General features: G+C 62.1%; 41 protein-coding genes and 1 other RNA gene. 14 read left to right on the top strand and 28 right to left on the bottom strand.

Annotated features, from left to right (window positions below):
- Window positions 1-168 precede the first annotated feature (168 nt).
- The 4 genes from WG899_RS21310 to WG899_RS21325 all read right to left on the bottom strand — a co-directional run bounded on the left by WG899_RS21310 (window position 169) and on the right by WG899_RS21325 (window position 3,602).
- Window positions 169-1,692 carry a M48 family metalloprotease gene (locus WG899_RS21310; RefSeq protein WP_339597677.1) on the bottom strand — a complete coding sequence of 508 codons (1,524 nt, stop codon included), beginning with the start codon at window positions 1,690-1,692 and terminating at the stop codon, window positions 169-171.
- 9 nt (window positions 1,693-1,701) lie between these two features.
- Window positions 1,702-2,352 carry a UPF0149 family protein gene (locus tag WG899_RS21315; protein WP_339597678.1) on the bottom strand — a complete coding sequence of 217 codons (651 nt, stop codon included), beginning with the start codon at window positions 2,350-2,352 and terminating at the stop codon, window positions 1,702-1,704.
- A 24-nt stretch (window positions 2,353-2,376) separates the two neighbouring features.
- Window positions 2,377-2,604, bottom strand: a complete 228-nt coding sequence (locus tag WG899_RS21320; protein WP_339597679.1) for a hypothetical protein — start codon at window positions 2,602-2,604, stop codon at window positions 2,377-2,379.
- An 80-nt stretch (window positions 2,605-2,684) separates the two neighbouring features.
- On the bottom strand, window positions 2,685-3,602 hold the full coding sequence (locus WG899_RS21325) for a DUF808 domain-containing protein (protein ID WP_339597680.1): 918 nt from the start codon (window positions 3,600-3,602) through the stop codon (window positions 2,685-2,687).
- Between the two features lie 94 nt (window positions 3,603-3,696).
- Here WG899_RS21325 and WG899_RS21330 point away from each other — a divergent pair, with 94 nt between their 5' ends.
- The 3 genes from WG899_RS21330 (at window position 3,697) to WG899_RS21340 (ending at window position 6,117) form a co-directional block, all read left to right on the top strand.
- On the top strand, window positions 3,697-4,194 hold the full coding sequence (locus WG899_RS21330) for a thioredoxin family protein (protein ID WP_339597681.1): 498 nt from the start codon (window positions 3,697-3,699) through the stop codon (window positions 4,192-4,194).
- A 100-nt stretch (window positions 4,195-4,294) separates the two neighbouring features.
- Window positions 4,295-5,182 carry a transposase gene (locus tag WG899_RS21335; RefSeq protein ID WP_339597682.1) on the top strand — a complete coding sequence of 296 codons (888 nt, stop codon included), beginning with the start codon at window positions 4,295-4,297 and terminating at the stop codon, window positions 5,180-5,182.
- A gap of 89 nt (window positions 5,183-5,271) precedes the next feature.
- Complete coding sequence (locus tag WG899_RS21340) at window positions 5,272-6,117, top strand: amidohydrolase family protein (RefSeq protein WP_339597683.1); 846 nt, start codon at window positions 5,272-5,274, stop codon at window positions 6,115-6,117.
- A gap of 21 nt (window positions 6,118-6,138) precedes the next feature.
- Here the strand turns inward: WG899_RS21340 and WG899_RS21345 are convergent, their stop codons facing one another.
- Window positions 6,139-7,056 (bottom strand): LysR substrate-binding domain-containing protein, encoded by a 918-nt coding sequence (locus tag WG899_RS21345; protein WP_339597684.1) that lies wholly within the window; start codon window positions 7,054-7,056, stop codon window positions 6,139-6,141.
- 109 nt (window positions 7,057-7,165) lie between these two features.
- On the opposite strand from WG899_RS21345, the gene WG899_RS21350 reads away from it, so the two are divergent.
- Both WG899_RS21350 and WG899_RS21355 read left to right on the top strand, forming a co-directional pair.
- The gene (locus tag WG899_RS21350; RefSeq protein WP_339597685.1) at window positions 7,166-8,149 is read left to right on the top strand and encodes a tripartite tricarboxylate transporter substrate binding protein BugE; all 984 of its coding nucleotides are present in this window, start codon (window positions 7,166-7,168) and stop codon (window positions 8,147-8,149) included.
- A gap of 2 nt (window positions 8,150-8,151) precedes the next feature.
- Complete coding sequence (locus tag WG899_RS21355; RefSeq protein WP_339597686.1) at window positions 8,152-9,036, top strand: N-formylglutamate amidohydrolase; 885 nt, start codon at window positions 8,152-8,154, stop codon at window positions 9,034-9,036.
- Window positions 9,037-9,155: 119 nt separating this feature from the next.
- Here the strand turns inward: WG899_RS21355 and WG899_RS21360 are convergent, their stop codons facing one another.
- The 13 genes from WG899_RS21360 to WG899_RS21420 all read right to left on the bottom strand — a co-directional run bounded on the left by WG899_RS21360 (window position 9,156) and on the right by WG899_RS21420 (window position 21,681).
- The gene (locus tag WG899_RS21360) at window positions 9,156-9,689 is read right to left on the bottom strand and encodes an SRPBCC family protein (RefSeq protein WP_339597687.1); all 534 of its coding nucleotides are present in this window, start codon (window positions 9,687-9,689) and stop codon (window positions 9,156-9,158) included.
- A gap of 99 nt (window positions 9,690-9,788) precedes the next feature.
- Window positions 9,789-10,238, bottom strand: coding sequence for a hypothetical protein (locus WG899_RS21365; RefSeq protein WP_339597688.1), 450 nt, complete (start codon window positions 10,236-10,238; stop codon window positions 9,789-9,791).
- Between the two features lie 130 nt (window positions 10,239-10,368).
- Window positions 10,369-11,754, bottom strand: coding sequence for a bifunctional UDP-N-acetylglucosamine diphosphorylase/glucosamine-1-phosphate N-acetyltransferase GlmU (glmU, locus tag WG899_RS21370; protein WP_339597689.1), 1,386 nt, complete (start codon window positions 11,752-11,754; stop codon window positions 10,369-10,371).
- A gap of 83 nt (window positions 11,755-11,837) precedes the next feature.
- Window positions 11,838-12,461 (bottom strand): DUF4136 domain-containing protein, encoded by a 624-nt coding sequence (locus tag WG899_RS21375; RefSeq protein WP_339597690.1) that lies wholly within the window; start codon window positions 12,459-12,461, stop codon window positions 11,838-11,840.
- A gap of 65 nt (window positions 12,462-12,526) precedes the next feature.
- Window positions 12,527-13,459: a tRNA 2-thiocytidine(32) synthetase TtcA gene (gene ttcA, locus WG899_RS21380; RefSeq protein ID WP_339597691.1), complete on the bottom strand. Its 933-nt coding sequence runs from the start codon at window positions 13,457-13,459 to the stop codon at window positions 12,527-12,529.
- Window positions 13,459-13,869, bottom strand: a complete 411-nt coding sequence (locus WG899_RS21385; RefSeq protein ID WP_339597692.1) for a dihydroneopterin aldolase — start codon at window positions 13,867-13,869, stop codon at window positions 13,459-13,461. Before WG899_RS21385 ends, ttcA begins: the two co-directional genes overlap by 1 nt.
- A gap of 20 nt (window positions 13,870-13,889) precedes the next feature.
- Complete coding sequence (locus WG899_RS21390) at window positions 13,890-14,672, bottom strand: SDR family oxidoreductase (protein ID WP_339597693.1); 783 nt, start codon at window positions 14,670-14,672, stop codon at window positions 13,890-13,892.
- Window positions 14,673-14,742: 70 nt separating this feature from the next.
- Entirely contained in the window at window positions 14,743-15,372 is a 630-nt protein-coding gene (msrQ, locus tag WG899_RS21395) for a protein-methionine-sulfoxide reductase heme-binding subunit MsrQ (protein WP_339597694.1), read from the bottom strand.
- Window positions 15,373-15,380: 8 nt separating this feature from the next.
- A complete protein-coding gene (gene msrP, locus WG899_RS21400; protein ID WP_339597695.1) occupies window positions 15,381-16,379 on the bottom strand; it encodes a protein-methionine-sulfoxide reductase catalytic subunit MsrP in 999 nt (332 codons plus the stop codon).
- Window positions 16,380-16,527: 148 nt separating this feature from the next.
- Window positions 16,528-17,361, bottom strand: a complete 834-nt coding sequence (locus WG899_RS21405; protein ID WP_339597696.1) for a substrate-binding periplasmic protein — start codon at window positions 17,359-17,361, stop codon at window positions 16,528-16,530.
- A gap of 31 nt (window positions 17,362-17,392) precedes the next feature.
- Window positions 17,393-18,787: a c-type cytochrome biogenesis protein CcsB gene (gene ccsB / locus WG899_RS21410; RefSeq protein ID WP_339597697.1), complete on the bottom strand. Its 1,395-nt coding sequence runs from the start codon at window positions 18,785-18,787 to the stop codon at window positions 17,393-17,395.
- Window positions 18,784-20,844, bottom strand: a complete 2,061-nt coding sequence (locus WG899_RS21415; protein WP_339597715.1) for a cytochrome c biogenesis protein ResB — start codon at window positions 20,842-20,844, stop codon at window positions 18,784-18,786. The genes ccsB and WG899_RS21415 overlap by 4 nt, the downstream gene beginning before the upstream one ends.
- Before the next feature lie 213 nt (window positions 20,845-21,057).
- Window positions 21,058-21,681: a c-type cytochrome gene (locus tag WG899_RS21420; protein WP_339597698.1), complete on the bottom strand. Its 624-nt coding sequence runs from the start codon at window positions 21,679-21,681 to the stop codon at window positions 21,058-21,060.
- A gap of 68 nt (window positions 21,682-21,749) precedes the next feature.
- Here WG899_RS21420 and yihA point away from each other — a divergent pair, with 68 nt between their 5' ends.
- Both yihA and WG899_RS21430 read left to right on the top strand, forming a co-directional pair.
- On the top strand, window positions 21,750-22,565 hold the full coding sequence (yihA, locus tag WG899_RS21425) for a ribosome biogenesis GTP-binding protein YihA/YsxC (protein WP_339597699.1): 816 nt from the start codon (window positions 21,750-21,752) through the stop codon (window positions 22,563-22,565).
- Between the two features lie 56 nt (window positions 22,566-22,621).
- Window positions 22,622-23,509, top strand: coding sequence for an alpha/beta fold hydrolase (locus WG899_RS21430; RefSeq protein WP_339597700.1), 888 nt, complete (start codon window positions 22,622-22,624; stop codon window positions 23,507-23,509).
- On the opposite strand, the gene WG899_RS21435 is transcribed toward WG899_RS21430, so the two are convergent.
- The 7 genes from WG899_RS21435 to WG899_RS21465 all read right to left on the bottom strand — a co-directional run bounded on the left by WG899_RS21435 (window position 23,510) and on the right by WG899_RS21465 (window position 32,006).
- Complete coding sequence (locus WG899_RS21435; RefSeq protein WP_339597701.1) at window positions 23,510-25,519, bottom strand: DUF1631 family protein; 2,010 nt, start codon at window positions 25,517-25,519, stop codon at window positions 23,510-23,512.
- Window positions 25,520-25,730: 211 nt separating this feature from the next.
- Entirely contained in the window at window positions 25,731-27,380 is a 1,650-nt protein-coding gene (groL, locus tag WG899_RS21440; RefSeq protein WP_339597702.1) for a chaperonin GroEL, read from the bottom strand.
- Window positions 27,381-27,438: 58 nt separating this feature from the next.
- Window positions 27,439-27,512: non-coding RNA, sX9 sRNA (locus WG899_RS21445), on the bottom strand.
- Between the two features lie 48 nt (window positions 27,513-27,560).
- Window positions 27,561-27,851: a co-chaperone GroES gene (gene groES / locus WG899_RS21450; protein ID WP_263540526.1), complete on the bottom strand. Its 291-nt coding sequence runs from the start codon at window positions 27,849-27,851 to the stop codon at window positions 27,561-27,563.
- Between the two features lie 213 nt (window positions 27,852-28,064).
- On the bottom strand, window positions 28,065-30,155 hold the full coding sequence (locus WG899_RS21455; protein ID WP_339597703.1) for an ATPase, T2SS/T4P/T4SS family: 2,091 nt from the start codon (window positions 30,153-30,155) through the stop codon (window positions 28,065-28,067).
- Window positions 30,156-30,228: 73 nt separating this feature from the next.
- Window positions 30,229-31,581, bottom strand: coding sequence for a hypothetical protein (locus WG899_RS21460; protein WP_339597704.1), 1,353 nt, complete (start codon window positions 31,579-31,581; stop codon window positions 30,229-30,231).
- The gene (locus tag WG899_RS21465) at window positions 31,578-32,006 is read right to left on the bottom strand and encodes a hypothetical protein (RefSeq protein ID WP_339597705.1); all 429 of its coding nucleotides are present in this window, start codon (window positions 32,004-32,006) and stop codon (window positions 31,578-31,580) included. The genes WG899_RS21460 and WG899_RS21465 overlap by 4 nt, the downstream gene beginning before the upstream one ends.
- A gap of 807 nt (window positions 32,007-32,813) precedes the next feature.
- Between WG899_RS21465 and WG899_RS21470 the strand changes: the two genes are divergently transcribed.
- Entirely contained in the window at window positions 32,814-33,452 is a 639-nt protein-coding gene (locus WG899_RS21470; protein ID WP_339597706.1) for a LysE family translocator, read from the top strand.
- Between the two features lie 374 nt (window positions 33,453-33,826).
- On the opposite strand, the gene asd is transcribed toward WG899_RS21470, so the two are convergent.
- A complete protein-coding gene (asd, locus tag WG899_RS21475; RefSeq protein ID WP_339597707.1) occupies window positions 33,827-34,702 on the bottom strand; it encodes an archaetidylserine decarboxylase in 876 nt (291 codons plus the stop codon).
- Window positions 34,703-34,755: 53 nt separating this feature from the next.
- Between asd and WG899_RS21480 the strand changes: the two genes are divergently transcribed.
- Window positions 34,756-36,423 (top strand): aminotransferase class III-fold pyridoxal phosphate-dependent enzyme, encoded by a 1,668-nt coding sequence (locus WG899_RS21480; RefSeq protein WP_339597708.1) that lies wholly within the window; start codon window positions 34,756-34,758, stop codon window positions 36,421-36,423.
- A gap of 99 nt (window positions 36,424-36,522) precedes the next feature.
- On the opposite strand, the gene WG899_RS21485 is transcribed toward WG899_RS21480, so the two are convergent.
- A complete protein-coding gene (locus WG899_RS21485; RefSeq protein ID WP_339597709.1) occupies window positions 36,523-37,164 on the bottom strand; it encodes a hypothetical protein in 642 nt (213 codons plus the stop codon).
- 263 nt (window positions 37,165-37,427) lie between these two features.
- Between WG899_RS21485 and WG899_RS21490 the strand changes: the two genes are divergently transcribed.
- Both WG899_RS21490 and WG899_RS21495 read left to right on the top strand, forming a co-directional pair.
- The gene (locus WG899_RS21490) at window positions 37,428-38,669 is read left to right on the top strand and encodes a glycosyltransferase family 4 protein (protein ID WP_339597710.1); all 1,242 of its coding nucleotides are present in this window, start codon (window positions 37,428-37,430) and stop codon (window positions 38,667-38,669) included.
- 512 nt (window positions 38,670-39,181) lie between these two features.
- Entirely contained in the window at window positions 39,182-41,143 is a 1,962-nt protein-coding gene (locus tag WG899_RS21495) for an ATP-dependent nuclease (protein ID WP_339597711.1), read from the top strand.
- 240 nt (window positions 41,144-41,383) lie between these two features.
- Here the strand turns inward: WG899_RS21495 and lplT are convergent, their stop codons facing one another.
- The gene (gene lplT, locus WG899_RS21500; protein WP_339597712.1) at window positions 41,384-42,694 is read right to left on the bottom strand and encodes a lysophospholipid transporter LplT; all 1,311 of its coding nucleotides are present in this window, start codon (window positions 42,692-42,694) and stop codon (window positions 41,384-41,386) included.
- A gap of 112 nt (window positions 42,695-42,806) precedes the next feature.
- Here lplT and WG899_RS21505 point away from each other — a divergent pair, with 112 nt between their 5' ends.
- Genes WG899_RS21505 through WG899_RS21515 form a run of 3 tightly spaced genes read left to right on the top strand, consistent with a single transcriptional unit; the run spans window position 42,807 to window position 44,808 of the window.
- Window positions 42,807-43,268 (top strand): YeeE/YedE family protein, encoded by a 462-nt coding sequence (locus WG899_RS21505; protein WP_339597713.1) that lies wholly within the window; start codon window positions 42,807-42,809, stop codon window positions 43,266-43,268.
- A 1-nt stretch (window position 43,269) separates the two neighbouring features.
- On the top strand, window positions 43,270-43,686 hold the full coding sequence (locus WG899_RS21510) for a DUF6691 family protein (RefSeq protein WP_339597714.1): 417 nt from the start codon (window positions 43,270-43,272) through the stop codon (window positions 43,684-43,686).
- Between the two features lie 33 nt (window positions 43,687-43,719).
- The gene (locus WG899_RS21515) at window positions 43,720-44,808 is read left to right on the top strand and encodes a rhodanese-like domain-containing protein (protein WP_339597716.1); all 1,089 of its coding nucleotides are present in this window, start codon (window positions 43,720-43,722) and stop codon (window positions 44,806-44,808) included.
- Window positions 44,809-45,304: the final 496 nt, after the last annotated feature.

The raw sequence follows: 45,304 nt of genomic DNA on the forward strand, positions 1-45,304 counted from the left end.
AGCCGGCGCCTGAAGGGCGACGGCGGGGGACAGGAGCGGAGTTGCGCCCCCGGCGGCGCGCGGCACCCGCCCAGCCGCAAAGGACTGCTAAGTGCCAATTCCTTCCGCAACAAGCCAAGCGCCGAGGTTCAGTCAATCGCTAGGGCCAGGGCTTTGGCGTACCGGCGTTCAGTTGCCGAGGACCACGGCTTTGATCACTTGCCCGGTCTTTGGCGCGGTGTCCAGCGCGCCGTTGAGCAAACGCAGTTGCGCTTCGGCTCGTTCACCCAAGGGTGAGGTCTTGGCCAGCTGGGCAAAGCCGCCGGCCGGCATGGTGGTCTTGCGCAGCAACCAGGGGCGGGCGGCGGCGCGATCAGCTGGCGTCATGGCACGGAAGCTGGCTTCTGCTTCTTGCATGCGACGTGAGGCTCTGGCCATGGCGTTGGCATCGCGGGCGCGGTAGAGCAGCAGATAATTGTTCTTGTTCGGGCCGCTGATCAAGCTGAACTCGAGGCCCTGCCGCTGGCCTTGCGCGTTCCGCACCACGGCGTTCACATGGCTGGCGGGCAGCCCGTTGAGGTTCAGCCGGTCCACTTGCATTTGCTCGGCTTGGGGTAGCAGCTGCCGCAACATCTGGTCTTGGCTGCCGCTCAGCTTGGGCGGCGCAGGGCGCAGGATCAGGCCTGCGTCTTGCTCTGGGTTGACCAAGAGCAGCGCCTCGGCACTGTTCTGGATCTTCCAGCCTGCTGGCGCAGTGATGGCGAAGCCGAGCTCGGGATGATAGAAGTTTTGGCCACGGCTCAGGCCTTGGTCGGCACTCTCGCCAAAGGCGATGCCTTCGATGGCGGCCAGATAGCGAGCGCGGCCCTCGTCTTGGTAAGTCTCTCCGTCGCTGGCGTAGTTGCGCGCGGCTTGGCTGATCTGAGCGAGCCGCTGATCATTGCTGGGGTGGGACGCCAGCCAATTGCTGCCTGAAGGCGCGGCGCGGCCCTCCAAACGGGCTTGTTCAGCGGCAAATCGTTCCTGGTTTTTCAGCACCCGGATCACATCGACCATGTTCTTCGGGTCGTAGTGCGTGCGGGCCAGGTACTCGGCGCCAAGGCCATCGGCTTGCAGTTCTTGGTCGCGACCATAGGAGGCGATATAGCCGGCCGCCACGCTTTGCGAGGCCTGGCCCAACATCTGGCCGGCACCGCCCAGGCCTTGCGATTCCAGCACCGCGCCGAGCACGCTGGCGGCCAAGACGCCGAAGCCTGCGGTCTGTTGGCGGGTGGCGCGCTGGGCGCCATGGCGAGCGGTCACATGGCCAATCTCATGCCCGATCACGCCGGCCAAATCGGCCTCGCTTTCCAGGTAGGCCATGATGCCGCGGGTGATGTAGACATAGCCGCCGGGCAGGGCGAAGGCATTCACCTCGGGGCTGTCCAAGACGGTGAAGTGCCATTGCAAATGACTGCGGTGCGAGGCGGCCGCGAGCTTTTGGCCGACCTCGTTCACATAGGCTTGCAACTTGGGATTGGCCAGCGGGGTGTATTCCTTCAAGACCTGCTCATGGGCCTTGCGGCCCTCGGCAATCTCGCTGGCCTCGTCCATCACCGAGCGTTCGGCCTGGCCGGTGACCGGGTTGACGACGCTGGTGCCGCAGGCGGTCAACAGGCCAGCGGCCAGGCCCAGTGCCGCCAGGCGCGGGCCGAAAGACTTGAAAACTGCCATAAGTCGGGGTCAGGTCTTGCTGCGGGCGGCCCAGAGTTGCAGCACGTTGTCGAGCACGGCGCGGCTGAGCGCGTCGCGCTCAATCGGATCGTTCAGGCGCGCGCGGTCGGGCTCGCTCAGCTGCGCGTCATCACCACCCAACAGGGCGATGGGCGCCAGCAGCGGGCCCGTGACCGCGTCGTCAAACAGCGGCGCCCAAGCATCGGGGGCCAAGTCAACAGCAGTCAGGAAACCAATGGCCCATTCTTCGGCATCGGTCAAATCGTCCTGGCCTTCTTCGTCGCTTTCGGCCACGCTGAAGATGGGTTCCCAGAGCTCAGGCTTGGCGGCCCATTGCCAAGCAATTGAGCGCAGATGACGCAGCACCAGCAGCATCACGCGCTTGCGCTGCTTGCCGCTGACGAAGGGGTAATTCTCGGATTTGCCAGCGGCTTCAAGGTCTTCGCCATCGCCGCCCCAGACGGTGGGCAGCCAAGCGGCGCCGGGCAGATCGGCCAGGGTTTGCGGGCTCAGCAGCAGACCGGCCAGATAGCCGTCCAGCGCTTCGATATTCATGCTGGCCTCGGTGGGGAGTCGGGTCAGCATGTCATCCAATGTCGACAACTCCTCATCGGAGAGGGGCAGGTTGTCAGACTTGGGATCGTATTGGGGATATTCCATACCTGATTGTCGCAGCCTGCTAGCTCAGAAGCGGCTGCGCGCCTTCTTGCTGTCGAATTCAAGCAATTGCTTTTTCAACAAAGCCATCAGCACACGGGCATTGGCTTCGGTCATGGTGATGATGGTGCTCGGTTCGATGCCCTCAACCGGCGCCTTCGGCGTGACCAAGGCATCGACCTTGAACATCATCTGACCGTGGGTGTTGTTCGAGGCAACCTTGAACTTTTGGATTTCAATCGTGTGAGTCTTCATATCGTCATCCTAACCGTGAGCGGTTTTGAGAGCTGATGCTTTTGACCTGACGCGCTGCCTTGCTGGGACTGTTACTCGGTTCAATGCCCCCGCGCCGTACGCCACAGCTTTTGCCCCAGCGAGACGACCAACAGGCACAGCGCGCCGGCGGCGACCCCCACCAAGCCGTCCACCAGCAAGGGCGCCAATGCCGCCGCCGGGCCCATCAGACCGGCCAAGCGTTGCGGCAGTTCGTGCAGGGCGTGAATGCCATGGCTCAAGATGCCGCCGCCAACCAGGAACATGGCAATCGTACCGGCGACGGCCAGGATGCGCATCAGCCAAGGGGCCAGTGCCAGTAGACCGCGCCCCAGCGACTGGGCCGCACTGCCTTGACGCTGGCTGAGGTAAAGGCCGGCGTCGTCCAGTTTCACAATGGCGGCCACCAGCCCATAGACGCCGACGGTCATCACCACCGCGATGCCGCTGAGCACCAGCACCTGTTTGTCGAAGCTGGCATCCGCCACCGTGCCCAGGGTGATGGCAATGATTTCGGCCGAGAGTACAAAGTCGGTGCGCACGGCGCCCTGGATCTTGTCGCGCTCGAAGGCCAATAAATCGTCGGCCGAACTCACCAAAGCCTCATCCAGCGCGTGGCGTTCGGCGGCAACTTCGGAGGGACTGTGCAAGTATTTGTGGGCCAGCTTCTCAAAGCCTTCGAAACAAAGGTAGGCGCCACCCACCATCAACAAGGGCACCACGGCCCAGGGTGCCCAGGCGCTGATGGCCAAGGCCGCGGGCACCAGAATGGCCTTGTTGCGCATTGAACCCTTGGCCACGGCCCAGACCACCGGGAGTTCTCGCTCGGCCGTTACACCGCTGACCTGCTGGGCATTGAGAGCCAGGTCATCACCCAGCACGCCAGTGGTTTTTTTTGCCGCCACCTTGCTGAGCAGGGCCACGTCGTCGAGCACCGAGGTGATGTCGTCTATCAATGCCAAAAGACTTGCGCCGGCCATCGTGAGGGCTTTCGAAAAATGGAGAAAAAGCAAGCTCGCTTTGTACCCTATCCGGCATGGCAAACTGGCGCCTTGTTTTGCCCGCTCAGCCCTCATGAAATCTATCTTTGCGCTTGCCTTGTTGTCTGTTTCGCTGCAACTGCCCGGGTCTGCTCAGGCTCAGGCACAGCCTCAGGTGCCGAGTGGCGCGCCGGCGAAGACGGTCTATAACGAAGCGGCGGACGCTCGTGCCGAGTTGAATCTGGCACTGGCTAGCGCTCAGGCTCGGCACAAGAATGTGCTGCTGGTGTTTGGTGCTAACTGGTGCGGCGACTGCCTGGCCTTGGATCGCAAGATGAGCACGGGCTCGCTGGCGCAGCATGTGGACAAGCGGCTGGTGGTGCTGAAGGTCAATGTGGGGCGCTTCGACCGCAATACCGATTTGGCGGCGCAGATCGGCGTGTCCTTGAAAAAAGGCATCCCTGCGGTGGCCGTGTTGTCGCGAGAGGGTGAAGTCATCAAGGCCACCAATGGTGGTGAGTTGGCGGACGCGCGCAATATGGGCGACGACGCCGTGTTGCAGGTGCTCGAGGGCTTGCATCTCAAGCGTTGATGCGGGCTCTAGGCAAGATCTGACCCTTTTGACTTGGGGTCGGTGACTTGTCTTGGGGGTCAGGCCTTGCCTTTTGATGCCGGCTCGCCTAAGTTGATGCATGGCACGACCTCCTCGCATTGAATTTCCCGGCGCGGTGTACCACGTCAGCTCACGTTCTGAGGCCGGTGTACCGGCCTTTGCTGACGATGTGGATCGCCAGGCCTTGCTCGACTTGCTGGCGCAAGCCATGCAGCGCTTTGATGCGCAGGTGCTGGCCTACTGCCTGCTACCCGACCATTACCATTTGCTGCTTTACACCCGGGGCGCCAATCTGTCGCGCCTGATGCGGCATCTGAATGGTGTCTATACCCAGCACCACAATCGTCGCCACGGCGGCGATGGCGCGCTGTTTCATGGTCGATTCAAGGCCTTGCTGGTCGACCGTGAACATTGTCTTCTGGATGCCTGTCGCTATGTGGAGCTCAACCCGCTGCGGCTAGGTTTGGTGCAGCAGGCCGAGCAATGGCCTTGGTCGAGCTTTCGCGCCCATGCCGGGCTTGAGGCGGTTCCCGCTTGGCTGGATGCCGAAGGCTTGTGGCGCTTTGTCGCTGGCCGCAGCTTGACGACGGCGGCTGAGCGGCGCCGCGCGGCTGAGCGCTATGCCAAGCTGGTGGCGGCCGAGCCGATGCTGCAACTGTGGCCAGGCCGTTTGCAGCGGCAACTCTTTCTGGGGGATGAAGCCTTTGCCGGCCGCATGGTGGCGCAGATGGCTGCTTCCTCTGGACTGGGGCGCCGCAGCGTGCGGGGGCGCAATAAGGCGACTGGGGTGGACTGGGAACAGTGGTTGGCCCGTAGCGACTCGCGCGAGCAGGCGCTTTACCGCGCCCATACCGAAGGTGGGCATTCGATGACGGCCTTGGCCGCGCAGTTGGGCTTGTCGGTTTCGCGCATCAGCCGACTGGTTGCCTTGTATGAGCGCGGCATGCCCGGCGAGGTGCTCGTCTGATGCGACTCGGACTATGGCGGTGGGTTTGGCCGAGCCAATGGCTGAGTTCTTGGGCGCGCTTGAGGGTGCGGCTCGAGTGGCGGGGCTGCTTGGGTCTGCTCAGTCTGGCGGTATCGCCCGCTTGGGCACAAGTGCCTTATGCGGGCCCCTTGTTTGATGCGCATCTGCACTACAACGTCGAGGCGCGTGAGCCGCACCCGATCGCCGATGTGCTGGGCCGTATGCAGCGCAGCGGTGTGCGAGCCGTGTTGGCGAACAGTCGGCCAAATACCGGCACGCTGGAGTTGGCGGCGTCGCGCGAGGCGTTGGCCAAGGCCGGAGTGCAAGTGGTGCCGATGTTGCGCCTGTATCGCAACCGTGCCGACTACAGCGGCTGGTTCGCCGATGCTTCGATCTACCGCATGGTGCTGGACGAGCTGGCGCGGGGCACGGCCGCTGGGCCTTACCGCGGCATCGGCGAGTTTCACCTGTACGACAGTGCCAATGCCGACGGTCCGGTGGCGCGGCAGTTGATGCAGCTGGCGGCCGAGCGCGAGTTGGTGATCCTGGCGCATGTGGATGATCGTGCGATCGACAAGCTGATGGCGCATGCGCCGACGGCCACTTTGATCTGGGCCCATACAGGCATTGATGGGCCGCCGGTGGAGCGGGTGCGTGCCTTGCTGCAGCGTTATCCGAAGCTGCGCTGTGAACTGTCTTATCGGCCGGGGCTGTTGCTCGCTGGGCATTTGAGTCCGGCTTGGCTGCGCTTGTTGAGTGAGAACCCGGAGCGTTTCCTGGTCGGCTCGGATACCTGGGTCAATGAACGTTGGCAACAATATGAGGGCTTGATGACTGAGGCGCGCGGCTGGCTTGGCGAGCTGGCGCCGGCGGCGGCGCGCCGCATCGCCTGGGACAATGCGGCGGCCTTGTTTGGGCTGTCCGAGGCGAACTGATGCAGCTTGAGTCCTTGCGGCCTAACTGACTATCGTGGCGGTTCTGGGCGCGCCGGCCGCCTGGGCTTTGAGCCATTGGTTGAGTTGCTGCAGGGCGCGATTCGAGTGACTGGCTCGGCGTGTGCACAGCATGTAGCCGCGTTTGATCGCGACCGGCTTGTCAAAGGGAATGGCGATGCGACCGGTGCTCAGTTCTTCGTCGATCAGGCAGCGCTGCACGATGGCCACACCCAGACCGGCCATCACCGCCTGCACCAGCATTGACACCTGCTCAAAATCGGCGCTAGGGGACAGTTGACGGCCGCTGACACCGACGGCATCCAGCCAGACGCGCCAATTGTTGGGATAGTTGGTGTGGTACAGCAGCGGCCGGCTCAGCAGGTCGGCCGGCTCCCGCAGGGCATTCCTGCCGCGCAGATCCTTGGGGTGGCAAATCGCCACGATCTCTCGCCCGACGATGTACTCGGCCGCCATGCCGCTGGGCCAATCGTCCTCTCCGGGGCGCAGCCATGCGTCGATGTCGGGGCTGCTGAAATCGTCCTCATGCTGATAAGGCGCCAACGAGAGGGTGATTTGCGGCTGCAGGGCCTGCCAGTCGGCCAGACGAGGAATCAGCCATTTGATGGCCAGCGTTGGCGCCACCGACAGACGCAAGCGGGTCGTGGCGGCCGGCACGCGCTGTGCGATGGCGGCCGACTCCAGCGTTTGCAAAGCCGGGCCGACCAAATCCAGGTAGCCGCGGCCACTGGCGGTGAGTTCAATGCCGCGCGCTTGGCGAATGAAAAAAGTCTGCCCCAGATGCTCCTCCAGCCGGGCAATGGCACGGCTGACCGCGCCCTGCGTCACACACAGCTCCTCAGCGGCTTTGGAAAAACTGCCATGACGGGCGGCGGCGGCAAAAGCGTGCAACTCGTGCAGGGAAGGGGATCGAATGCGCATGCCTTCATTTTGCTATGAGTTCACGACATGTCTGTGTGAGAACTGTTCGTCTCATGAGCATTCGACTCGATTCAGAATGGCGAGACTCTCTCATCCTTGCTTGCTCACCATGTCTGCTTTCTTCCCGATCAAAACCTGTTGGCTGGCCCTCGGGGCTTCGCTGTTGATCTTGCCGGCAGAGGGGCGGGCGGCGGAGTACCCCGACAAGCCGGTCAAGTTGATCGTGCCCTTTGCCCCGGGCGGCTCGACCGATATGGTGGCGCGTTTGCTGGTCGAGAAGATGGGCCCCATCTTGGGCAAGACGATGGTGGTAGAAAACCGCGGCGGCGGCGGCGGCGCGCTGGGTGCCGATGCGGTGGCCAAGGCGGCGGCGGACGGCTACACCATCGGCATGGCCACGGTCAGCACCCATGGCGCCAACCCGGCCATCAACCCGCGCTTGAGCTATGACGCGGTGAAGGACTTCAGCCCCATCAGCAATGTCATGCAGGTGCCCAGCGTTTTCGTGGTGCACCCCAGCGTTCCGGCCAAGTCGATGAAGGAGTTCATCACGCTGGCCAAGGCCGCACCGGGCAAGTACAGCTTTGCTTCGCCCGGCAACGGCTCCTTGGGCCATGTGAACATCGAGCTGTTCATGGATCTGGCCGGTATCGACATGCTTCACATTCCCTACAAGGGCTCAGCCCAGGCCTCCAACGACGCGCTGGCCGGTGTGGTCAATGCGATGACCGACAACCTGCCTTCGACCTTGCCGCATGTGAAAGCCGGCAAGCTGCGTGCGCTGGCGTTGCTGGCGCCACAGCGCAGCCCGCTGCTGCCTGAGGTGCCAACCTACAAGGAGCTGGGTTTTGCCGAGATGAGTGAGGGCGGCTGGTTCGGCCTGGTGGCGCCGGCAGGCACACCGCCCGCCATCATCAAGAAGCTGAACGAGGCGGCACACAAGGCGATGCAAAACGAAGAGTTCAAGAGCCGCGCGGCCGCGATTGGCGGCATCAGCATGGCGAACTCTCCCGAGCAATTCGGGCTGCAAATCAAGGCCGCCTTGGACAAGTACCGCCGCATTGTGGCCAAGGCCAAAATCACCCTGGACTGAGCATGCGTGCAACGACTCATTTCAATCCGACCAACACCGTGCGCGTCCACGCGCCAGTGTTGGCCGCAGCGGATGCGCTGCCGCTGGTGTGTGACTCGCCACACAGCGGCGTGCACTATCCGGCGGACTTTGTCAGTTGCCAGCCGCTGGCCGCGCTACGCCAAGGCGAGGACACCCACGTGGCCGAACTTTGGTCGGCCGTGCCGAGGCAGGGCGGCACCTTGATCGAGGCTTTGTTCCCGCGCACCTATGTGGACGTCAACCGCGAACTGAGTGATCTGGACCCAGAGCTATTGGACGGCCCCTGGCCTCAGCCGCTGGCGCCAGGGGAAAAATCGCGGCTGGGCTTCGGTTTGATCTGGCGAGGCTTGTCGGCTGATCAGCCGATGTATCAGCGGCGCTTGAGCGTCGCCGAGGTGCAGGAGCGCATCCGCAATTGCTGGCAGCCCTATCACCGGGCGCTGGCACAGGCGGTGAGTGCCGCGCAGCAAGCCCATGGCGCCGTCTGGCATCTGAATTTGCACTCAATGCCGGGCAATGCTTTTGCGCGCCTGGGTCGCAGCAGTGAGCAGCCTTTGGCCGACTTCGTGCTGGGTGATCGTGACGGCACGACTTGCGAGCCGGCCTTGTTGGATGTGATCGAGACCAGCCTGCGGGCGCATGGTTACAGCGTCGCACGCAACAACCCCTACAAGGGCGTGGCGTTGATTGCACAGATTGGCTGCCCGACGCAGCGGCGCCACAGCTTACAAATCGAAATCCGCCGGCCGCTGTACATGGATGAGGCGAGCCGCGAGCCGAATGCGGGTTTTGTACCGCTGCAGCAAAGCTTGAGCGCGACGCTGGAAGCCCTGACCGCACATATCCGCACCCAGCTTGGGCGCTGATCTATCCCCGCCAGCTGTGGATAAGTTCGTGGGCAAGCTGTCCGCCGCAGCAGCAAGTCATTGATTTGTCATGAAAAATGTTGACTTGCTGCAAATTGATGCAGCTTGCGAATCGAGCCTCAAGACTTTTCCGCAAGCGCTTTCAGACGAGCCAGGCCAGCCTCAAAATCGCCGCCCACCATCTTGTCGCTGAACAATGCGATCCAACGGAACAAGGGGTTGCTGCCCATATCGCCATCCATGGTCCAGGTGACGCTGCAAGCCGTAGCGGAGGTGGATTCAAAGCGGAACTCGCCGCTGGAGGTGGTGCCAAAGTCGGGAAAGTAAAGCTCGTAGCCCATGCGCTTGGGCGGCTCGGCGGCGGTGAAGGTCATCTTGCCGTCTCCCTCGCTTTTGCTCTTCCAGGCCCAGACGGCGCCTGGGCCCGACTCGGGGCCGCTGTATTCGATGGCCATCATCGGGTCGCGCTGATTCCAAACGCTCCATTGCTTCCATTGGCGCGGGCTGGCCACCAGGGCATAGACCTTGTCGGGGCTGGCTGCAATTTGCACCGTGCGCGAGACATGGAACTTGGGCGACAGAGCCTTGCCGCCAAAATAGAGGCCGCCCAGCAGAATCAGGACCAGCAGGACAAGGGTTTTGACGAGTTTCATATGAGGCACTCCAGAACGAGGTGCCTTGCAGCATGCCGATCAGCGGCGTGGTTTGCAAAGGGGCAAACCAGACCCTGTGCGCCATGCGCCTTGTTCAGCTCAGTGCTTGAGCGTGTGATCCGGTGCGGCGATTTCGGCCTCGACCCAGGCCTCTTGGCTCGCCTCGCGAGCCGCAGCCAGTTGCTGGCAGAGTTCAAACACGCCCAAATTGTCGGCGCCGACCTGCTCGGGCATCGGTGCGCTGCGAATATCGGCGGGGAGGTCGGCCAGGGCTCCGAGCAACTCGAACAGCAGTTCCAGCGTCGGTTCGCCACCGGCTTCCATTTGGCGCGCCAGCCCAAGGCTACGGCACAGATACCAACAGGCGCTGGCCGCGTCATCGCATTGGGCGTGGTACTGGGCCTGGGTTTCCAGCGCAGTGCTGCGGGCAGCCTGCTCTTGGCGGGCCGCCTCTTCGTCCAGGCTGAGCCAGGGACTGTCGATCAAAATGCTGTCATCCAACTGACCTTGCGGGATGGATGCCGGGAGCCGAGCGGTACTGCGCGCCATGATTGTTTGCCTTCAATGCATTGGTCCCAAGCTTAGGCGGCTCTTGGCGCTGGCGCTTCCCGCAGACCGGGGGAGGCTGGCGCTCAAACAGCACGCTGTTGTGCAATTATCACGCCCCGCCGAGCCCTTGTCAGCGCTTCTTGACCGGACGAGTCCATCCCGGGATCGCCACCTGTTTGCCGCGCGCCACACTCAACTCGCCTGGCGCGACGTTTTTGCTGATGGTGGAGCCGCCGCCGATGGTGGCGCCGGCACCGATGGCCACCGGTGCAATCAGCACGCAGTTGGAACCGACGTGCACATCGGCGCCGATTTCGGTGCGGTGCTTGTTGGCGCCGTCGTAGTTGGCGGTGATCGAGCCGGCGCCGTAGTTGACGCGCTCGCCCACGGTGGCGTCACCCAGATAGGCCAGATGATTGGCCTTGGCGCCCTTGGCCAGGGTGGAGTTCTTGACCTCGACGAAGTTGCCGATGTGGACCTCATCCCCCAGGTCCGCGCCGGGGCGCAGGCGGGCGAAGGGGCCGATCAGCGCGCCGGCGCCGACCTTGGCTCCGGCGGCTTCACCGTCGATATGGGTGAATTCGTGGATGCGCGCGCCGGCGCCGATGCTGGCATTGCGAATCACGCAATTGGCGCCGATGCGCACGCCGTCGGCCAGGCTGACCTGGCCTTCGAAGACGCAGTTGACGTCGATCTCGACGTCGCTGCCGCAGGTCAAATTGCCGCGCAGATCAAAGCGGGCCGGATCGGCCAGGCGCACGCCGGTTTCCATCAAGTTGTGGGCCTGTTCAAACTGGAAGCGACGCTCCAGATCGGCCAGTTGGACCGGGCTGTTGACGCCCAGCACCTCGGTTTCGTTCGGCGCCGCGATGCCCAGCACCGGCACGCCCTCGGCCACCGCCATCGCGACGATGTCGGTCAGGTAGTACTCGCCCTGCACATTGTTATTGTTCAGTTGGGAAACCCAGCGCTTCAGTGCGCCGGTCGGGGCGGCCATCATGCCGGTGTAGCCCTCGCGGATCAGGCGTTGCTCGGCGCTGGCGTCTTTGTGTTCGACGATGGCCAAGACATTGCCATCGGCCGTGCCCCCAGCGCGGACGATGCGGCCATAGCCGGTCGGGTCGCTCAGGTGAATGGTCAGCAGCACCAGGGCTTGGCCTGCGCAGGCCTCGACCAGGCGCTGCGCGGTGGCCTGTTTGATCAAGGGCACATCGCCGTTCAGGATCAGCGTTGTGCCTTCTCCTTCCAGTGCCGGTACCGCTTGTTGAATCGCATGGCCGGTGCCCAACTGAGGCATCTGGCGAACAAAACGCAAGCCCGGCGCGGCCACGGCCGCTTCGACGGTTTCGGCCCCATGGCCGGTGATGACGACGCTGTTGTTCGCCCCCAGGCCCTCGGTCATCGACAGCACGTGCTGCAGCAGCGAACGCCCGGCAAGTTTGTGCAGCACTTTGGGCAGGGTGGACTTCATGCGGGTACCCTTGCCCGCGGCCATGATGACAATGTTCAGCGACATAAAAGAGGTGCGACTCCGTCTGAGAAGTCGCAATTATGGCGCTGGCGCGCTGCAGGCCGGTGACAGGCGGCCTGCAGGCCTGGTCAGCGCATCGCTTGTACGCTGACCCGGTGCGGTTCCGGGCGAACGCGAGGGAAGTCGCTCATCGCGGCCTCGAACATGGCGCTCAGCATCGACATGCTGCCGGGCACCGAGCCCTCGTTGCTGGCGCGGGCCTCATAGAGCGGCTCCGATGTGGCGCGATCACGCAGCAGCACCGCCACGGAGCGCTCATAGCGCCGGTCCATCAAGTCAGACGGGTGGTAGAGGTAGGCATGGCGGCCCGGCGCGCCATAGCGCCAGTAGTTGTAGTTGCCGTGCCAGCGCCACCAGAGCGGGTCATCCCAGGGGGCGACGTCCTGGGCCCGAACGCGCAGACCCAGTGACACCAACACATCGGCGCCCTTGGCGTCGGGGCTTTCGCTGAAACCGGCCTTCAGGAGCACCGCGCGGGCGTAGTTCTCGGCCTGGATCTGCTGGTCGGCGCGCTCGCCCGCCATCTGCTGAGAGGGCAGTCGCTCAAAGAAGAAACTGCCGGGCTTGCGGCCTTCCGGCCATGTGCCGAAGCTGGAGACCTCGCTGCTGACCATATACGGCCCGCTGCAAGCGCCCAAGCCCAACAGGGCAATGCCGGCCAGACCGGACAAGACGACGCGACGTGTATTCATCAAGGTCTCCTTTTCTATGCCTTCGATTCTGAACCGGCAATCTTGACGGTGTGTAACGCTTTTGTTCAGTCTTTGTCGCGGTGCAAGGTAATCACCGAACTGAGCGGCTGCGGTGGCGCACAAGTCTCTTCTTCATCAAAGGCGATATCGCCATTGGCATCCGGCATGCCGGTGGCCTTCAGCGTTTGGAAAGGGAACAGATCTCGGTCCATCATGTGCGAGGGCACGATATTGCCCATGGCGGTGAACATGTTCTCAATGCGTCCGGGGAACTTCTTCTCCCAGTCGTTGATCATGGCCTTGACCTGCACCCGCTGCAGGTTCTCCTGACTGCCGCAGAGATTGCAAGGAATGATGGGGAATTCGCGGTGCGCAGCCCAGCGCACCAGATCGGGCTCGGCCACATAGGCCAGCGGGCGGATCACCACATGCTTGCCGGTGTCGCTGACCAGCTTGGGCGGCATGCCCTTCATGCGCGCACCGAAGAACATATTCAGCAAGAGCGTGACGATGATGTCGTCGCGGTGGTGGCCGAGCGCAATTTTGGTGGCGCCTAACTCTTCGGCCACGCGGTAGAGGTTGCCGCGACGCAGTCGCGAGCACAGCGAGCAGGTGGTCTTGCCTTCCGGCACCAGGCGTTTGACGATGGAGTAGGTGTCGGCCTCTTCGATGTGGAAGGGCACGCCGCGGCTCTTCAGATACTCGGGCAGGACATGCTCGGGAAAACCGGGCTGCTTCTGGTCGAGGTTGACGGCGACGATCTCGAAGTTGATCGGCGCGCGCTGCTGCATATTCAGCAAGATGTCGAGCAGCGAGTAACTGTCCTTGCCGCCGGACAGGCAGACCATGACCTTGTCGCCTTCTTCGATCATGTTGTAGTCGACGATGGCCTGGCCGACCTGGCGATGCAGGCGCTTGGACAGCTTGTTGATGGCCAACGAGGCCTTCGCTTCGGCCTGCTCAGGGGCCTGCGGTGTATCGAGTGTTTCGGAATTCATCATGCTTGTGAGGCGGCTTCAGGTTTGAGGCCGAAGACTTCCACGCCAACGGCGTCGCAGTCGGCGTAGACATCGGGTTTTTCGGTCGACACGCGCGCGGCTTTGACCATCGGGTGCTTCAGCATCAAGGCCAGCACGTCATCGCAGAGCGTTTCCTGTAAGTGGACATGACCCTGGCTGACCCGGGCGGCAATGCTGCTGCGGATGAAGTCGTAGTCCAGCACCTCGTGCAACTCATCGTGCTGCGGCGTGGACAGGCGCAGCGGGATGTAGAGGTCCACATTGATCAACACGCGCTGCTCGCCTTTCTTCTCGAAGTCATGCACGCCGATATTGATATTGACCTCGTAATTGCGCAAAAACAGGCGGCGACAGTCGAGCAGGGCGGGGTGGGCAAGAGAGCTGTGCATAGGGAAAAAGAGCAGAGAAATCAGTGGCCCGACGTGGCGGGGGCGGCAAGAAACATCACATCGCGTGACTGGGCGCTGAGGTGCTGGCCACCATCCACCAGCAAGGTGGTACCGGTGACGGCCTGGGCCTCGAGCAGAAAACGCACCGCCTGGGCGATGTCGCTGGGGCTCGACGAGCGCTGCAGCGGCGTCATCCGGTGCGCGGCGTTGAAGTCGCTTTCGGCCATCGGCCCGGACACCAAGGTGATGCCTGGGGCCACGCCGCAGACGCGCAATTGCGGCGCCAGCGCCTGGGCCAGCAAGGTGGTGCAGCTTTCCAGCGCCGCCTTGGACAGGGTGTAGGAGAGGTAGTCCGGGTTGGGGTTCCAGAGCTTTTGGTCCAGCACATTCACCACACAGGCGCGGCTGTCTGGGCTCGGCAAGGCGCGGCGCAGTGCCCGTGCCAACACAATGGCCGGCCCAGTGTTGGCGCGCCAATGCGCCTCCATCGAGGCGTAGCTGAAGCTCTCGATATCGTCGTACTCGAACAGCGAGGCATTGTTGACTACCGCATCCAGGCGGCCGAACTGCGCCACCACCGCCGGCACCAAGGCCTCGCAAGCGGCTTCGTCGGCCAGGTCGGCAGCAAACAAGGCGGCACCGGCGCCGTGCGCCTGCAACTCGGCCTGCAAGGCTTCGGCCTCTTGGCGCGATTGGCGGTAATGCACGGCAATGTCGTAGCCATGGGCGGCCAAATCAAGCGCCATGCTGCGGCCGAGGCGGCGCGCGCATCCGGTGATCAAGGCGACGGGACGGTCATTCATGCCCCGATTATCTCAGCCGCGCCGAAACGCTGCCCTGGTGGGGCGGCCAAGCCTGGTAATCAACGGTGGCTTATCCTGTTTGCCGCCCTGCTGTCGCTTTGCGCCGCACGTTCAGCAGCCGCCAGCCCAGCAGTCCGGCGATGGTGATCAGATAGATCAGCGGCTCGCCGAAATTCTGCTTGCCGGCGCGCATCCAGAAGAAGTGCAGCAGGCCGATGCCGGCGATCAAGTAAACCAGCTTGTGCAACTTTTGCCAGTTCTTTGCTCCCAGCGCCTTAATGGCGCGATTGAAAGAAGTGGCCGCCAGCGGCAGCAGCAGCGACCAGGCCACAAAACCCATCAGGATGAAGGGCCGCTTGAGGATGTCGCGGCCGATGTCGCCAAACGCCAGGCCCATGTCCAGCCAGCCGTAGGCGAGCAGATGCAGGCTGGCGTAGAAAAAGGTGAAGAGGCCCAGCATGCGCCGAAAGCGCGCCAGAGCGGGCAGGTTCAGCGCGGTGCGTAGCGGCGTGATGGCCAGCGTCAGGCAGAGCGCGCGCAAGCTCCAATCGCCCAGCTGGCGTATCAACGCCTCGGCCGGGTTGGCGCCCAGCTGCTCGTTGGCCGCGCCCCAGACCAGATAGGCCAAGGGCAGCAAGCAAGAGACGAACAGCAGCGGCTTGGCTGCGGGGGGCAGCCAGATCGATTTGACCTTGACCATGGCTCGAATCAGTAGTTCTTCTTCAGGTCCATGCCGGCGTAGAGCTGCCCGACCTGGGCCTCGTAGCCGTTGAACATCAGCGTCGGGCGCTTTTTGGCAAACAGGCCGTCTTCGCCGATGCGGCGCTCACTGGCCTGGCTCCAGCGCGGGTGGTCAACCTGCGGGTTGACGTTGGAGTAGAAACCGTACTCTTGCTGTGCGGCCTTGGTCCAACTGCTGACGGGTTGCTTTTCGACGAAGCGGATTTTGACGATGGACTTGGCCGATTTGAAGCCGTACTTCCAGGGCACGACCAGGCGTACCGGTGCGCCGTTTTGATTGGGCAAGACCTCGCCATACATGCCAAAGCTCAGCAGGGTCAGCGGGTGCATGGCCTCGTCGATGCGCAGGCCTTCGACATAAGGCCAGTCCAGCGAACCATTGCGCAGGCCAGGCATCTGACTCTTGTCGGCCAGGGTGGTGAACTCGACGAACTTGGCCTTGGACGTGGGCTCCACCTTCTTGATCAGCTCGGCCAGCGAGTAGCCTACCCAGGGAATCACCATCGACCAGCCCTCGACGCAGCGCAGTCGGTAGATACGCTCCTCCATCGGGCTGAGTTTGAGCAGGCTGTCGAGGTCGAAGACCATGGGTTTGCCGACCTCGCCCTCGACGCTGACGGTCCAGGGGCGGGTCCTCAGTGTGCCGGCGGTGCGCGCGGGGTCGGCCTTGTCGGTGCCGAATTCGTAGAAGTTGTTGTAGCTGCTGGCGTCTTGGTAACGGGTGGGCTTGTCCATCGTCATGGCCCCGGCGACTGCGCTGCGAGCCCCTTGCAACTGGGCCAGCTTGCCGCCGCCCGTCACTTGGGCCAATGCCTCTCGGCCGGCCCATGTGGCCAAGGCGGTGCCCGCTCCGCTAGCAGCCAGTACTTGCAGCCATTGCCGGCGCCGCAAATAGACTTCTTGTGGAGTGATGTCGGAGCTCTGGATTTGGGATCCGAAAGCGGAATGAAGCTCAGCACGGCGCATGGCAGCCTTTGGTGGTCGAGTTGCAATGACTGTCAGTCGTGACAGCAGGGCCAAAGCTTACGGCTTGCTAGAAATTTCCGCTCAGCGCGGGCTTTTCATAGGGGGCAGAAAACGCCAAGTCTCTCGATGGCGCCAGACGCGCCAGGGTTTATGGCCCCTCCTTCCAACCCATCGGGCATGACACCGACTTCATCAGGGCGGCATGCTCGCCGCTGTCTTTGAGGCGCTTGAGACCGCGATTGAAGTCGGCCAGCAACCCCGCGCTGCGAGGGCGTTGCGGAGGCAGGATCAGATGGGTGGTGAAGCTATCGGTCAGTGCGCGCGGGTAGGCGGCGAGCTTTGCGGCTTCGCTGGGCTTGAAGTGCCGGCTCAAGAGGTCGCACGCGACATTGCGCTCCATGGGCATGGCGTCCATTCGCCCCAGCAGCATTTTGCGCAAGCCGGCCAGATCCGTGGGCGTGGCGTCGCCCTTGATCGAGCCGCTTTTGATCAAGTCCCAGAATTCGGGTGTGTAGGTGTAGTCGCGAATGAAGCCGAGGGAGTAGGCCTTCAGGTCCTTTATTTCGCGCCATTGCAGCGGCACGGATCGACGGTGCACGATCAGCCATTGCTCGGTCAAGACGTTGTCGCTGAGCAGGAAGTCGCGCCGTCTCTCGGCGGATGCGCCCCAGTAGGCCGAGGCGTCGAAATGCCCGGCCTTGGTTTCCTGCTGGGCTCTCGGCCAGGGCAGAAAGTGGTACTCCACTTCATGGCCGGAGAGCGCAAACGCGCGGCGCACGATTTCCAGTGCAATGCCCTGGTCCGCGCGCGACTGCGTTGCATAGGGCGGCAATTCGCCGGTGGCGATTTGCAAGGGCGCGGCCTGGGTTGCCAGGCCGATCAGGGCACTCAACGCGAGTAAAAACCTGACCAAGCAGCGGGCCGAGATTCGCAAGGTCGCCGGGTAAGAATGGCTTTGGGCGGCCTGGTGCGAGAGTTGCATGAGCCGCTTGAGTGTCCGCTTGAATATCGGTTTACAGCGTGCCGTAGGAGTGCAGACCGGACAGGAACATATTCACGCCCAGGAAGGCGAAGGTGGTGATCACCAAGCCGCACAAAGCCCACCAGGCCGAGACCATGCCGCGCAGGCCTTTCATCAGGCGCATATGCAGCCAGGCCGCATAGTTCAGCCAGACGATCAAGGCCCAGGTTTCCTTCGGGTCCCAGCTCCAATAACCTCCCCAGGCCTCGGCAGCCCAGAAGGCGCCCAGGATGGTGGCGATGGTGAAGAAGGCAAAGCCCAGGGCGATGGACTTGTACATCAGGTCTTCCAGCGTCGTCAGAGCCGGCAGACGAGCGGTCAAAGGCTTGCGCAAGGCCACGCAGATGCCGAAGAACACCAACAGCCCCGTCATCTTGCGGGCCCAGCCGTCCAGACCCTGGATGGTTTCTGGCGGCAAACCGGCGGCGAAAAAGCGCGCCGCCAAGATGGCCGCAATCAGGCCGACCGGCAGGCCGATCAGACCAATCAACAGCGCGCGCTGCGAGGCGGTCTTGAGCAGATAGGCCATGGCCACCATGGCGGCCAGCGCGAAGGTGCCGTAGCCGACGAAGTTGGCCGGCACGTGAATCTTCATCCACCAGCTTTGCAGGGCCGGCACCAGCGGTTGGATCTCATGCGCCTCGCGCGCCACCGTGTACCAAAGCAGGAAGCTCACCGCCGCGGTGATCACCAGCAGCACATAGGCGCCGAGCGCACGGGTCTTGAAACGGGCCTCGTAGTAGAGGTAGAACAGCGCCGTCATCCAGCAAAACAGCACGAACACTTCGTAGAGATTGCTGACCGGGATGTGCCCGATGTCGGGGGCGATCTGATGGCTTTCGAACCAGCGCACCATGGTGCCGATCAGGGCCATGAAGACGGCGCCCCAGGCCAGCCGCGAACCGATTGCCTCGGCCACGCTGTTTTCGCCGCTCTTGGCGAAGAAACCACCCCAGTAGAACAGCGTGCTCATGAAAAACAGCAGGCTCATCCACAGAATGGCGCTCTGGCTGGAGAGGGCGTACTTGAGCAGGAAGACCTTGTCGGCCGCGGCCAGGTCGGCACCGAATGCATCGGTGTTCTGCCCATACAGATTGATGGCCAAGAGGCTGGCTGCGCCAGCGGCCAGCACCAGAATGCGCAGCGGTCGCCAGAACCAACCGAGGGCGATCAATGCCGGCATGGCGAAGATCAGAATGCCTTCTTCGTAGCCGTCCATCGATGCGCCGTAGCGCGAGAAGGCGAACAAGCCGCCGGCAATGATCAAGGCGGCGAACAGCCAGTCAAAGAGGTCACGGCTGGCGAAATAGCCGCGCCGCCCAATGAGAATGCTGGCGCTCGCAGTGCTGCTGGTGTTGGGGCTGACGGTGCTGCTGGCGGAATTCATACGCCTTCCTTCAAAAGATCAAGCTTGAGTTGCTCAAATTCGGTGCCCGTATCGGGCGTTTCACGGGTGCTGGACAAAGCCATTCGAACGCGGGTGGCTTCGATTTGGCCTGGCGCGGGCTCTAACCAAATCCACAAGCGGCGCTCCTTGATGTAGAGCATCGCAAACACGCCGATGATGAGCAGCACGGCGCCAAGATATACGAGTTTCTGTCCCGGTGCTCGCGCCACCTGAAAGACACTGGCCTGAACCTGCTTGAAATCGTCCAACTGCAGCAGCACCGGTGCCGGGTAGAACATGCTGTCCGACAGCGCCAGTACCGACTGCGTCATGAAGGACTGGGTGGCTGCATCCGGTGTGGGGACGGCTAACTTGGCCTGTTCACGGCCCAATTTATAGAGCTCGAACAAGCTGCCATTGAGGATGCGCAAGAGCACCTCGGAGACGCGCTGCCGCTCCGCCTCCGGCACCTCGGCCTCGATGAATTGCGACAGCGCCGGCAAACCGCCGGTGATGGGCGTGGTCTTGTCGTCTGGCTTGATGCCCTCGGCGCCGGCAAACAGAGCCAGCGCGCGGCGGGCGGTGGCCTGCAGCTGTGGCGTCATCTGCGGTTTGTCGTTCGGCGTGGCGGCCTCGGCGTAGCGGCGCGCGGCGCGCTCACGCAGGGCCTTGTCCATCAGACCGTCACGCAGGCGCAGCCAGCCGTCCATACTTTGCTGATCATCGGCCGGAATGCGCAGGTAGCGGAAGGCCTCGGTCGCGCTTTCGCGTACGCCGGCCAGGAAGACCCGTTGGCCATCCAACTCGACCGGCACCATATAGTTGTTGAACTCGCGCGCCTGGCCGGCGGCGTCGCGCAAGCGGTAGCTGAAGGACGGGCCGACATTGTGCAAGGCCTTGTCGCCCTTGGGCTTGGCGCCGCTGCCCAGGTGGTTTTGCAGCGAGTCAACCAGATCCACCTTGCGCACATCGGTGCCTCCGGCACCGTTGGGGTTGCCGCCCAGGTTTTCCACGTTGATGACCCGCAGGCCGGCGAATTCAAGCGTTAGCTTTTGGGTCTCGCTCTTCAGTTCGGTGTTGCTGCCGACCTTGCCTTCGATGGCGAATGAGGAACCGCCGGGGGCATCGGCGCGACCCATGGGCCGCGCGGTGAGCTTCAAGTCGGAGCCGCCGTCCTCGAAGCTGCTCTGGTAAATCGCCACGCCGCGGTGGATGAGGGGCTCGTTGACCTTGATCTTGGCTTCGGTGATGGCGCCGCTTTCATGGTCTCGGATGCTGACATCGCTGGCGAACAGCTTGGGCATGCCGGTGTCGTAGTACTCGACGATGAACTTCTTCAGTTCCACATCAAAGGGCAGGTCCTGCAGCACCACGCCGTTGGGCATGGACAAAATGGCCGTGGCGGCGCGCCCGCCCTCGGGCACCATCAAGTTGCCGCGAAAGCTCGGGTTGTTGGTGCTCAAGCGGTGCTCGGCCTTGACCTCGCTGATGAAACCGCCGCCTTGGTAAATGGTCTTGCCCTGTGCCCACATCAGGGCGCGCACCAGCAGGTCGCCGTCGAGTAGGCCGCCCAGGCAGATCAGCACGATGGCTGAATGCGCCGCCAGATAGCCGATCTTGTTGGCCGACCCCTTGCGGGCCGCCACCATCACGCCTCGTTCGCGGGCTTGCACCTTGGCCTTCCAGCCCTCTGCCGTCAAATAGGCGGCCACTTGGTTCAGCGCCGCTTCCGGGGCGACATTCAGATGCCCGAGCGCCTTGTGATGAAAGGCTTGCAGCGATTGCTCGCGGACATGCTCTTTGTAGTTTTTCAGATCATGAATGATCTTGGGGGCGTTGCGCGCAATACACAGACTGGTGGAGATGACCAAAAAGGCCAGGATCAACAAGAACCACCAGGCGCCGTAGACGGTGTAGAGGTCGAACTTGCCAAACACCTCGGCCCAGAAGGGGCCGAACTGGTTGACGTAGTTGTTCAGTGGTTCGCGTTGCTTGACCACGGTGCCGATGACGGAGGCGATGCAAATGACCGTCAACAGGGCGATGGCAAAGCGCATCGAGGACAGCAAATCGAGCAGTTCGCGGCCCCATTCACCCGCGGGCCGGGGGGACTCGGGCGGGGTGTTGCCCGGGGATTCGCAGATGGTGGGGGTGTCGGTGGACATCGGGATCTAGTGCGAGAACCAAGAAAAAAGGCCGGTGAATCTCACCGGCCTTTTTGAGGATATGTAGCCTGACGGCGGCTCGGCTTGAATAGTGCCGAGCAGGACTCAGCGCAGGCCGGCGATGTAGTCGGAGACAGCCTTGATCTCGCGGTCGTTCATCTTGGCGGCCACACCGGCCATCTGCGCGTTGTTGGCACGGGTGCCGGCGCGGAAGGCGTTCAGCTGCAACTCGGTGTAGTCGCTGTGTTGGCCGGCCAGACGTGGATACTGGGCGGGCAGACCGGCGCCAGAGGGGCTGTGGCAACCAGCGCAAGCGGGGATCTGACGGTCGGCAATGCCACCACGGTAGATCTTCTCACCCAGGGTGATCAGGTCCTTGTTCTTGGCAAATCCGGCCTTGGCGGTCTTCGAGGCGTAGAAGGCGGCGACGTTCTTGATGTCCTCGTCGGACAAGGTCGAAGCCATGCCCTTCATGACCGCGTTATTGCGGGCGCCGGACTTGAATTCGGTCAATTGCTTGGCCAAGTACTCGGGGTGCTGGCCTTGCAGGATGGGGTTGGCGGGGCTGCCGCGCGAGCCGTCTGCCGTGTGGCAGGCGGCGCAAACCTGGGCCGAAATGGCTTGACCCTTGGCCAGATCAGGCTTGGAAGAGGCCTTGGCCTCGTTGGCATTTGCGGCCGAAGCGGCAAGCAGGAGGCCCGACAACAGGAAAGCGGCAGTCTTAGTCATGAATTTATAGATTCGGTAAGCGCAACTTTAAGATTTTACAATGGCAATCCATTCAGCCAGAACACTTCATGACCAACACCTCTTCTGTGCCGCAGCATTCTGCGGAAATTGAGACATCGCCATCGGACAAGGTGGTGTTGGGATGGACCCACACGGCCCGTTTCTTGACAACGGCCAGCGAGTTGGTGCATCTGCCTGCGAGTGAGCTGCCCGAAATTGCTTTCGTGGGCCGCTCCAACGCCGGCAAGTCCACCGCGATCAACACCTTGGCTCAGCAAAAGCGCTTGGCTTTTGCCTCCAAAACACCTGGTCGGACGCAGCATATCAATTTGTTTGAGCTCGGTCCCAAAGATGCCGCCAACGCCTGGTTCGCCGACCTGCCTGGTTATGGCTATGCCGCGGTGGCCAAGGCCGCCAAGCTGCGTTGGCAAAAGGTCATGGCCGACTATCTGGCGGTGCGGCGTAGCCTCTCGGGTGTGGTGCTGATGGTGGACTCGCGTCTGGGTCTGACCGATCTGGACAAGCAGTTGCTGGAGTTCGTTGAGCCGCGCGTGCGCTCTGGCGAAGTCAAGCTGCTGGTCTTGTTGACCAAGGCCGACAAGCTCAATCGCAAGGACGCCGATGCCGCTTTGTTTGGCACCCGCGCCTATATGAAACAGCTGGAGACCGAGGCGTCGGACATCACCGTGACGCTGTTCTCGGCCCTGAAGAAACTCGGCGTCGCCAAGGTGGCGCAGACCCTGCATGCCTGGGTGCAGGCGGCGCGCGTGGTGACCGAAGCGGAATTCAATGCCGCTGCAGTTGCGGCTGCCGTGGCTGCCGAAGCCCAGGGCACAAATGTCGAGGCAAATCCAAACTCCGCAACTCCGCTGTCACCGGTATGACACGCTGAGCCCTCGTGCCGCCCGGATACTGGGCGGCTGAAAAGGAAGGGTGGTGGATGCAAATAGACAGCTTTGATGTGCTGCTGCCCCATGGCATCAGCCTGTCTTGCCGCGCTTGTGGCCCGGAAGGCGCGCCCCGGCTGTTGTTCTTGCACGGTTTTCCCGAGGGCGCCTTCATCTGGGACGAGGTGATGCTCAGCCTGGGGAAGCGTTACCGATGCCTAGCGCCGAATCTGCGCGGATTCGAGCATTCGAGTGCGCCCGTCGAGGTGGATGCTTATCGCGTCAAGCCTTTGATGCAGGACATCGCGGCCTTGATCGCCTGGGGTGGTACAGAGCCCTTGGCGGCGCTGGTGGCGCATGACTGGGGCGGCGCGCTGGCTTGGAATCTGGCCGTGCAAAGGCCCGATCTGATGCGCCGCTTGGTGATCATCAACTCGCCGCACCCGGCGACCTTTCTGCGCGAGTTGCAAAGCAACCCGGCTCAGCAAGCCGCCAGCGCCTATATGAACTTCTTGTGCCGGCCGGACGCTGAAGCACTGCTCGCTGCCAATGACTACGAGCGACTCTGGCCCTTCTTGACCCAGATGGGCGCGGCCACTTGGCTGGATGCGAGCACCCGGCAACGCTATCGCGCAATATGGGGCTGCGGTTTGCGTGGTCCTTTGAACTACTACCGTGCTTCGCCGCTGCGCCCGCCAACGGCTACGGATCGCTCGCTGATGACGCTCAGTTTTGCACCCGAATTCGTGACGGCGGCGCTGCCGACCTTGGTGATTTGGGGTGAGGCCGATACGGCCTTGCCGCCGGCGCTATTGGAGGGTTTGGATCAGTTCGTGCCGCAGATGCAGTTGCGCCGCGTGGCGGGTGCGACGCATTGGATCATTCACGAGCAGCCTCAGTTGATCTGCGAGGCGATCGAAGCCTTTGTGGCTTCGATCTGATTAGCCTTGCTGGGCGAGGTCCTGCATCAAGGTGTCGACGGCGCGTTGCAGCAGACTGGTTTCGTCCAGGGCGGTGATCAGGCCATTGGCCAGCAAACGTTCCAGGGCTGCGCGGGTCAATGAGTGCCGCTCGTCGGAGTCTTGGCCGACGAATAGGTAGTACTGCTGGTTGTCGCTGATCCATGCGATCTGCGCGGTCAGCCAGTCGCTTTGGATGAAGAGGTGGTACCAGCCGCCGATATGCAACGCGTCCATCCAGCCCTTGATGGCAGCCAGCGAGGCGCGCTGGTTGTCTTGGTCGTACAACTGCACCGGCACCGTTGGCAACTCGCCGCGGTCGACGCGGGTGTGAGCCCAATGCTCGGGCAGTTGCGACTCTCGCTCGTTCAACAAGCGCTGCAGCAATTCTTCCTGGCTCAGTTCGCGGGATCCGTTGGCGTCTGCCAGCGACTGCGGCACGGTGTCGCTTTCATCCAGTGCGCTCATGCCTCGCAGCAGTCGGCTGTGCTGCTGCATCAACTCCTGCATCACCGATTCACGTTTGTCAGCGGCTAGCGCGATGGCCTCGCAACCCGAGCGCAAGGCGTCGATCAGCGCCGGCAAGCGCTGGCGCAGTGCGTGGCGAGCGGGCTCGTCGATCGGCGTGTGCAGGCTCTCCAGCAACTCGTCGACCCATTCAATGCGGGCCATGGCCGCCTCGGACTCGCGGCCATGCAGCACCATGGCCTGCACGATCACCTCGGCCCATGCGGTTTGCAAGAACTGGCGCAGCCGAGGCCCCAACGGGGCATCAGCGGTCTGCGCCCTGAGTTGCTCGCGCAGCAGGTCCAGCCACTGCTTGCGCAACTGTTCGCGTTCTAGTGAGGCGAGGGCGGCGGCGCTGCGTTCGCTGCGCTGTTGCGCTTGCTTGCTGAGCATCTTGTCCACTCGGCTGAACGTCTGCTCGAACAGCATTGCGGTGGGCAAGGGGGCGTCAATCAGCCCCTGAACCTCAACGTCCATGCTGCGTAGAAAGCTTTGGAATTGCTCGTCATCGGCCCGCTCGAAGGCCATGCCATGTGCTGCCACCCGGTTCAGCAGGGCCCAAGTTGGATGGTCTTGGCGATGCAGCAAGCTGGAGTCATTGCGCGACAAGCGCACCACGGCAACCTGAAGCCGGGCCAACAAGGCTTTCAGCGGTGCTAACAAGCGCGGGTCGGCCAGGATTTGGTCGTAAAGCCGGCTCAACATATCGGGCCCGGCCTTGGCGATGAAGACCGGCGCCTGGCCCGATGCGCTGGCGCCAATGCCCTGCGGCCGCGTGTTGTGCTCCTGCACACGGCGCGCCAAACCGTCCAGCGTGGCCGGTTCACTGTGGCGGCTGGCCAGCGCAAAGCGGTGGGCGGCATTGGTGTCTTGGCTTCTGGACGCGTGGCTGGCCACCAACTGACTCAGCTCGGCCGCGCGTAGTCTGGCGCATAACTGGCCATAGATGCGGTGCAGGTCCTGGGCCATGGGGGTGGCGGCCACTTGCATCAACTCATAGCGGCGCTGTGGCTCCATCTCCGTACTGGACAAGGCCTGCAGCAAGGCTTGCGCAAACAGTGCAGGCCGGAGCGGGTTTTCGTTCTTGCGGGCGCGCGCAGTGCCGCGCAGCGCGGCAAAGAAATTGCCGAGTTGATGCAACTCGGGGCGAGATTGGTCTTCCACCGCCTGGATCACATGGGCAATGGCCACATCCTGCAGGGCCTGGCGCTCATCCACCAGGCGCAAAGAGTCCAGTCCGCCGGCGCTGCGCTGCTGCTGGAGCGGGTCGTGCCCTTGTCCTGCGCTTTGAATCAGGGGAATCAGGGCTGACTGGAAGTCCTGGCAAAAGCGGGCGCGCATGCGGCGCCAGCCTTCCAGCAGGGGGAAATATTGGGTGCGGGAGTCCAGCGCGGCTTGGATCGTGTTGAGCAAATGGCGGCTCAAGGCCGGCGCTTCGCTCAGCGCTTCGTCTAAAAGAGATTGCAGGGTCGGACGCGAGGACATGGAAAAGGCTTGGCCAGGGAGGCTTTGATTATCAATCGGCAGCACGGAGTGACCGCCAGCATGACATATTGAGCCCTGGCGGGACGAAAAAAAGGGGAGCCGCTTTCGCGACTCCCCTTTGCGTGAGAAAACTCTCACCGATCGGCATCTCAAGTGCCGAGCGATGGGGGCCGGGTCTTGCCGGTGAAGGCAAGTCCTGACCCCGCAGGCATTACATGCCCATATCGCCCATGCCACCCATGCCGCCCATGCCGCCAGGCATGCCACCGGCAGGAGCGTCGTCCTTCGGTGTTTCAGCGATCATGCACTCGGTGGTCAGCATCAGCGAAGCAACCGAAGCGGCGTTCTGCAGCGCAGTACGTGTCACCTTGGTCGGGTCCAGAATGCCCATTTCGATCATGTCACCGTAGGTGTCGTTGGCAGCGTTGAAGCCGTGGTTGCCCGAACCGGCCAACACAGCGTTCACGACCACCGAGGCTTCGCCACCGGCGTTGGCCACGATTTCGCGCAGAGGAGCTTCGATGGCCTTGAGCACCAGCTTGATGCCGGCGTCTTGGTCAGCGTTGTCGCCCTTGATGGCGCCAGCCGCTTGCTTGGCGCGCAGCAGAGCCACGCCACCACCGGCCACGATGCCTTCTTCCACAGCAGCGCGAGTGGCGTGCAGGGCGTCTTCAACGCGGGCCTTCTTTTCCTTCATTTCGACTTCGGTGGCAGCGCCAACCTTGATCAGTGCAACACCGCCGGCCAGCTTGGCCACGCGCTCTTGCAGCTTTTCACGGTCGTAGTCGCTGGTCGCTTCTTCGATCTGAATACGCACTTGCTTGACGCGAGCTTCGATGTCAGCTGCAGCGCCCAGGCCGTCGATGATGGTGGTGTTTTCCTTGCCCACTTCGACGCGCTTGGCTTGGCCCAGATCGGCCAAAGTGACCTTCTCCAGAGTCAGGCCGACTTCTTCGGCGATGACCTTGCCGCCAGTCAGGATGGCGATGTCTTCCAGCATGGCCTTGCGGCGGTCGCCGAAGCCAGGAGCCTTCACAGCCACAACCTTCAGGATGCCGCGGATGGTGTTGACCACCAGGGTCGCCAGCGCTTCGCCGTCCACATCTTCAGCAATGATCAGCAGCGGGCGGCCCGACTTGGCCACTTGCTCCAGCGTAGGCAGCAGGTCGCGGATGTTGGAGATCTTCTTGTCGTACAGCAGCACGAAAGGGTTGTCCAACAGAGCGGCTTGCTTCTCAGGGTTGTTGATGAAGTAAGGGCTCAGGTAGCCGCGGTCGAATTGCATACCTTCGACGACGTCCAACTCGTTGTCCAGCGACTTGCCGTCTTCGACGGTGATGACGCCTTCCTTGCCGACCTTGTCCATCGCGTCAGCAATGATCTTGCCGATCGACTCGTCGCTATTGGCCGAGATCGAGCCAACTTGAGCGATTTCCTTGGAAGTGGTGGTGGCCTTCGAAGCCTTCTTCAACTCGGCGACCAGGGCTGTCACAGCCTTGTCGATGCCGCGCTTCAGGTCCATCGGGTTCATACCGGCGGCCACGTACTTCATGCCTTCGCGCACGATGGCTTGAGCCAGCACGGTAGCTGTCGTGGTGCCGTCACCGGCGTTGTCAGAAGTCTTGGAAGCGACTTCCTTGACCATCTGCGCGCCCATGTTCTGCAGCTTGTCTTTCAGCTCGACTTCCTTGGCCACGGACACACCGTCCTTGGTCACGGTAGGCGCGCCGTACGAACGCTCCAGCACCACATTGCGGCCCTTAGGACCCAGGGTCACCTTGACCGCATTGGCCAAGATGTTCACGCCTTCAACCATGCGTGCGCGGGCTTCGCCGCCGAAAACTACGTCTTTTGCTGCCATGAAATTTCTCCAAATTCGTGAATAAGGACCACGCTTTTGCTTGCCCAATCAATGGTTGAGAAGAAAAGCGTAGCGAGCGGCGCTCTGGCTAGGCGGACGGAGCGGAGGAACCGGAGCGTGCTTGCTGCACGTGAGGATTCCGAGCACCGCCCAACGACGCCAGCGCGTCGCGCAGTAGCTTTACTTCTCGACCACAGCGAAGAGGTCTTCTTCGCGCATCACGAGGAGTTCATTGCCATCAACCTTGACGGTCTGGCCCGAGTACTTGCCGAACAGAACGCGGTCACCGACCTTGACGTTCAGGGCGATCAGGTCGCCACGGTCGTTGCGCTTGCCGTTACCGACGGCCAGCACTTCACCTTGGTCCGGCTTTTCAGCGGCGGCGTCAGGGATGAAGATGCCCGAGGCAGTCTTGGTTTCTTGTTCGAGGCGCTTAACGATCACGCGATCGTGCAGAGGACGCAGGTTCATCACATCTCCTAGAGAGTTTCGGGTCTTCGTTGGGCCGGGTGCTGGCGGGGCCAGTGAACCGGTCAGGGATATTCGAGACCTCGGACACCCGGTCCGGCCGGGTATCTTGGGTCGTTAGCACTCGATTGGCTTGAGTGCTAGCAATCGAATTATATGGGCGGGTGTGACGCTTTCAAGTCCTGTTCTTGGTTATTGAAGTCGTAGACAGACTATTCAGCGGTGAAGCACGGACTGTGCGCGCGAAATCAGCAACTCTGGCACAACCGGCTTGTGCAGAAAATCTGTTACGCCAAATGACTCGAGCAGGGCCAGGAAGTCCGATTCAGCCGGGTCCACCAGCAAGATCACCGGCAAGCCGGACCAGGCCAGTTCTCGACGCAGATTGCGGAGCATGTCTTCGGAGTCCCCTCCGGCTGCGGTATCCGCGATCAGCAATTGCACGTCCTGATTGGCCTCAAGGATGGCCCGTGCTCCGGAGCCGGTAGCCTCCCAGCGGGCTTGGTAGGCAGCATGCCCGAGCAGATCGACAAGCCGATTGCCCAAAGCGGGATCGGGTGTGACGACCAAGGCGGTCAGGGCCGTGGCAGATGAGTGATTGCTCGCTTGGGCGATTGCGTCCTGAATTGGCACACGCCGTTTACTGGAATGGCTCAAGGCAGTCCAGAAGGCCGTGCCAAGATTGGCATAGGCTTCTTCCGGCGTCGATTCACCCGAAACAATCCAATTCGCCGCATTGACCTGAATGCTTTGCCAGCCATCGGGTAGCGCTCCCACCAGTGTGGCGTTGTCAATCCTGTTCGCGAGAAAGGCTGCGCGCAGCCTGTCATTGACCTCGATGACCTCTGCGACGGGCAAGCGTCCGCTGTACCCGGTGTAATTGCATTCGGCACAGCCGACAGCCCGATATACCGGAGATTCGTCGGTCAGGTCGCGGAACAGTCGCTCCAACGGCGCCAGGGGCTCGACCACGGGCGCTCGGCAGTGCGTGCACAGCTTGCGCATAAGGCGTTGCGACATGACTCCAACCAGCGTATCAGCAAGGACCGTAGGTCGGACTCCCAATTCGACCAGGCGCGGTATGGCCCGCATGGCGTCCATGGTGTGCAGTGTTGCGAACACCAGGTGTCCGGTCAGTGCGGCATTGACCGCGATATCGGCAGTCTCCTTGTCGCGGATTTCGCCGATCAGGAGGATATCCGGGTCCTGGCGCAGGATGGCGCGCAGGGCTGTTTCGAAACCGAGGCCGGCCTGCGCGTTGACTTCGATCTGGGTGATGCCGGGAATTTGATACTCGACCGGTTCCTCGACTGTGATGATTCGACGGGAGACGTTATTGAGCGCGGCAAGCAGGGCATACAGCGTCGATGTCTTGCCGCTGCCGGTAGGCCCTGTGAGCAGGAATAGCCCATTGGCGCTGGCCGATATGCGGCGCAAAGCCATGCTGGTGGCGCTGGCGAAATGACTCTCCTGCAGACTGTAGACACGTGACGGATCGAGGATCCGGATAACCAGACTCTCGCCGCCAGTGGCCGGCAGGGAGGAAACACGCAGATCGTAGCTAAGATTGCCCAGCGTGACGCTGGCCCGACCATCCTGTGGCACTCGGCTATTGGTCGGATCCATCTTGCCTTGTGCCTTGAAGAAACGCAGCACCGCGTCGAGAATCTCGCCGGGCAGGGTGGCGATCCGATGCAAGACGCCATCGATGCGGAAGCGGACGACCCCGCCCCCGGCAAAGGGGTGGGCGTGGATGTCCGAGGCGCGGCCATCGATCGCCTTTTTTAAGAGTGCGCGGCAAAGGCGGGTAACCGGTGCGTTGTCGCCTATCGCCATGGCGACTTCGCGGTCATCCAGATCGAGCATTTTCAGCTTGTTCGACCGGTCTCCCGCGGCACCCTGGGCGTAAAGCAGGGTCATCCAGCTATCGATGTCGTGCGGTGGGGCGATCAGCCGTTCGATGTGCCGCGAGGAAACGAAAGCGGCTTCCTTGACTGCTTCGTCATCGGTCGGATCGGAGCAGACGATTGTCAGGGTCCGGTCATCGGCACTGACCGGCAGGATGCCATGGCGCCGCGCAATGCGGGCCGGCAGTACCTGGGCGAGGTGCTTGTTGATTTGTGACACGGATGCCCGCTTGAGAGCGAACCGGTCGGCCACCATCTGCGCCAGTTCGTGGGACGTCACGCCTGCCAGCGCGGCAACCAGTTCCCAACGCTCGCCGGGCGTTTCCGGCAGTTGAGTCTGCGGAGAAATATTGCGCGCCGGGTAGGCCTTGATTGCGAGATCGAGCAGCCAGTGGGTCATGGCATTTCTTTCATGAGGAGACCCTGCCGCGTCAGGCGACAGGAGTGCCTGGGCAACAATTTGGCCATGGTTGTCAGTCCCAGTGAACGAACAGCGCTGGGTTTACGGGGCACGCCGGTGAGTAGGCATCTCCCTTGTTGCCGGACGCGTCCAGATCGAAGCCGTTGCAGTTGTCGCCGGCGCAGCAATAGGTACACTGGAATGGCTTGGTATTGGAACGAGACGGATCGAAGGTTGTGCAGTCGTCCAACTGCGTACTCTGCCGCCAGTAATCCACCTTGCATTGCTCCGCCGGCATGCAGAGCCGCTCGACATCACGAGTGCCATCTGCCCGGTTGACGAGCTTGACGGCGGGAAAGCTGCCGGCCGGGCAGGTCACCGCGCCGTGAGGCGATGCCATCATCTCGCACATGCTGGGATCATTACCCGCGCAATCCACCGCCTTGTAGGGCAGCTTTTGCGCCAGCGTCGCTTCGGTGAAGGGGCTCAAAGCTGCGCCGCCGCGGCTGCACCCGGCTGGTTTGGGGGCCGCCGCAATCGTGGGCTGGTTGCCGTACATCGGGTCGCAAATGCGGGCGCCGTCCTTGATTCCGGCCATCGGCCGCTCAGGCGGACAGGCCTCCGTCGTCCGGTTGAAACAGATGTAAGGACCGCTCTTGGGCTGGTTGAAGCCTTCCGTAAATCCGCCGCGAACCAGAAACATCGGCTCGTACTCATCTGGCTTGCAACCCGGATTGCAGGCACCGCTGGCCGGATCGAGGACCAAACCCTTGGCGCAGACCTTGGGAACGCACTGCGAGCGGTCGGCGTTGAGTTGCTGGGCCGCGGTGCAGGACGGCGCCGGCGTCGCGACCGCGGGCGACTGCGTGACCGTGGTCGCAACGATCGTTGATGCCGGGTGACCGCTCTTGCATTGCCCGAGGAGCACGGTGAAAGTGGCGACAATGGCGGAATCACGCACCCACTGGTTGAAGGCGCCGATTCTCTGGAACTCGGCGGCTAACAGGCGCGTGCGTGCAACCCCTTCGGGTCCGATGCCTCCAAACTGCACGGTGAGCGGGGCCGCTTGATCATTGCCGGTGACACTCGTGAAATGAGTCAGTGCGGGCTTCCAGCGACTCGGATCAAGGGCCTTGATGCCATCGCCGACGATAGTTTCGATAAGGGCAGTTTCGGGATCTTTGTCGCGGCCGTTCCACGTGATTTTCCAGTTGCAGAGATCGCGACTGCTCTCCTGGGCGGCAATCTGCGCCTTCTCGCGCATGGCGTCGTATTCCACGAGAACATCGGCCAGATGTGCTCGCTCCACATAATCCCGATAAAACGGCAGGGCGATGGCAGCCAGAATGGCGATGATGGCGACTAAGAACGACAATTCGAGGATCGTGAAACCACGTTCTTGCTTGCGTGAGCCGTGGCAGATCATTGGGCACCTCCCGGCGCGGCGGCATTGGTCCAACTCCGGGAAACATGGCCGATCCGGCCATTGAGGGCATAGCGCGGCGGTGTAACCGCCGGATCAATCACTTGATAGCCGATGACCAGGGATAGCGCAGGAGCGGGTAGTTGCACGGGAAGTTCATTGTTGACCTTGACGTAGCGTTCCACGGAGTCGCGCGCCTCGCCGATGAGCAGCTCCAGCTCCTTACCAATCTCAGCATCGTTTGGCCCTTGTGGCCACAATTGCCAGCCCCACAGGAAGATGGCCGCAAGCCACGCCAGCACGCTCAAACTGACACCTATGAGGGGTCTGCGCGCCGCTGTCCCCTGGGAGCCCAGCGCATCCTCGCGCAACTTGTTCTGGGCACGGTCGACTAGTTGATTGATATCGTCGTTTTGCGGTGTACTCATGGGCGACCTCTTGTCAGTTGTTGCGACAGGCGTACATGGTTCGAACGGCAGCGTTTCAAGCAGCAACAGGATGCCTGAAAATGCCCTGATGGTCACTCCCAGGGACCTGAGTGTTTCCACCGTAGACGGTGAAACACTGGACGCATTTCTCATCGCAACGCCAGGAGTTCTCGCTGGCACAACAGGTAGTTCGGTAGGATTTTCTGGATTCGTCGCGAATATTGGCCTGAGGCTGGTAATCCCGGTATATCGACTCGCTATGTTGTTTGCACGTGAAACCATTGGATTGCGCGCGATTGATCTCGTTGGCCTGTTACGTCTTTTGCACGCCAGCACACTGCGTGACGCAGATTCTTCCCCGTATCGTCTCTGGTGGGGAGGGGGCTTAGAGTGACGGTGGCCGGGCTGTACTTGAATCCGGTCATCTACGATGGAAGCACCGGTTGCCAGCAGGGGGCTGAAGCGCCCAATCAAGAACTTGACGAGGAGTGGGTCAAGCCAGTCGCTGATACAAGCCGCGGCGATTGCGGTTGTTTACGACGTTAGGCACAAAGAACTTCTAATCGACGCGCTGCAAGGCCGCAAGAATGCGTGCCCTTTGTTTGTGACTTGAATTGCCGAGAACACAAGACCCCGACGAACATCGGCTGACAAATCTTCGGGCGGTAGCCCTGGGGAAGACTTGGCGCGACGGCGGGCTATTGAGATTGAGGCGGTCTGTCCGGGCGCTTTTTTGTGGTGAGCGGGGCGAGTGACAATGGCGCGCTTCGGGTTGCCCCGATCTGAATCATCAAACGCCGCCCCATCATGCTGACGCTCGACACCGCCTTGACCTTTTTCACCCTGGCCTTGCTGCTGGGCTACACCCCTGGCCCGGACAATGTCTTCGTGCTGATGCAGTCCGCCATGCAGGGTCGCCGCGCTGGCTTTTATGTGGTGCTGGGCTTGTGCACCGGTTTGTTGGTGCACTCGGCGGCGATTGCCTTGGGCTTGGCGGCGGTGTTTGCCGCCTCGGCTTTGGCCTTCACCGTGCTCAAGCTGTTGGGCGCGGCCTATTTGGCTTATCTGGCCTATCAGGTCTTGCGCGCGCCGGTTGGGCCCTTGGCCGAGCAGGCTCAGCTGCGTTTGAGTCCCCTGAAGATGTACAGCCGCGGTGTGGTGATGAACCTGACCAACCCCAAGGTGGTGTTTTTCTTCTTGGCTTTGCTGCCGCAGTTTGTGGACGATGCCGCCACCGCCCAAAAAGGCCCGGTGGCCTGGCAGATCGCCCAACTGGGGCTGATTTTCATCGTCGCCACGCTGATCTCTTTTGGCTCCATCACCTACTTTGCCGGCGCGCTCAGCCAGGTGCTCAAGCGCTCCACCCGCGCCCAACGCGGCTTAAATTGGTTGGCGGGCACGGTCTTCATTGGACTGGCGCTGCGTTTGGCCTTGGCTGAGCGCTGAAATTTAGGGCTTGGCGGCGTACTGGCTCGCTCAGGTGACCCGGCCCGCCGCCGTGCTCATGGTGCCCGGGTCGGCTCTGCGAGCCGACTGCCCTCGGTGCTCACTGCGCGGGTCAGCGGCGGCAAACTCGCTACGTTCGTTGGAGCTCACTGCGCTCAAACAAGTGCCGCCAAGTCAGAAGTTGAAGCGCGCTGCGCGCGCCTGCCCCGCTTCGCTGCGCTCTCGGCCGGGCACAAATCGCCCGTCGTCGGGCCAGGCCACCTTCGGGATGGGCTTGCGCTACTGTTGAAACGCCAAACGTTCGGGTTGCTGTGCCTACCGAACAAGCCCCAATCATCGGCAAGGTCAGCGGAGCAACCGAACACCAAGCGCACTCACGCCTGAGTATTTGCCCGCTGCAGCAGCGCCTGCCCCATGCGAATCTGCGTGCCGGTGCTGATGCCGGGGCAGAGTTCAAAGCCCTTGGGCACGAAGACGATGATGGTGGAACCATGCTGGAACCAGCCCATCTCTTCACCCTTTTTGAAGCTGGCCTGGCAGGGCAGTTCATTGGCGCCTTGGTAGTCCACATGCAGCAAGAGGTCGAGGAAGTGCAGGCGCAGGCTGGCCACCAAGATGGCGGCCACCGGCACGATGGCAATCGGCTCGCCGCTTTTGAGCCGGGTGCGCAGCACCGCCCGTTCATTGCGGCAGAACAGGCGCTCGACGCGCTTCAAGGCGATGGGGTTGACGTTCCAGGTGTCGCCGGCGATATGGGTCACATGCTCGACCGTGCAGTCCTGCGGCGCATGGAAGCGGTGGTACATGGCCGAGGTCAGGCGCAGGGTGATGAACATACCGTCTTGAAAGGCGGAGGTGTCTTGCGTCGGCCCGAACAGGTCTTGCATCGAATAGGGGAAGCCTTTGGCCTGAAAGACTTGGCGGCCTTCCACCCGACCGCAGGCGCCGACGATGGCGTCGCAAGGGCTGCTGAGCACGTCCTCGCGCATGTCCACCTTGCGCGCGCCCGGCAGCAACTCGCGGGTGAAGCAGTCGTGCAGGCTGTCGAAGCGTTGTTTCTTGGCGTCGCTCAGGTCCAGGTCGGTGAAACAGCGCCAGACGGCGATGGACATCTTGGCCAGCAGCGGGCTGCGAATCTGGCTGAACTTGCCCATCAAACGGGTTAGCGCAATGCGCGGAATGCGGTTGGTGAGCAGGAAATTGAGATCCTCCTGTTGGAGCATCTTTCGCACAGAGATTGTCATATTCATGAGGCTGTCAAGCAGCGCTGTTTAGATAAGGGACTGGACTTCTTGCCCATCCCATGGAACATCAAACTTTTGCACTTTCCGCATTGGCCCTGGCCGCACTGGCCTGGACCTTGCCGCGCGCCAAGCGCCGCCTTGAGCTGTCGCGCGCCAAGCACCGCTCGCTGGCCGGGCACTCGCGCATGGCCAAGCGCCTGGCCGGCTGGATTCCGGGCTACGCCTACGACGAGGCGCGTTTCTTCAATTCGGACGGCGCGCCCGAGGACGTCGTCAGCCGCCGCCGCGTCGGCTTCAAGCGCTTGGCGGAGTCCTTGGCGCAAAGCAGCCCCAAGAGCATCGCCATGTCGGCCCAGGCCCGCGAGGCCATCTCCGACCTGCAGTTCACCGGCAGCTACCGTGTGCCCTTCCAGTTCAGCCCCTATCTGCGCCAGCACCTGAAGACCGGCAGCTTTTTGCAAAGCTCCTCCGGCGTGCAGGTGGTCGATCTGGACGGCAACGCCTACTACGACCTGACCGGCAGCTACGGCGTCAACGTCTTCGGCTACGACTTCTACCGCGAGTGTGTGGACGAAGGCATTGCGCTGACCCATCAGCTCGGCCCGGTGCTGGGCGCTTACCACCCCTGCGTGGCCGAGAACGTGCAGCGCCTGAAGGCCATCTCTGGCCAGGACGAGGTGTCCTTTCATATGTCCGGCACCGAGGCGGTGATGCAGGCAGTGCGCCTGTCGCGTTATCACACCCGGCGCAAGAACCTGGTGCGCTTTTGCGGCGCGTACCACGGCTGGTGGGAGGATGTGCAGCCCGGCATCGGCAACCCCTTGCCGCCGCGCGAAACCTACACCTTGCAAGACATGGACGAGCGCAGCCTGAAGGTGTTGCGCACCCGCAAGGACGTGGCCTGCGTCTTGATCAACCCGCTGCAAGCGCTGCACCCGAACGCCGGCGCGCCGGGCGACTCGCAGCTGCTGGACAGCAGCCGCCGTGCGGGCTATGACCGCGCGGCTTACACCGCCTGGTTGAAGAAGCTGCGCCAGGTCTGCACCGAGAACGGCATTGTGCTGATCTTTGACGAGGTCTTCTTGGGCTTCCGCCTGGCACCCGGTGGCGCGCAAGAGTACTTCGGCGTGCGGGCGGATATGGTCACTTACGGCAAGACCCTGGGCGGCGGCCTGCCGGTCGGCGTGGTCTGCGGCAAGGCCGCGCTGATGAAGCGCTTCCGCGAAGAGCGCCCGGCCGACATCTGCTTCGCCCGCGGCACCTTCAACGCCCACCCCTATGTGATGGGCGCCATGAAGGTGTTCTTGGACCGTCTGCAAACGCCGGCCATTCAGGCCATCTACGCCGGCCTGGACGATCGCTGGAACTCGCGCGCCGCGCGCTTCAATGCGGCGCTGAAGGATGGCGGCGTGCCGGTGCAAGTGGCGCAGATGCAATCGATCTGGACGGTGTTCTACACCCAGCCCTCGCGCTACAACTGGATGCTGCAGTTCTATTTGCGTGAGCAAGGCTTGGCACTCAGTTGGGTGGGCACGGGCCGGCTGATCTTCAGCTTGAACTACAGCGACGCGGATTTCGATGAGGTCACGCATCGCTTCGTGAAGGCGGCACAAAAGATGAAGTCTGAAGGCTGGTGGGATGCGGATGCTGCCCTGAGCAACAAGGCCATCAAGCGCGGTCTGCTCAAGGAGATGTGGCAAGCCTTCAAGTCGGGCGGCAAGGCTTGATGGCTGGAGTTATGCGCGAGCGCTGAAAACACATTCAAAAAGAGGGCTTCGCAAGAAGCCCTCTTTTCTTTTTGTTCGTGGGTTTCAGCGATCTAGGCTTTAGCGCTTCTTCGCTTGCACCTCGTGCACCACATGCTCCATCGGGTCGATCAGCTCGCCGCGCAGCAGGTAGAGCGGGGCCTTGTGATACAGCATGATGTCGTGGAAGGGGTCGGTCAGGATCTTGGTCATCCAGGCCACGCCGGTCATCAGGTCTTGCTGAATCCACAGCTGCAGCACGCGGAAGATCAGGCCGGCGGCGCCCAGAGCCAACCAGGCCATGCCGACGTCATGCACAAAGCCATTGAAGTCGGTGGCGGGCTGAATCAAGCCGAAGGCCGAAGGCTGGAACCACAGCAGCGCCGGGATGGCCACCCAGATCGCCAGCAGCACGATCTTGCGCTGGATGTTGTAGCCGATCTTGATTTCTTCCTTGTGCTCGTCGGTGGCTTGGTTGACATGGTCATAGCCGCGCGGCTCGAAGAAGAAGTGGCCGGCCTGGCGGCTGGTCATCGACACGCACCAAGCCAAGATGGCGGCCATGGCCGGGTCAAAGTACAGCATGCCGTAGGCGATCACAAAACAGATCGCGCTCAGCAGGTGCAGGCTTTGGTTGATGCGGCTGTGGTGGTAGTAGCGGTGGTCGTCCCAGCGCTGCTCTTTCAGAGTGGCAGCGAGAGTGGGCAGGAAGGGTTTGTTCACACGCGTCCTCGAAAGAAAGAAACAATGAAAAGGGCAAACCAAAAAGACTGCCCGCCAGGCCGAAAGCAGTGAGTCGCAAACACATGGGCTTGCCCGCCGCTTTGGCTTCGGTGGCGCGATGGTGACGGCCCTGCATGAAAATTCCGTGACGATGGCGGCGCATCAGTGCTTTGAAAAGCGCCGGGCTGCGGGCATCAGGCATTGGCTGCAATTAAATAGTCCGCTGTCATCGAACTGTTATGCGTGCTGGGCACCATGCAGGCATGAAGCACGACACACCGGATGGCATCCTCGTTGACAACTACCCGGCGGCGCATCGCTCCCTGCGCATTGCCTTCGTCACCGAGACCTACCCGCCGGAGGTGAACGGCGTGGCCATGACCATCGCCCGCATCGTTGAAGGCCTGCATGCGCGTAACCATGATGTTCAGCTGATCCGGCCGCGTCAAGACGCCAACGACTCAGCCGAAACCGCGGTGCGTTTTCATGAAGTGCTGATGCGCGGCCTGCCAATTCCGCGCTACCCGAATCTGCGCATGGGCGTGCCGTCCAAGAAGGCGCTGGTGCAGCTCTGGTCGGTGCACCGGCCTGATGTGGTGCACATCGCCACCGAGGGCGCCCTGGGCTGGTCGGCCCTGCAAGCGGCCACGCATCTGAAGCTGCCGGTCTGCTCCGACTTCCGCACCAATTTCCACGCCTACAGCCGGCACTACGGCATTGGTTGGCTCTACAAGCCCATCATGGCCTATCTGCGCAAGTTCCATAACCGCACCCAGAACACCATGGTGCCCACCGAAGCCCTGCGGCGCGATCTGGAGGCCGGCGGCTTCAAGAACCTGACCGTGGTTTCGCGCGGCGTGGACACCAAGCAGTTCACCCCTTTGCGTCGCAGCCAGGCGCTGCGCGAGCAATGGGGCGTGGCGCCGGATGATTTGGTGGTGCTTTACGTGGGCCGGATCGCGCCCGAAAAGAATCTGCCGGCGCTCATCGCCGCCTTTGAGGCCATCAGCCAAAACGATGCACGCGCCAAGCTGGTGGTGGTGGGCAGCGGCCCGCAGCAAGCCGAGTTGCAACAGCGCCTGCCGCAGGCCATTTTTGCCGGCCAGCGCAAGGGCGAAGACCTGGCCGCGCATTACGCCAGCGGCGATTTGTTCTTGTTCCCCAGCCTGACCGAAACCTTTGGCAACGTCACCACCGAGGCCATGGCCAGCGGTTTAGCTGTGCTGGCTTTCAATTACGCAGCGGCCGCGCAACTGATTCGCAGCGGCGAGAACGGCGTGCTCGCACCGATGGACGACACCGCCGCCTTTGTGCAAGCCGCTGCCAGTTTGGCGGCTGATTTTCAGGGCCGCCGGCGCATGGGCGAAGCCGCTTGCCAAACCGCCAGCGCGCTCGATTGGAGCAGCATCGTCGCTCGCTTCGAAGGCGTGCTCGACTCGGTGATCCACCGCGCCGAAGTGCCGTACCGGTCGCCGATTGTGGGGGTGAGGCAGGGGGCGGTTTGAGGGGGTGATCGCCTAGACCTCATGCGTTTGAGGTCAGTGCGTACGGTCTTTTGTTGAGGTCGGGCCTTTTCTCCCGCACCGTGCCGGGTATTCGCCCCGGCGGGCGACCCACTTTCTTGTGCGCACAAGAAAGTGGGCAAAGAAGGCGCCCCTGCCGCATGGTCCTACGGGTCCGCTCAGATACTCAAATTTGCCGGGCCGCGCCCAACTCACTTCGCTACGCTGCGTTCAAACAAGGGGCGCGAAGTCAGTGCTTGAAGTCGCTGTGCGACGCCCGGCAAATTCTCCGCTCCTCGCCCATGCAGAAGGGGAACCCCAAAGAACACGGCTCGCTGCGCGTCGCCTCGATGGATGCTGCGCTGCGCGCAAGCACCTAGCACTTTGATGATTTTAGGGTCAGGTCTTGCCCATAGATTAAAGACCTGACCCCGATCCAGACGTTGGGCGGGAAGCCGTCACTGAAAACGCTCTCCAGCTAGTTTCTGCGTTAGAAACGATGCCAAAATCACTTGATGAACAGCCAAAAAGCGCAACAGAATGAGGATAGTCTTGCAGGTTTCTTTGATGAGGATGATGCTGCTTCAGGCCTTGGGCGGGCCGAGGACCGCAGTGCAACTGTTGCCGCCGAAGGTGTACCCATCTCAGGTGCTCAGGCATACGCAGAAACTGGTACTTCGAATTCGCCCCCTTCGATAATTGAAATTGCAGACACTCGATCTCCTCGCGCGCGCCGTTGGAGTCCACTGGAATCAATAACGGTCACGCAATTTAAGGCGGTTAAGAAGGCAAGCATTCCCCTTGACAGCGTCACCATTCTCGTTGGCCCGAATGGTTGTGGAAAGTCGTCCGTGCTCCAAGCGATTCACTGGGCTGCGCGAGCTGCCAGTTACGTGTTGCCCAAGAATACAAAGGAGATGATTTCCTTTGAGCGACTCGATTACGTTCCTTCGAGTGAGCCACTCACAACGCTTCACAATGGTGAACTCAAATCAGACGCAGGTTCGCTCCCGGTAGAAGTCGTGTTTGCACATCGCCCGACCGGAGAGGAATCTAGTCAAGCAACAGTCCGCATTCGCGCTGCGCGAAATCGGGGTGGGATTACGGCTTATATGGATGGAGGCGGCGCGGTCACGCCATATAAGCAGCGATTTCAGTTCATCACCGCCTATATCCCTGGCCTTGCTGGTCTGTCTGAGAGGGAGTCCATCCTTGCTCAGCCGACTCTGCGCCGGCAGGCCGCTAGCGGTGATGCAGGGGGCGTTTTGCGCAACATCCTCCTAAACCTACGCAGCCGCAGGCAAGGAGAGGTGGATGATAGGCAAGGGATTGAGAGACTTGCGAAGCTCAACAATCTCATAAATCAAGTTCATCCGGGGGTCCAAGTTAATGTTGCCTTCGATGAACGCGAGGACTATCACATCTCGGCCACACTTAGGACTAACGACCTAACAGATTACAGCCGGCCTCTTGAAACCGCCGCCACTGGCGTGTTGCAGGTCGTTCAAATCTTCGCGTACCTAATTCTGTTCGAGCCGAAGGTAATGCTGATCGACGAGCCCGACGCACATCTTCACCCAAACAAGCAAGAGCGCCTCATAGAGGCCCTCGAACGAGCTGCACCTGAATACAACACTCAAGTAATCCTTACAACTCATAGCCCCCATATCGTTCGAGCCGCGAGTCCTGCTGCCAAGCTTGTTTGGATGAAGAGCGGGGTCATTGAGACAGAAGACGATGAGGTGATTCGACGACTGCTCGGTTGGGGTGGGCTCGACAAAGTCGCGCTCTTCTTCGTTGAGGATGAGGACGACAAACCACTTCGCGCTATCCTCCGCCAGTGGCCGGAGCTATCTCGGCAGGTCGCAGTATGTAGATGCTTCGGTATAGACAATTTGCCGCGTGACAAGTTTTTAAAAGGTCTATTGTTAGACGGAAAGCTAAAAAATCGCGCACTGCTGCACCGTGACGGTGATTTCATGACACCTGAAGAAGCCGCAAAGTGGACTGCAGGTTTTCAGACGCCAGGGGTGTTTCCGTGGGTCACAACCGACTCGGACATCGAGGCCTACTTCTGTCAAGCCACCTATCTGGCGGCGCTCTATGGCGTTTCGGTTGAGGTCGCCGAAGAATGGCGACAGGAGGCGGCGAAAAAGGTAACCAAGGCTCGCGACACCTTTCTTGAAAAAAGGAAGAACGTCGTTCGAAGTGTGTGGCCGAACGGCGGATCACCGGATGCCGAAGCAATGTGGCAAGCAGCAAGCGGGCCTTCGCCAAGTACGGTAAAAGGCAAGAAGTTACTTGCCGCGCTGAAAACAGTAGTTAAGTCTGGAAGATATGACGAGGCACTACTAAATTCGTTTGCAATCCCAAAAGACTACACTGTCGCGCCCGAGCTCAAAGCTCTGATCGAAACAGCGATTGCGTCACACAATGACTTTGAGAGCAGCTGCTTGGTCTGGAGTCACTCAAAGTAAGGTTCAGCAGCATTCTGTTGAAAACCTCCGTGAACCTTGCGGATACAGCATATCGGCCGAAAATCAGTGCCCCTCGCAAGCGTTCCTTAAGAGTTGCGCGGCCTTTTTCAAAGGAAAAACTACTATGCAGGTCTTCGCGCTTGATCTCGAAGTTTCGCTTCGGGCACGAAGCGGTCTTCCACCTGCAGTCAACTCGCTGAATTTTTCTTTTGGTGCCCGCCGGGTGTTTAGTCCTTCATTTCAGTGTTTCGTGGCCCCAAGTGACCTCTGTAACTCTGATGCCTTAGCAGGCATTGACTGGGTTGAATTGATGCCCTTACGCGCACGCCGCGCCTCCCTCCCCATCAAAAATCCCATCGCCAAAGCAATCGCCAGCCCAAAGCCCCACATCAAGGCCACGATGGGCACGTCCAGGGCGAGCAGGGCGGCGTAGCCGGCGAGCATCAAAAGCACGCTGGCGTTTTCATTGAAGCCTTGTACGGCGATGGAGCGGCCAGCGCTCAGCAAGGTGTAGCCGCGGTGTTGCAGCAAGGCGTTCAGCGGCACGACCATCAGCCCGCCGACTGCGCCCACCAAGACCAACAGCGGGATGGCCCAAACGAGGCTCTGAGTGCTGGCAATCGCGGGGATGAACAAGCCCAATAGCACCCCAAAGACCAACATGCGCTTGGCCGCGTGCAGCGGCACCCAGCGGCCGGCGGCAGCGGCGCCGGCGATCACGCCCACCGCCACGGCGGCTTGCAGATAGGCGGATTGCGAGAGCGGCAGTTGCAAGGCATCGGCCGCCCAGCGCAGCACCGCCAGTTGCAGCGTGGCGCCCACGCCCCAGAACAAGGTGGTGACGGCCAGCGAGAGGCCGCCGTCGGCATCGGCCCAGAGTTTGCGGTTGGCGCGCCAGAAGTCGCGGCTCAAGGCCACGGGATGAATGCCGCTGGCCGGGTAGCGGGCGCCGCTATTGGGCACGCCCAGATTGAGCAGGCCAGCCAAGGCGTAGACGGTCATCAAAATCATGATGGACACGCCCAAGCCGCTGGCGCTGAACCAACCCATGTGGCTCAAGGCCGTTCGCAACTCGGCATAGGCGCCTTGGCTCAGCAGCCAGGGGCTGACCAGCAAGCCGCCCAGCACCGTGCCGAAGAGAGCAGCGCAGACCACCGAGACTTCTAACCAGCCATTTGCGCGCACCAGGCGATCGGGCCCAACCAGCTCGGTCACCAGGCCGTATTTGGCTGGCGCATAGGCGGCGGCCCCAAAGCCGACCAAGGCGAAGGCCGCAAAGGGGTGCACACCCCAGGCCAGGCCGCCCACAGCGAGCAGCTTCACGCCGTTCATCCAGGCCATCAGCCGCGCTTTGGGGAAGGCATCGGCCAGCGGCCCGACAAAAGGCGCCAGCAGCACATAAGACACGGTGAAGCCGAACTTCAGCATCGGCGCCCACCAGCCCGGCAGGTTCAGCTCTTGCAGGCGGGCGATGATGACGATGAGCAGGGCGTTGTCAGCGAGTGCGGAGGCAAACTGGGCCGCGATCAAGAGGTGAAAACCGGTGGGCATGGCGGCAGATGCCTCTTTTTGTAGGTGTCGAAGTCAAAAGCGTGACAGGCCGGGATGAAATGCCAGTGACAAGCCGGGAGTGCTTGCCGCGTCCTCGCCTAAGATTTGCGCCATGAACATCGACTGGATTCACTTCACGCCTTGGCAGGCGCTGGGCGGCGGGCTATTGATTGGCCTGGCCAGTGCGCTCTATTTGCTGGGTAATGGCCGCATTGCGGGCATCATCGGCATCGTGTCCGAGCCCTTGCTGGCGCTGCTCAAGCCCAGGACTGCGGGAACTGGCTCGCAGACGGTGCGCTTGTTTTTCATTGCAGGCTTGGTGTTGGCACCGTGGCTGTGGCGCTGCTTCGCGCCCTGGCCGGCGGCGCAAGTGGATGTGGGGCCGCTTGGCTTGGTGCTGGCCGGCGTTTTGGTGGGCTTTGGTGCGCGCCTGGGCAATGGCTGTACCAGCGGGCATGGCGTTTGCGGGCTGAGTCGGCTGTCTTTGCGTTCGCTGGTGAATGTGATGATCTTTATGGCGGCCGGTTTCGGCACCGTTTATCTGATGCGTCATGTCTTGACGCTGGGGGCTTGAGATGCGCGCAGTGTTGGCATTGCTCAGTGGTTTGATTTTTGGTCTTGGGCTGATGCTCGGCGGCATGAGCAATCCGGCCAAGGTCAAAGCCTTTCTCGACCTGGCCGGCGCTTGGGACCCCAGCCTGGCCCTGGTAATGGGCGGCGCAGTGGGCGTGGGTCTGCTGGCCTTTGCTTATGCCAAGCGTCAGAGCCGGGCCTGGAGCGGGGACGCGATGGAGATCCCCAACAACAAGCGCATCGATGCGCGTCTGGCGGTGGGCGGTTTGCTGTTTGGTGTCGGCTGGGGCATTGCCGGTTTTTGCCCGGGCCCGGCCTTGGTGGCTTTGGGGCAGGGCATGGAGGCGGCGTGGATTTTTGTGCCCGCCATGCTTTTGGGGATTTGGCTGCACGACCGCTGTTTCGCAGCGCGCGGCTGATCGTTTGACTGATTCTTGGAGGCGCTTGCCATGTTGATCTTTCGTCAGTTGTTTGACCCCACGTCATCGACCTACACCTATTTGCTGGGTGATTCGAATAGCGCCGAGGCGGTGATCATCGACCCGGTGTTTGAGCATGAGCGCCGCGATCTGGCCCTGCTGCGCGAGCTGGGCCTACGTTTGGTCGCCACGCTCGACACCCATGTACATGCCGACCATGTCACCGGCGCTTGGTTGCTGAAGCAGCGCTGTGGCAGCCAGATCATGCTGGCCGCCGCCTCGGGCGCCGCCCATGCAGACCGCTTGCTGCAGCATGGTGATCGGGTCAGCTTCGGCTCGCGTTACTTAGAGGTGCGCGCCACCCCCGGCCACACCAATGGCTGCCTGACCTATGTGCTCGATGATTTGAGCCGCGCTTTCACCGGCGACAGTCTTTTGATCCGTGGCTGTGGCCGCACCGACTTCCAGCAGGGCAGCCCGGCCATGCTGTATCAATCGGTCAAGACACAAATCCTCAGCCTGCCGGCAGCTTGCCTGCTCTACCCCGGCCATGACTACCGGGGTCTGACGGTCACCAGCGTCGCCGAGGAGTTGCGCTTCAACCCGCGCCTGGGCGGCGACGTCAATGAGGCCGACTTTGCTGGCTATATGAACCATCTGGGCCTGCCGCACCCCAAGCTGATGGACAAGGCCGTGCCTGCCAACCTGGTCTGCGGTCGGCCAGAGTCAAATGGCGCGGCGCTGGACGAAGGCGAATGGGCGCCGCTGACGCTGGCCTTCAGCGGTATCTGGGAGATCCAAGCCAATGCCCTGGCGGAGTTGCGTGCGGGGGAGGGCGCGGCTGGGAAGCTGCAGCTCTTGGATGTGCGCGAGCCGGCGGAGTTCACCGACGCGCTGGGTCATATCGAGGGCGCGCAGCTCTTGCCCTTGTCTCAACTCGCGGCTCGGGTCTCGGAGCTGGACCCACAGCGTCCGCTGGTGGCCGTGTGCCGCTCCGGCGCCCGCTCGGCGCAAGCCACGGTGCTGCTGCAAAAAGCCGGCTTCAAGCAAGTGGCCAACTTGAATGGCGGCATGCTGCGCTGGCGGGCAGAAGGCCTGCCGGTGGTGGGCGGTAGCGAATAAGTGGATCTGGCCCCTTTCTTCGGGGCTGTGAGCCGTTCTTGATTTTTGGCTGCAGCGCTCCGGTGGCCCAGCCCGCCGCCGTGCTCATGGTGCCCGGGTCGGCTCTGGCGAGCCGACTGCCCTCGATGCTCACTGCGCGGGCCAGCGGTGGCCAACTCACTTCGTTCACTTCGCTCACTTCGTTCACTTCGCTCACTGCGTTCAGACAGGGGCCACCAAGCATGATGTTGAAGCGCGCTGGGCGCGCCTGACCCGCTCCGCTGCGCTCTCGGCCGGGCACAAATCGCCCGTCGGCGGGCCGGGCCACCTTCGAGTTTGGTTTTCGCCACCGAGGCAAGGCACCTCGCTCGCTATGCAAGCGCACTGCAGCTCGGGTAGCTGTCGGGCGATTTGTGAGGGGCTGAGCAGCGCAGTAGCTTGGGGCTGCGCGCGGTGCGCGCTTCAAGATCTGACTTGGCGCAGCATGTTTGAACGAAACGAGCGCAGCGAGTGCAGT

The sequence above is a fragment of the Paucibacter hankyongi genome (assembly GCF_037482915.1).
Lineage (GTDB): Bacteria > Pseudomonadota > Gammaproteobacteria > Burkholderiales > Burkholderiaceae_C > Paucibacter_A > Paucibacter_A hankyongi.

Bases quoted from the DNA above. Each gene is read 5' to 3' on its own strand.
- WG899_RS21355 (WP_339597686.1), top strand. From the start codon at position 8,152: ATGCGTGCAACGACTCATTTCAATCCGACCAACACCGTGCGCGTCCAC.
- WG899_RS21385 (WP_339597692.1), bottom strand. From the start codon at position 13,869: ATGCACAGCTCTCTTGCCCACCCCGCCCTGCTCGACTGTCGCCGCCTG.
- WG899_RS21320 (WP_339597679.1), bottom strand. From the start codon at position 2,604: ATGAAGACTCACACGATTGAAATCCAAAAGTTCAAGGTTGCCTCGAAC.
- msrP (WP_339597695.1), bottom strand. From the start codon at position 16,379: ATGCGCCGTGCTGAGCTTCATTCCGCTTTCGGATCCCAAATCCAGAGC.
- asd (WP_339597707.1), bottom strand. From the start codon at position 34,702: ATGAATATGACAATCTCTGTGCGAAAGATGCTCCAACAGGAGGATCTC.
- WG899_RS21330 (WP_339597681.1), top strand. From the start codon at position 3,697: ATGAAATCTATCTTTGCGCTTGCCTTGTTGTCTGTTTCGCTGCAACTG.
- WG899_RS21375 (WP_339597690.1), bottom strand. From the start codon at position 12,461: ATGAATACACGTCGCGTCGTCTTGTCCGGTCTGGCCGGCATTGCCCTG.
- WG899_RS21350 (WP_339597685.1), top strand. From the start codon at position 7,166: ATGTCTGCTTTCTTCCCGATCAAAACCTGTTGGCTGGCCCTCGGGGCT.
- lplT (WP_339597712.1), bottom strand. From the start codon at position 42,694: ATGCCCACCGGTTTTCACCTCTTGATCGCGGCCCAGTTTGCCTCCGCA.
- WG899_RS21315 (WP_339597678.1), bottom strand. From the start codon at position 2,352: ATGGAATATCCCCAATACGATCCCAAGTCTGACAACCTGCCCCTCTCC.
- WG899_RS21335 (WP_339597682.1), top strand. From the start codon at position 4,295: ATGGCACGACCTCCTCGCATTGAATTTCCCGGCGCGGTGTACCACGTC.
- ccsB (WP_339597697.1), bottom strand. From the start codon at position 18,787: ATGAATTCCGCCAGCAGCACCGTCAGCCCCAACACCAGCAGCACTGCG.
- WG899_RS21490 (WP_339597710.1), top strand. From the start codon at position 37,428: ATGAAGCACGACACACCGGATGGCATCCTCGTTGACAACTACCCGGCG.
- WG899_RS21310 (WP_339597677.1), bottom strand. From the start codon at position 1,692: ATGGCAGTTTTCAAGTCTTTCGGCCCGCGCCTGGCGGCACTGGGCCTG.
- WG899_RS21460 (WP_339597704.1), bottom strand. From the start codon at position 31,581: ATGATCTGCCACGGCTCACGCAAGCAAGAACGTGGTTTCACGATCCTC.
- groL (WP_339597702.1), bottom strand. From the start codon at position 27,380: ATGGCAGCAAAAGACGTAGTTTTCGGCGGCGAAGCCCGCGCACGCATG.
- msrQ (WP_339597694.1), bottom strand. From the start codon at position 15,372: ATGGTCAAGGTCAAATCGATCTGGCTGCCCCCCGCAGCCAAGCCGCTG.
- groES (WP_263540526.1), bottom strand. From the start codon at position 27,851: ATGAACCTGCGTCCTCTGCACGATCGCGTGATCGTTAAGCGCCTCGAA.
- WG899_RS21345 (WP_339597684.1), bottom strand. From the start codon at position 7,056: ATGCGCATTCGATCCCCTTCCCTGCACGAGTTGCACGCTTTTGCCGCC.
- WG899_RS21390 (WP_339597693.1), bottom strand. From the start codon at position 14,672: ATGAATGACCGTCCCGTCGCCTTGATCACCGGATGCGCGCGCCGCCTC.
- WG899_RS21360 (WP_339597687.1), bottom strand. From the start codon at position 9,689: ATGAAACTCGTCAAAACCCTTGTCCTGCTGGTCCTGATTCTGCTGGGC.
- WG899_RS21405 (WP_339597696.1), bottom strand. From the start codon at position 17,361: ATGCAACTCTCGCACCAGGCCGCCCAAAGCCATTCTTACCCGGCGACC.
- yihA (WP_339597699.1), top strand. From the start codon at position 21,750: ATGACCAACACCTCTTCTGTGCCGCAGCATTCTGCGGAAATTGAGACA.
- WG899_RS21435 (WP_339597701.1), bottom strand. From the start codon at position 25,519: ATGTCCTCGCGTCCGACCCTGCAATCTCTTTTAGACGAAGCGCTGAGC.
- WG899_RS21415 (WP_339597715.1), bottom strand. From the start codon at position 20,844: ATGCGCTTTGCCATCGCCCTGTTGACGGTCATTTGCATCGCCTCCGTC.
- WG899_RS21465 (WP_339597705.1), bottom strand. From the start codon at position 32,006: ATGAGTACACCGCAAAACGACGATATCAATCAACTAGTCGACCGTGCC.
- WG899_RS21480 (WP_339597708.1), top strand. From the start codon at position 34,756: ATGGAACATCAAACTTTTGCACTTTCCGCATTGGCCCTGGCCGCACTG.
- WG899_RS21455 (WP_339597703.1), bottom strand. From the start codon at position 30,155: ATGACCCACTGGCTGCTCGATCTCGCAATCAAGGCCTACCCGGCGCGC.
- WG899_RS21510 (WP_339597714.1), top strand. From the start codon at position 43,270: ATGCGCGCAGTGTTGGCATTGCTCAGTGGTTTGATTTTTGGTCTTGGG.
- WG899_RS21420 (WP_339597698.1), bottom strand. From the start codon at position 21,681: ATGACTAAGACTGCCGCTTTCCTGTTGTCGGGCCTCCTGCTTGCCGCT.
- WG899_RS21505 (WP_339597713.1), top strand. From the start codon at position 42,807: ATGAACATCGACTGGATTCACTTCACGCCTTGGCAGGCGCTGGGCGGC.
- WG899_RS21495 (WP_339597711.1), top strand. From the start codon at position 39,182: ATGAACAGCCAAAAAGCGCAACAGAATGAGGATAGTCTTGCAGGTTTC.
- WG899_RS21430 (WP_339597700.1), top strand. From the start codon at position 22,622: ATGCAAATAGACAGCTTTGATGTGCTGCTGCCCCATGGCATCAGCCTG.
- WG899_RS21325 (WP_339597680.1), bottom strand. From the start codon at position 3,602: ATGGCCGGCGCAAGTCTTTTGGCATTGATAGACGACATCACCTCGGTG.
- WG899_RS21470 (WP_339597706.1), top strand. From the start codon at position 32,814: ATGCTGACGCTCGACACCGCCTTGACCTTTTTCACCCTGGCCTTGCTG.
- glmU (WP_339597689.1), bottom strand. From the start codon at position 11,754: ATGTCGCTGAACATTGTCATCATGGCCGCGGGCAAGGGTACCCGCATG.
- ttcA (WP_339597691.1), bottom strand. From the start codon at position 13,459: ATGAATTCCGAAACACTCGATACACCGCAGGCCCCTGAGCAGGCCGAA.
- WG899_RS21365 (WP_339597688.1), bottom strand. From the start codon at position 10,238: ATGGCGCGCAGTACCGCTCGGCTCCCGGCATCCATCCCGCAAGGTCAG.